The 57,671-nt window shown below is 38.2% G+C and carries 45 protein-coding genes and 1 riboswitch (1 of these 46 running past the window's edge); of the genes, 34 read left to right on the top strand and 11 right to left on the bottom strand.

The window, feature by feature from the left end:
• The 3 genes in view from TE34_RS04445 to TE34_RS04435 are tightly spaced (at most 19 nt apart) and all read left to right on the top strand, a layout consistent with a single transcriptional unit that may run on beyond the window.
• On the top strand, positions 1-392 hold the final stretch of the coding sequence (locus tag TE34_RS04445; protein ID WP_047983620.1) for a TRAP transporter substrate-binding protein. The gene continues 652 nt to the left of window position 1, outside the view; the window shows 392 of its 1,044 coding nt (coding positions 653-1,044); the start codon falls outside the window, past its left edge; the stop codon is at positions 390-392.
• A gap of 19 nt (positions 393-411) precedes the next feature.
• Complete coding sequence (locus tag TE34_RS04440; RefSeq protein ID WP_047983619.1) at positions 412-915, top strand: TRAP transporter small permease; 504 nt, start codon at positions 412-414, stop codon at positions 913-915.
• Entirely contained in the window at positions 912-2,219 is a 1,308-nt protein-coding gene (locus TE34_RS04435) for a TRAP transporter large permease (RefSeq protein ID WP_047983618.1), read from the top strand. The genes TE34_RS04440 and TE34_RS04435 overlap by 4 nt, the downstream gene beginning before the upstream one ends.
• Positions 2,220-2,271: 52 nt before the next feature.
• Here the strand turns inward: TE34_RS04435 and TE34_RS04430 are convergent, their stop codons facing one another.
• The gene (locus tag TE34_RS04430; protein ID WP_047983617.1) at positions 2,272-3,438 is read right to left on the bottom strand and encodes a hypothetical protein; all 1,167 of its coding nucleotides are present in this window, start codon (positions 3,436-3,438) and stop codon (positions 2,272-2,274) included.
• A gap of 157 nt (positions 3,439-3,595) precedes the next feature.
• On the bottom strand, positions 3,596-4,753 hold the full coding sequence (locus tag TE34_RS04425; RefSeq protein ID WP_047983616.1) for an HD-GYP domain-containing protein: 1,158 nt from the start codon (positions 4,751-4,753) through the stop codon (positions 3,596-3,598).
• Positions 4,754-5,020: 267 nt separating this feature from the next.
• On the opposite strand from TE34_RS04425, the gene TE34_RS04420 reads away from it, so the two are divergent.
• A complete protein-coding gene (locus TE34_RS04420) occupies positions 5,021-5,716 on the top strand; it encodes a hypothetical protein (RefSeq protein WP_047983615.1) in 696 nt (231 codons plus the stop codon).
• Positions 5,717-5,846: 130 nt separating this feature from the next.
• The gene (locus TE34_RS04415; protein ID WP_047983614.1) at positions 5,847-6,614 is read left to right on the top strand and encodes an HAD family hydrolase; all 768 of its coding nucleotides are present in this window, start codon (positions 5,847-5,849) and stop codon (positions 6,612-6,614) included.
• 15 nt (positions 6,615-6,629) lie between these two features.
• On the opposite strand, the gene TE34_RS04410 is transcribed toward TE34_RS04415, so the two are convergent.
• On the bottom strand, positions 6,630-7,094 hold the full coding sequence (locus tag TE34_RS04410) for a divergent PAP2 family protein (protein WP_047983613.1): 465 nt from the start codon (positions 7,092-7,094) through the stop codon (positions 6,630-6,632).
• 102 nt (positions 7,095-7,196) lie between these two features.
• Between TE34_RS04410 and TE34_RS04405 the strand changes: the two genes are divergently transcribed.
• The 10 genes from TE34_RS04405 (at position 7,197) to TE34_RS04360 (ending at position 27,435) form a co-directional block, all read left to right on the top strand.
• Positions 7,197-8,024: an MBL fold metallo-hydrolase gene (locus TE34_RS04405; RefSeq protein ID WP_047983612.1), complete on the top strand. Its 828-nt coding sequence runs from the start codon at positions 7,197-7,199 to the stop codon at positions 8,022-8,024.
• Positions 8,025-8,096: 72 nt separating this feature from the next.
• Positions 8,097-8,573, top strand: a complete 477-nt coding sequence (locus TE34_RS21160; protein WP_047983611.1) for a hypothetical protein — start codon at positions 8,097-8,099, stop codon at positions 8,571-8,573.
• A gap of 108 nt (positions 8,574-8,681) precedes the next feature.
• Positions 8,682-9,668, top strand: a complete 987-nt coding sequence (locus TE34_RS04395) for a LacI family DNA-binding transcriptional regulator (RefSeq protein ID WP_047983610.1) — start codon at positions 8,682-8,684, stop codon at positions 9,666-9,668.
• Between the two features lie 209 nt (positions 9,669-9,877).
• Complete coding sequence (locus TE34_RS04390) at positions 9,878-11,278, top strand: sucrose-specific PTS transporter subunit IIBC (protein WP_047983609.1); 1,401 nt, start codon at positions 9,878-9,880, stop codon at positions 11,276-11,278.
• Between the two features lie 13 nt (positions 11,279-11,291).
• Positions 11,292-12,755 (top strand): glycoside hydrolase family 32 protein, encoded by a 1,464-nt coding sequence (locus tag TE34_RS04385; protein ID WP_201777673.1) that lies wholly within the window; start codon positions 11,292-11,294, stop codon positions 12,753-12,755.
• Positions 12,756-12,779: 24 nt separating this feature from the next.
• The gene (locus tag TE34_RS04380) at positions 12,780-13,733 is read left to right on the top strand and encodes a carbohydrate kinase family protein (protein ID WP_047983608.1); all 954 of its coding nucleotides are present in this window, start codon (positions 12,780-12,782) and stop codon (positions 13,731-13,733) included.
• Positions 13,734-13,853: 120 nt separating this feature from the next.
• A complete protein-coding gene (locus TE34_RS20560) occupies positions 13,854-14,012 on the top strand; it encodes an aspartyl-phosphate phosphatase Spo0E family protein (RefSeq protein WP_084710625.1) in 159 nt (52 codons plus the stop codon).
• A gap of 394 nt (positions 14,013-14,406) precedes the next feature.
• Positions 14,407-15,747: a short-chain fatty acid transporter gene (locus TE34_RS04375; protein ID WP_047983607.1), complete on the top strand. Its 1,341-nt coding sequence runs from the start codon at positions 14,407-14,409 to the stop codon at positions 15,745-15,747.
• A gap of 487 nt (positions 15,748-16,234) precedes the next feature.
• A riboswitch (cyclic di-GMP riboswitch) is annotated at positions 16,235-16,321 on the top strand.
• Between the two features lie 119 nt (positions 16,322-16,440).
• Positions 16,441-21,828, top strand: coding sequence for a diguanylate cyclase (locus TE34_RS04365; RefSeq protein ID WP_047983605.1), 5,388 nt, complete (start codon positions 16,441-16,443; stop codon positions 21,826-21,828).
• A gap of 243 nt (positions 21,829-22,071) precedes the next feature.
• Positions 22,072-27,435 carry a diguanylate cyclase gene (locus TE34_RS04360; RefSeq protein ID WP_047983604.1) on the top strand — a complete coding sequence of 1,788 codons (5,364 nt, stop codon included), beginning with the start codon at positions 22,072-22,074 and terminating at the stop codon, positions 27,433-27,435.
• 387 nt (positions 27,436-27,822) lie between these two features.
• On the opposite strand, the gene TE34_RS04355 is transcribed toward TE34_RS04360, so the two are convergent.
• Positions 27,823-29,067 carry a TraB/GumN family protein gene (locus TE34_RS04355; protein WP_047983603.1) on the bottom strand — a complete coding sequence of 415 codons (1,245 nt, stop codon included), beginning with the start codon at positions 29,065-29,067 and terminating at the stop codon, positions 27,823-27,825.
• A gap of 196 nt (positions 29,068-29,263) precedes the next feature.
• Between TE34_RS04355 and TE34_RS04350 the strand changes: the two genes are divergently transcribed.
• Positions 29,264-30,184 (top strand): DMT family transporter, encoded by a 921-nt coding sequence (locus tag TE34_RS04350; RefSeq protein ID WP_047983602.1) that lies wholly within the window; start codon positions 29,264-29,266, stop codon positions 30,182-30,184.
• 140 nt (positions 30,185-30,324) lie between these two features.
• On the opposite strand, the gene TE34_RS21685 is transcribed toward TE34_RS04350, so the two are convergent.
• Both TE34_RS21685 and TE34_RS21680 read right to left on the bottom strand, forming a co-directional pair.
• Positions 30,325-30,840, bottom strand: coding sequence for a UbiA family prenyltransferase (locus TE34_RS21685; protein ID WP_330218302.1), 516 nt, complete (start codon positions 30,838-30,840; stop codon positions 30,325-30,327).
• Positions 30,771-31,109, bottom strand: coding sequence for a UbiA family prenyltransferase (locus TE34_RS21680; RefSeq protein ID WP_330218301.1), 339 nt, complete (start codon positions 31,107-31,109; stop codon positions 30,771-30,773). Before TE34_RS21680 ends, TE34_RS21685 begins: the two co-directional genes overlap by 70 nt.
• 399 nt (positions 31,110-31,508) lie before the next feature.
• Between TE34_RS21680 and TE34_RS04340 the strand changes: the two genes are divergently transcribed.
• Together TE34_RS04340 and cbpA are read left to right on the top strand one after the other, a co-directional pair.
• Positions 31,509-32,015, top strand: a complete 507-nt coding sequence (locus TE34_RS04340; protein ID WP_047983601.1) for a hypothetical protein — start codon at positions 31,509-31,511, stop codon at positions 32,013-32,015.
• Between the two features lie 413 nt (positions 32,016-32,428).
• Positions 32,429-33,055 (top strand): cyclic di-AMP binding protein CbpA, encoded by a 627-nt coding sequence (cbpA, locus tag TE34_RS04335; RefSeq protein ID WP_047983600.1) that lies wholly within the window; start codon positions 32,429-32,431, stop codon positions 33,053-33,055.
• Positions 33,056-33,114: 59 nt separating this feature from the next.
• Here cbpA and TE34_RS04330 read toward each other — a convergent pair whose 3' ends face one another.
• Complete coding sequence (locus TE34_RS04330) at positions 33,115-33,510, bottom strand: ribonuclease HI family protein (protein ID WP_047983599.1); 396 nt, start codon at positions 33,508-33,510, stop codon at positions 33,115-33,117.
• A 228-nt stretch (positions 33,511-33,738) separates the two neighbouring features.
• On the opposite strand from TE34_RS04330, the gene TE34_RS04325 reads away from it, so the two are divergent.
• From TE34_RS04325 to menC, 7 genes are all read left to right on the top strand, one after another.
• Positions 33,739-35,355, top strand: a complete 1,617-nt coding sequence (locus tag TE34_RS04325) for an amidohydrolase (protein ID WP_047983598.1) — start codon at positions 33,739-33,741, stop codon at positions 35,353-35,355.
• A 23-nt stretch (positions 35,356-35,378) separates the two neighbouring features.
• On the top strand, positions 35,379-36,851 hold the full coding sequence (locus TE34_RS04320; protein WP_047983597.1) for an alanine/glycine:cation symporter family protein: 1,473 nt from the start codon (positions 35,379-35,381) through the stop codon (positions 36,849-36,851).
• A 167-nt stretch (positions 36,852-37,018) separates the two neighbouring features.
• On the top strand, positions 37,019-39,529 hold the full coding sequence (locus tag TE34_RS04315) for an ABC transporter permease (protein ID WP_047983596.1): 2,511 nt from the start codon (positions 37,019-37,021) through the stop codon (positions 39,527-39,529).
• A 20-nt stretch (positions 39,530-39,549) separates the two neighbouring features.
• On the top strand, positions 39,550-40,236 hold the full coding sequence (locus tag TE34_RS04310; RefSeq protein WP_047983595.1) for an ABC transporter ATP-binding protein: 687 nt from the start codon (positions 39,550-39,552) through the stop codon (positions 40,234-40,236).
• Positions 40,237-40,483: 247 nt separating this feature from the next.
• Positions 40,484-41,617: a M20 peptidase aminoacylase family protein gene (locus TE34_RS04305; protein ID WP_047983594.1), complete on the top strand. Its 1,134-nt coding sequence runs from the start codon at positions 40,484-40,486 to the stop codon at positions 41,615-41,617.
• 9 nt (positions 41,618-41,626) lie between these two features.
• The gene (locus TE34_RS04300; protein ID WP_053074971.1) at positions 41,627-42,400 is read left to right on the top strand and encodes a GNAT family N-acetyltransferase; all 774 of its coding nucleotides are present in this window, start codon (positions 41,627-41,629) and stop codon (positions 42,398-42,400) included.
• Positions 42,401-42,420: 20 nt separating this feature from the next.
• Positions 42,421-43,530: an o-succinylbenzoate synthase gene (gene menC, locus TE34_RS04295; protein WP_047983634.1), complete on the top strand. Its 1,110-nt coding sequence runs from the start codon at positions 42,421-42,423 to the stop codon at positions 43,528-43,530.
• Positions 43,531-43,615: 85 nt separating this feature from the next.
• On the opposite strand, the gene TE34_RS20555 is transcribed toward menC, so the two are convergent.
• Positions 43,616-44,704 (bottom strand): N-acetylmuramoyl-L-alanine amidase, encoded by a 1,089-nt coding sequence (locus TE34_RS20555; protein ID WP_053074970.1) that lies wholly within the window; start codon positions 44,702-44,704, stop codon positions 43,616-43,618.
• Between the two features lie 278 nt (positions 44,705-44,982).
• On the opposite strand from TE34_RS20555, the gene TE34_RS04285 reads away from it, so the two are divergent.
• Genes TE34_RS04285 through TE34_RS04275 form a run of 3 tightly spaced genes read left to right on the top strand, consistent with a single transcriptional unit; the run spans position 44,983 to position 47,248 of the window.
• Positions 44,983-45,753 (top strand): basic amino acid ABC transporter substrate-binding protein, encoded by a 771-nt coding sequence (locus TE34_RS04285; protein WP_047983592.1) that lies wholly within the window; start codon positions 44,983-44,985, stop codon positions 45,751-45,753.
• A gap of 40 nt (positions 45,754-45,793) precedes the next feature.
• Complete coding sequence (locus tag TE34_RS04280; RefSeq protein ID WP_047983632.1) at positions 45,794-46,513, top strand: amino acid ABC transporter permease; 720 nt, start codon at positions 45,794-45,796, stop codon at positions 46,511-46,513.
• 12 nt (positions 46,514-46,525) lie between these two features.
• Positions 46,526-47,248, top strand: coding sequence for an amino acid ABC transporter ATP-binding protein (locus tag TE34_RS04275; protein WP_047983591.1), 723 nt, complete (start codon positions 46,526-46,528; stop codon positions 47,246-47,248).
• Between the two features lie 181 nt (positions 47,249-47,429).
• On the opposite strand, the gene TE34_RS04270 is transcribed toward TE34_RS04275, so the two are convergent.
• From TE34_RS04270 to TE34_RS04260, 3 genes are all read right to left on the bottom strand, one after another.
• On the bottom strand, positions 47,430-48,407 hold the full coding sequence (locus TE34_RS04270) for a proline dehydrogenase family protein (protein WP_047983590.1): 978 nt from the start codon (positions 48,405-48,407) through the stop codon (positions 47,430-47,432).
• Between the two features lie 101 nt (positions 48,408-48,508).
• Positions 48,509-49,303, bottom strand: a complete 795-nt coding sequence (locus TE34_RS04265; RefSeq protein WP_047983589.1) for a cytochrome c oxidase assembly protein — start codon at positions 49,301-49,303, stop codon at positions 48,509-48,511.
• On the bottom strand, positions 49,300-49,758 hold the full coding sequence (locus TE34_RS04260) for a DUF2243 domain-containing protein (protein ID WP_047983588.1): 459 nt from the start codon (positions 49,756-49,758) through the stop codon (positions 49,300-49,302). Before TE34_RS04260 ends, TE34_RS04265 begins: the two co-directional genes overlap by 4 nt.
• A gap of 176 nt (positions 49,759-49,934) precedes the next feature.
• Here TE34_RS04260 and TE34_RS04255 point away from each other — a divergent pair, with 176 nt between their 5' ends.
• The 6 genes from TE34_RS04255 to lhgO all read left to right on the top strand — a co-directional run bounded on the left by TE34_RS04255 (position 49,935) and on the right by lhgO (position 57,517).
• On the top strand, positions 49,935-51,002 hold the full coding sequence (locus TE34_RS04255; RefSeq protein WP_047983587.1) for an AbrB family transcriptional regulator: 1,068 nt from the start codon (positions 49,935-49,937) through the stop codon (positions 51,000-51,002).
• Positions 51,003-51,315: 313 nt separating this feature from the next.
• The gene (locus TE34_RS04250) at positions 51,316-52,290 is read left to right on the top strand and encodes a TAXI family TRAP transporter solute-binding subunit (RefSeq protein WP_047983586.1); all 975 of its coding nucleotides are present in this window, start codon (positions 51,316-51,318) and stop codon (positions 52,288-52,290) included.
• Positions 52,291-52,309: 19 nt separating this feature from the next.
• Complete coding sequence (locus tag TE34_RS20180) at positions 52,310-52,801, top strand: DUF1850 domain-containing protein (protein ID WP_053074969.1); 492 nt, start codon at positions 52,310-52,312, stop codon at positions 52,799-52,801.
• Positions 52,802-52,816: 15 nt separating this feature from the next.
• Positions 52,817-54,778 (top strand): TRAP transporter permease, encoded by a 1,962-nt coding sequence (locus TE34_RS04240; protein WP_047983585.1) that lies wholly within the window; start codon positions 52,817-52,819, stop codon positions 54,776-54,778.
• A gap of 75 nt (positions 54,779-54,853) precedes the next feature.
• Complete coding sequence (locus TE34_RS04235) at positions 54,854-56,299, top strand: SLC13 family permease (RefSeq protein WP_236687099.1); 1,446 nt, start codon at positions 54,854-54,856, stop codon at positions 56,297-56,299.
• A gap of 21 nt (positions 56,300-56,320) precedes the next feature.
• On the top strand, positions 56,321-57,517 hold the full coding sequence (gene lhgO / locus TE34_RS04230) for an L-2-hydroxyglutarate oxidase (protein WP_047983584.1): 1,197 nt from the start codon (positions 56,321-56,323) through the stop codon (positions 57,515-57,517).
• Positions 57,518-57,671 lie beyond the last annotated feature (154 nt).

Raw genomic sequence — 57,671 nt, 5'->3', positions numbered from 1 at the left:
CCATCGCACCTTGGGAAGCGGTAAAGACTTGGGGGCTTGATGAGGTAATCAATTATGCAACGGTTGGAAACTTTTATTCTACGACGATGTTTGTCGTGATGAATGAAGAGGCTTTTAATAAATTAAGTGATGAAGATCAGGAAACGATAATGGAACTTGCTGGGGAACGAATGGCAACGAAAACGGGAGAGATTTTTGACCAATTCGGAGGAGAAGCTGTAGAGCAAGCAAAGGAAAAAGGTGTCGAAATCTATGAGTTATCCGAAGCAGAGCTTGCCGAATGGAGCGAGTTTATTAATCCAACAATAGAAAACTGGATTAATAATGTAAATGAGAAGGGACTGCCTGGGCAAAAGGTATATGACCGAGCGGTTGAGTTGAGTGGCAAGTAGACGTAGGGGTGATTTCGCCATGCCAAAAATACTAGAAAAGCCAAAGAAGGTAATTAATAAAATCGCAGGTATTCAGCAATTGATGGCTAATGGTGTTCTTTTATTGATGATGGCGATTATAACATTTGATGTAATAGGACGGAATTTTTTTAATAGCCCATTAAAGGGTTCCTACGAGTTAACAGAGCTAAGTTCGGCTATGCTTGTATTTTTGGCATTGGCCATCACTCATCGTGTAGGTGACCACATCACAATTGATTTTCTAGTAGAACGATTTTCTGAGAAGGCTAGGAATCTAGTACAAGGTGTCGTTGAACTAGTAATTGCTTTGGTTACCTTGTTGATGGCTCTACAAATCTACGATAATGGGCTTCGAATGATGGAGAGAAACGCCACAACGGCTGAATTAGCACTGCCAGTTCATCCATTTTTGTTCCTCATCGCCTTAACAGTGATTATCTTTATGCTGACGGCTATCTTTAAAGCTATCACATACTTTCGATTGGCGGTGAATAATCGATGAGTCCTGAAATCATTGGAATAATCGGGATAGTGGCTTTGCTTGTTTTGTTCGTGCTTCGTGTCCCCGTTGCCATATCACTTTTGGTGGTTGGTACGGTTGGGCTAGCGTTTATACGGGGATGGGATGCTGCGATTGTACAATTAGGAACTACACCATTTTCATCCGCTAGTTCGTACTCGTTAAGCGTAATTCCATTATTTATTTTAATGGGAATGTTTTTATCCTATAGTGGGTTCGGGCGTGATTTGTACACTGCTGTAGATGCATGGATTGGTCATATTAAAGGCGGTCTGGCGATGACGACGATTGGAACGAGCGCCTTGTTTTCTGCGATCTCAGGATCGGTGAATGCTACCACAGCAACGATGGCTAGGATTTCACTTCCTGAAATGAAAAAATACAAGTATGATGATGCACTTTCTACCTCCTGTGTTGCGGCAGGAGGGACACTTGGAATACTTATTCCACCTAGTGTTATTCTTGTCTTGTATGGCATATTGACCATGGAGCCCATTGGAAAACTATTGATCGCGGGGCTAGTGCCAGGCCTACTGCAAATGGCTTTATTCATGATTGTTATTTATGTCATGGTTTGGAGAAAGCCTAGTCTGGCACCAGTAACAGAGAAGAAGAAATTTAAAGTGAAAATAAAGTCGCTTACCTATGTCTGGCCTTTTATTCTGTTGTTTGCACTAAGTATTGGTGGAATTTACTTCGGTTATTTTACCCCAACTGAAGCTGGGGGTGTCGGTGCGTTTGGTGCTTTCCTGTTGACAATAATAACGAGGAGATTAAGGTGGGAGGATTTTAAGAAGTCCTTAAATGAGACAACCCGGTTAACTGCTGCGATTTTCTTTATTATTATTGGAGCTGACATCTTTAGTAAGTTTTTGGCCTTAAGTACCATCCCGGTTAAAATCACGCAATATGTATCGAATCTTGATACATCTAAATATGTTATATTGGCGTTAATATTAGTCGTTTACTTAATACTGGGGTTGTTTTTAGAAGGTATTGCGATCTTTGTATTAACCTTACCAGTTGTTTATCCGTTAATTACAATGCTCGGATTTGATGGTGTTTGGTTCGGAGTAGTGATGATTCTGGTGATGAATATTGGACTTCTGACTCCTCCAATGGGATTAAGTGTGTATATCATCAGTGGAGTGGCAAAAGACATACCAGCATCTCGTATTTTTAAAGGGGTTATGCCGATGCTTGGAATGATGATTTTATGTTTAGGGTTGATTATAGTTTTTGATGAGATTGTGACGTTTTTGCCAGATCTAATGAGGTCTAAATAAAGGGACAGTCCCTCACTGCTTTATCACTGCAAAGCGTTGAAGGGCTGTCCCCCTAGCTATTTTTTAGTTTGGCATAAAGTAGGAGACCGATCATAAGAATGGCTTGCCCTAAGAATATAACGGAATCCCAGAAGTATGGTCCGTTTGGTAACCACAGGTTTTCGATGACATGGTAGAGTGCATGAATTGTCTGTGGGATAATGTAGAAGCCAAGTAATAGAAACATGAGTAGAATTCCTAAAAGATAAAACCAACTGTATAAACGAATCGCTGGTAGTTCATCATCAAACGCTTCGGTTGTATCATCTTTCTTAAGAAAAGGAATCCATTTGCTTAAGTATTGCTTCCCATTCTCCATCAGGTTATATGAGCCAGTCCAATTTTCAACGATATAATACATGTCTGTTTTCATAAAGAAACTCAGTTGGTAAATGGATTTTATAAAGATATCTAATACTACCATGCTTAGTAGCCCAGCTATAATCGAATTACTTTCTGTAAAAAATAACATCGTTAAAAATGAAATAAAGATGACTACTTGTTCAAATGACATTCCTGCAAAATAGAGAGGGTTACGTTCTCTTGGAGCTAGTTTCCAGGCAGGGGATAAATCTGTTTCAAAAACCACTAAGAATAATCGGTTTCCGATGTCCAACTTTGCTGGTAGATTATGTGACCGGATAGCTAGAATATGGCCATACTCATGAATGATGATTAAGACTAGAGAAAGTGCCATATACGTTAACATGTTTAGCGTCATAGATTCGAATAGGAAGATGTCGCTATAATGTGGCATAAGCTCAGGGTTGAAAACTACTAACGATATATTAATAACCAATAAAAGCATATAGAGTTTATTGGTAACTTTATTGAAAAAGATCTTTGCAATCGCAGAGGGAATCCATTCGAACCCCTTGGAAGAGTGAGTATTCTTACTTACGACTACGGCTTCACCATTAATATCTTTTACTAAACCGAACTCCACTAGTTGCTCCGTAAACGAATAAATATCCACTTCATCCTCAGGATAGTCAGCTTTTAGCTGGTTCTCAATTTCACCTAAAGTTTCATTATTCTTCATGTATGAAATGGCATCAATACAAATCTTTGGCATCTCATAGAAGTCACCGGATGCACTATCCTCTACGATAAAGTGCTTCTTATCCGGTCGAATGTTTAGGTCGTATAGAGTTAGCTTCGTATCATGTGTAAGTTTCATTGTTACACCGCCATTTTTTCAAAATAATAGGATGCTAGATTAGTAGCATCCTCAGCGAATTATAATTAGTGTGGATATACAAAGATACACCACCAGCATGTAACTTTAATTTTATTAAGCTTACGAATTTTCATATGTGTGCACCCCCCTTCTTGTATTAGTGGCTATTATGTTTTTCATGAATTTCCCTCAAATTAGGGTATACATTCATAAATAGTTTTACTAGTTGTGGGTCAAATTGGGTTCCACTGCCATCGATAATTCTTCTATAAGCTTCCTCAAAAGGTAAAGCAGAACGATAGGATCTAGAAGACGTCATTGCATCAAACGCATCGACAATAGCTGTAATTCTTGCTAATAGAGGTGTTTCCTCTTCCTTCAGACCATTGGGATAACCTTTTCCATCCCAACGCTCATGATGACTTAATACAACATCGATGTTAGCCGATATTCCTTCTACCTCGTGAACTGCTTTCGCACCAACAACGGTATGCATTTTGATGGTTTCGTATTCTTCTTTTGTTAACTTTCCAGGCTTGGTTAATATCGCATCAGGAATATGAATCTTCCCAATATCGTGTAGTAAGCATGCATAATAAAAATATTTTAGCTCATCTTTGTTGTATTTTCCAGTTTCTGTCGCTAATACCATAGCATACTCTGCTACACGTTCGCTATGTCCACGAGTGTATGGATCTTTTAACTCAAGTGTGGCAATAATTCCTTTGACAATTCCTTCAATTTGTTTATCATAGGAGCTTGTGACAGTTTCAACATAACTAAGGAATCTAAGCAAGATAATAAATGTAATCATAGAAAGTACAATAACAACTAGCAGTGTAACCATCACAACAGAATATTTTAGAAATAAACCTGCTACTAAGTATTTAAATGTTGTCCCAAAGAAGACTAGATAGAAATATCTCTTATTAACAAATATTGGTGAGAATATTATAATAACAATTTCAACTAAATTCCCACTGGTGTATGCAAAATCTGAATTTGAGTAGAACCAAATATCACTAAATATATTTATAGAAGTATAGCTTATGAAATAAAGGTATTTTAGGATACCAGGCTTGTTTTTCTTCATAAAATAGTAAGAAACGGGGATTAGACCAATCATAACGGCGTATAAAATATAGTCGAACACATTGGTAGTTGATATGGATACTTCATTTCCCCAAGGAAGTGTAGGTAATAAGTAATAATAAAAAACATCATAAATTAGAAAAACACTATAAAATAGTCCTAAAAACCATTTCGTTGCTTGTTTTTCTTCAGATAGTAAAGACGTTTGAAGTGTATTTTTCATGTTGAATCCTCTCTATCATAAAACTGTAATTATAGCTTATATATATGAAATCATAAAGTAATACGACAAAATTAAGTATAAAACATCAAAAGTTAACTGTAAATAAACAGTAAATTCTTATAAGTTCGCTCTATACAATATAGGAAATGGGTAATTGGTCTGAGTGTTCCTCTTAACATAGATAGCGTTTTGTAATATAGTAAAACTAGTAAATTTAATAGATACATAGATCGGCTATTGTAGGCGATAGATTGAGGGGGAGTAGCTTTGGAAATACGAAAAGAAGCTATTGGTATGCTTGCGTCGGTGTTATTACTAGCTCCTTTGTTAGGTGGAGGGTTTTGGGTTTTTAAGAGTTTAACCGATAAACCCGTTGAAACTGTTGCTGGCAATATACCAGATATATCAGTTGATGAAATGTTTCGAGACGATGAAATACATAATGAGAATGAAAATATTCCGATTAGAGAGTTAGAGGATGTACAAGGGTATGAGGAAAATATCTCGAATGATGAGGCTGTAGTAGCTCCTGAAGATGAATCAACCGTAACGGAAATAGAAGAGGAAACTATTGAAACTGATACGAGTGAAGAGACAGTGACGGATTCCGAGATAGTCGAGGATACGAGTAGGCCATCAAATCAAGACGTTGTGGAAGAAGAAGTAGAAGAAGAACCAGTTTCCAATGAATCAGAGAAGGAGACGGTAGACACCGAACCACAAAATGAGGAACAGGGCTCGGTTGAACAAACCAATCCTCCAGAACAAGAAGTGGACGAAGTGGAAGAACCAATTGTAGAAGAAGAAACACCTTCGGAAACGGAAGGGAATAAAGAAACTTCTGAAGAACCTACTGATGTGATAGAGGAAACAAATCCATCCACAGCACCAGTCGAAGAAGACAACACAGATAATAGTGAAAATGAGCTACCGGAAGAGCCAGATGATGGTTCAGTAGGATAGTTGTTGGGGACAGTCCCTCGCTGCTTTAAAATGCTAAAGCGGTGAGGGGCTGTCTCATAGTATAGATAGCTTCTTATGGACATATAGTTTAAAAAGATAAGAAAGGCTTAACGACAGGGGCATTGAAATAATGAAAAGAAAATGGATCACGTTTGACCTAGACGGTACCTTAATGCAGAACCCATTTGGGGAGTGGGTCTTTCCTGAGATTGAACGTGTTTTTGCAGAAAGTGTCAATAATCAAAGAATATTTCCAGCTTTAGTAGAAGAACATCGTAACCGCATGGCCTCGGGGAATATTGTCGAGGCGTACGATTGGGATGACATCGTGCGAGAGGCTTTTACTCGTTATGGGGTGTCGGTTCAAGTTGATGTTGCTAAACTTGTTCGCCAGCATTCGGTCCCACCAAAGGTTTATCTGTTGGAAGCAGATGTCATAGATGCTATGCTTGTCTTAAGAAACAGTGGCTATGCCATTGCAACCGTGACGAACGGATTTGAAAAATACCAAAAGCCAGTGATGGATGTATTGGGGTTAACGGATTTATTTGATACTATAATTACTCCCGAAAAAGTAGGGTATGGTAAACCGCGTGTGGAGATGGTTGATAGCCTATCGGATACTGATAATGAAATCATTGCTCATGTCGGTGACCGACTTGACCATGATGTATGGTTAGCCAACGAATTAGGAGTACTTTCTATTTTGTTTTATCAAGATATGCCAGAATCAGTAAAAGCTAAGAGCCCTCTAGAACGTGTGGGGGAATGTGAAAAATGGTTCCATGAGAAATGGCGCAGAGAAACCGGTAACGAGGAATTTCCTGAGAAAGCTACTCCAACAATGGTCATTCACTCCATTAAAGAAATTTATCGGGAGCCCCTCAAGTTAACATAATGAGGGACAGTCCCCCTAATCATCTTTTTCTAGTAGGTGGCTCATAGCGCCTATAAATAGACCTAGAGCGGCTCCACCGATCACTTCAATAGGCATATGCCCGAGCATTTCTTTCAGTTCTTTTTCACGTTTTCGATACTCTACATCTGGATGGTGCTTTGCAAATTTTTCTAGTTCTTCATACATATCATTTACAGCTATCGCGGTTTGACCAGCGGACCAACGAATTCCCATCGCATCGTACATCACAATTAAACTGAAGATACTACTCATTCCAAAATTCATGGATGAAAAGCCACTTTTGAAACCTACATAACTAGACAGGGAAGTAACCGCAGCAGAGTGGGAGCTTGGCATGTCACCCGAACCGAACATCTTTTTCCAATCCCAAATACCAGTTTCCTTATAGTGAAGTGGAACCTTTAAAAATTGAGCAGCACCAATTCCGATTAGCGCAGTAGTCATTGCACGATTTAACATAATTTCACCTCGAATTCATTCTTTGCAAAAACGGTAAAAATATGTACGAGAGGAGGACGGGGGACCTAGTTAACATAATGAGGGACAGTCCCCCCCTAAGTTATGATGAAGAAGTTTGTTTGTGAGACTTGTGGTGTGCAGTATCCATCGCGTTTTGTGGAACCGGAGGAATGTTTGATTTGTAATGAGGAAAGGCAGTATGTACATCCAGATGGCCAATCGTGGACAACTTTAGAAGAGATGATTGCCAGGAATATATATCAAAATGAAATCAAGCAGGATGAAGACCAGTTATTTAGCATTAAAACACTTCCACACTTTGGAATTGGGCAAACAGCGTATATCATCCAGCATGCTGACCAAAACATTCTATGGGACTGTATCACCTACTTAGATAGAAAAACCATAAGCCATATCAATTCTCTCGGTGGAATTGATGCTATTGCGCTTTCTCACCCACATTATTATTCCACCCAAGTAGAGTGGGCAGAGGTATTTGATGCGCTTATATACATACATGAAGATGACCAAGAATGGGTAACTCGGCAAAGTGAACGAATTATCTTTTGGTCAGGAGAGCATTTCGAGCTAAGTTCCGGTGTTACTTTACATCGACTAGGTGGTCATTTCAAAGGTGGTGCGGTTCTTGAATGGCAACAAGGTAATGATGGAAAAGGGGTACTTCTTTCTGGTGATATTATACAAGTTGTGCCGGATCAGAACTGGGTTAGTTTCATGTATAGCTACCCCAACCTAATACCGTTACCAGCAGAAAAGGTACGAGAAATGGCTGAACGTACGAAGCTAATGAAGTTCGATCGAATTTATAATGCATTTCATCGTATTGTAAAAACGGATGGAATTGCTGCTGTAGATAGATCTGCCAACCGCTATATTAACGCTATAAACGGAAAATTGTTTGAAATATAAATGTAAAACAATTTTGAGTTGGAATGTTGTATGATAAGGAAGATATGACTTATCAACAGTAGGGTGATGGTAATGGAACGCAAAAATAGACAACTAGAAGGTTTCAGTGAAGAAACAAATGAAGCAATTTATCAACTTGGAGAACTACGTGATTTGGAATTAGAGAATTATATTAGTACCCTGATTAAACGTACCAATGCCGTTAAGTTGGCTAAACAAATTCTTCAAGAGCTAGAAACGATGAACGACCAAAATGCGAAGATTTCAGATAAAGATAAGAAAAGAAATGCTGAAACAATTAATCACCTCTATACAAACCTCCAGCAGAGAAGCCTAACGCCAATGGAAAAGCGGTTTATTTATGACGAGATTGCAGATCTTATTAGAGATATGGACTCCATCCGACGATATTGGATGCAAAAATCACTCACGGGTGTGAAATACTTAGGTGCGGCAGGAGCAGTTGTGGCTGCTGCTCTGTTATTTAAGAAAAGAGGGAATAATAAAAAGGGAAATTTACCATCGGAACAAGATGTGTCAAATAAATAACGAATAGCAATGCTTCCTAGCTGGAGGCATTGCTATTTTTTTAAGGATAAATTAATCTGTAAATAGTAAGTGATCAAATAGACATAGAAATTTAAAAGGTGTGTTGACATGGCAACTATCAAAGAAATAGCCGAAATGGCCAGTGTATCCAGGACCACAGTATCACGTGTTTTAAATAATTCTGGATATGTTAGTGCGGAAGCACGAAAACGTGTAGAAAAGGTAATTGAGGAGACAGGTTATGAACCAAGTATATATGCTAAGTCTCTAAGAACGAAAAGGACTAGTGTTATCGGCGTAATTCTTCCAACCATTAAAACTGAGACACCTAGTAGAATTGTAACTGGGTTAGGTAGTGAGCTTGCTAAACATGGCTATCAGATATTATTGGCAAATACTAATTTAGATAAAGAAAAAGAATATGAGTACCTGGATCTACTAAAGACCCGTCAAGTAGATGGAATTGTATTACTAGCTACTAATACGGATCCAAAACTGATACAAAAAATAAAGGAAATCAATGTACCTGTTGTAATTGTCGGTCAAGAGGCAAAAGGTATCATGCATGTAACATACGATGACTATCATGCTGCTAGAGAACTAACTGCTTTCTTAATTCAAAAAGGTCATACACAAATTGCGTTTATTGGTGTTCATGAAGAGGATAGAGCAGTAGGTTTCTTACGAAAAAGAGGGTTCCTAGATGAAATGACAGCTAATGGATTGAATGTTGAACTTGAATGGATACAAGAAGGAATATTTGATATTGATTCTGGTAAAGAATCAATGGGTAAAATTCTAAAGCAATCCGTGAACACGCCAACTGCAACAATTGCTGTAACAGATCGATTAGCTATCGGTGCAATGAGTTATTTAAAGGATAAGGATATCGTCATCCCTGATCGAATGGCTTTAGTTGGTTTTGGTGCTTCCGAAATATCGCAATATCTAGAACCAGCACTTACAACCGTTGATTTTCAAAATGAAAAGGCAGGGGAACAGGCAGCAAATCAATTATTAGCTAAACTAAATGCGCAAACTTACCAGGAAAAAATTATTTTAGATTATAGACTTCTCATACGTCAAAGTGTATAATTGGTTATGAAATCGGTTCCATATTTCATGAGTTATATGGAATCGATTCCATAAACGCATATTTTTACTTAACAGATAAACGATAATATTGGGATTGGATATCCATATTACACGAAAGAAAGTGAATGATGTTATTATTCTAGTTCTATCACTTCCCCTTTCTTTCTATATTATGGAATCGATTCCACACATAATGAGGAGGAATTTGCATGTCCGAAAACAAAAAAATAGCACAAGAATTAATTGATGCTGTTGGTGGTACGGAAAATATTCAATCCGTCACACATTGTGCTACAAGGTTACGTTTCATCATTCAAGATGAAGAAAAGGTTGATAAAGAGCGAGTAGAAGAAATTGACAAGGTGAAAGGGGCCTTCTTTAATTCAGGTCAGTATCAAGTTATTTTTGGTACGGGTACTGTAAACAAAGTATATGAAGAGGTAGAAAAGTTTGAAGTTAATCAAGTAACGAAAGAAGAACAAAAGAAGGAAGCGATGAACAAAAAAAATTCGTTTCAACGTGCTATTCGTACTTTTGGTGATGTGTTTGTTCCAATCATACCGGTTCTAGTAGCAACTGGACTTTTCATGGGATTACGTGGACTTGTCATGCAGGAACAAGTTCTTGCCTGGTTTGGGTTAACGCCAAGTGACATTTCCAGCAACTTTTTACTATATACTCAAATCCTAACTGATACAGCCTTTATATTCTTACCAGCGCTTATCGCATGGTCTACCTTCAGAGTGTTTGGTGGTACGCCAATTATTGGATTAGTTCTTGGATTAATGCTTGTAAGTCCAGCCCTCCCGAATGCATGGGGTGTTGCTACTGGTGCAGAGCCATTATATTTCTTTGATTTTATTCCGGTAGTAGGGTATCAAGGTGCAGTACTACCAGCATTTATAGCTGGGATTATTGGAGCTAAACTGGAGCGCGCTATTCGTAAACGCGTGCCAGAAGCTTTAGATTTAATCGTCACACCGTTCCTTACGTTATTGATTATGAGTGTTGCTGCTTTATTCATCATTGGCCCGATTTTCCATACGGTGGAAGGCTATATTCTCGATGCAGCATTGTATGTATTAGAATTACCATTTGGTTTAGCAGGTATATTACTTGGTGGATTAAACCAAATTATTGTCATTACAGGTGTACATCATATCTTTAACTTGTTAGAAATTCAGCTACTTGAAAACTTAGGAAACAATCCATATAACGCAATTGTCACATCAGCTGTTGCTGCTCAAGGTGGAGCTACACTGGCCGTTGCATTAAAAACGAAGAGAACAAAGCTTAAAGCATTAGCAATGCCTTCTTCTTTCTCAGCATTTCTAGGAATTACTGAACCAGCAATTTTCGGGGTTAACCTTCGTTATGGTAAGCCATTCCTAATGGGTCTAATTGGTGGTGCTGCAGGTGGTTTTGTTGCTTCTATTCTTAATCTTGCTGGTACTGGTATGGCGATTACAGTTATACCTGGAACACTTTTATATTTGAATGAACAATTACCGCTTTATATTTTGGCAAACTTAGTGGCAATCGCAGTTGCGTTTGTTCTTACTTGGATGTTCGGATACTCTGATAAAAAAGCGGAACAAATTGAAAAATAAGGTTGGTAGCCGTATGAAAAAGACATCATTAGACATGCAAAATAAGGTGCATCAACAAATAACGGAATATAAACAAGTGGTTGCAAGCGATTCCTATCGCTTGCATTACCATATCATGCCACCTGTTGGCTTATTGAATGATCCAAATGGATTGGTGTATTTTCGAGGGAAATACCATGTTTTTTATCAGTGGAATCCATTTGAAACCTCCCATGGTGCGAAGTTCTGGGGGCATTATACTTCTGATGATTTAGTTCACTGGGAAGAAGCGGAGATCGCCTTAGCACCAGACAGTTGGTATGATAAAAACGGCTGTTACTCAGGAAGTGCAGTCATCCACAATGAAAAAATGTATGTATTCTATACAGGTAATGTAAAAGATGAGGATGGAAATCGTTCCTCCTATCAATGTTTGGCCATTTCTGAAGATGGGTTCACGTTTGAGAAAAAAGGTCCTGTGATTCATGTTCCAGATGGCTTTACGGCACATTATCGTGATCCTAAAGTATTTCACCACCAAAACAAGTGGTATATGGTACTAGGTGCACAAACCGAGCAAGAAAAAGGTGTGACTGTCTTATATTCTTCATCTGATTTAGAAAGATGGCAGTTTCATGGACCATTTGCAGGAAGTGGGCTCAATGGACTTGGTGACTTCGGATATATGTGGGAATGTCCAGATTTAATAGAAATCAATGGCAAGAATGTGTTGTTAGTATGTCCACAAGGTCTATTGGCAAGAGGCTTTGCATTCCAGAATATTTTTCAATCTGGCTATTTTGGAGGTCAAGTAGATTTTGATTCGCTTTCCTTTAAACATGGGGACTTTGTGGAACTTGATCGTGGCTTCGATTTTTATGCACCACAAACGATGAGAGACGAGAAAGGGCGAACGATACTTTTTGGCTGGATGGGAAATGCTGAGGAGGCAGATGTTATCCAACCAACCGTAAAGCATCATTGGATTCACGCTCTAACCATTCCACGTGAGTTGGAGTGGAAGAATGAAAATTTATACCAGCATCCAGTGGAAGAGTTGCAGCAATTACGTCTGAATGAGGTCTATTATCCCGATGTAAAGTTTAATGATGATGCTGGAATTTCTCTATCGGATATAAAAGGAAATGTGTTTGAACTATTAGTAGAAGTCACCTATATACAAGCAACTGATTTTTCTATAGAGATTGGTGCTTCATTACGAATTTCTTACAACGCAAAGGAAAAAGTGTTCACATTTGAACGGGAAAAGTTAAATCAGTCAAAAGCTTTTGAAAGCAGACATTGTCATTTGGAACAACTTAATTCCATACATGTCTACAAAGATGCTTCTTCTATTGAAATTTTTATTAATGATGGGGCAGTCGTATTTTCTTCAAGAGTATTTGATGCATCCAATAGTGAAGAGATTACATTTAAAGTGAATGGACATATACAAGCGAATGTAACAAAATGGGATTTAAAGAGAGTTACATGTTAGCAGTGGCTAAAGGTGGTGGATGAAGTGACAGATGTAAGCACTTTAGGTGAGATATTAATTGATTTTACGCCTCAAGGAGACAGTGAAGGCAATCCTAGCTTTATTGCAAATCCAGGAGGTGCACCTGGAAATGTGATGGTGGCTCTATCCCGTCTTGGCAAAAAAACTGCCTTTATAGGAAGTGTTGGAAGGGATCAATTTGGAGAAATGCTAAAAAGTACACTAACATCAAATGGTGTAAACACCGAAGGAATCGTCTATTCGGATATTCCGACTACACTAGCATTTGTACATATAGGTGAGGGAGGAGAGCGTTCGTTTAGCTTTTACCGTAATCCTGGTGCCGATATGATGCTATCGAAAGAGGACGTGAAGTCGGATATCATTGCGAACTCAAAAATCTTTCATGTCGGCTCTATCTCAATGACAGACGAGCCTGTACGGGAGGCAACCCTTGAAGCACTTACATTGGCAAAAAATCATGGAGTGACTATTTCTTTTGACCCGAATTTAAGGCCAGCGCTATGGAAAAGCTTAAATGAAGCAAAGGATAATATTTTAGCAATACTTGCCTATGCAGATATTGTAAAACTATCAGAAGAAGAGTTGGAATTCTTAACTGGTGAAACAGATATTCAAACTGCTGCCGAAAAAATTACTGCCCAATATACTATTCCAATATTATTGGTTACGCAAGGGGCAAAGGGGAGTTATTGTTATACGAATGGAGTGCTGGAATATGTTCCAGGATATACAGTGTACGCTATTGATACAACAGGATGTGGGGATGCATTCTTTGCTGGAGCCCTATTTAAGCTACTGGAACTTGACCTGATTGGTAAAGAATTGACTAAAAAAGAGAAACGGCAAATCCTTCAATTTGGTAATGCGATGGGTGCTATAGTTGCAACAGAAAAAGGGGCTATTCCAGCAATGCCAACAATAGATATGGTAGAGAAATATATTTCCAAAAAATAACTTTAAGCTCCCAGATCAGTAAGGTCTGGGAGCTTTGGTTTAACAGTTCTTTTTACCTAGATTACAATATTAGAAAAAAAGGTATATAGTGATTAAAAGCTTAAATAGAAGGAGGTTTTCATGAGAAATAAAAATAAAATGAAAGCTGCTGCAAGAGATGTAATCGATATGAAGCGCTCTGAGTTATTAGAGGAAGCAAAGAAAAATGGAATCAATAATAAGGAAGTGCTTAGAAAAAGTGAAGAGTTGGATAAACTTATCATAAAATACATGAAATGATAGTTAACTGTTTATGAAACACTATATAAAATAGACGCCTCACCCCATTTGGGTAGTCCCAATAAACCTTTCTGCATACAAAAGAAGATACTTATTTAGTGCTCATCAAACTGAGATTCTTACAAATAGTACCCCTCGTAAAACTTAAAGAACTAATTTTACATGAAGTTTACCTTGTTAAATAATGTAATAAAAACCTCAAGAAACGACGACAACAAAGCTTACAGACACCGATATCTCCTCCAAGAAAAAATAACCTTTACGATGCTCTTTCTAGTAGATACTTGGATTTTTATACAAAAAAGAATAAACTAAAGATTGTTCATTCTTTTAGAATAAAAGTAACATTCTAGAATAAAATGTATTAAATCCAAACTATTAAAGGAGGGAAAAAATGCTAGGTTCTATTACTAACTTTTTTGATCGTATGGTTCGTAGGTATTTACCGGATGCATTTCTTTTCGCTATTATTTTAACATTTGTCGTATTTATTTCAGGTATGATTTTCACTGGAAACTCACCAGTACGTATGGTGGAGTACTGGGGAAATGGATTCTGGGGATTATTACAATTTGCGATGCAAATGTCCCTTATCGTTGTAACGGGTTATATCTTGGCAAATAGCCCAATTGTTAAAAGATTATTAGGTAAAATTAGTACGCTAGCAAATTCACCAGGACAAGCAGTGTTACTAGTAACCTTTGTAGCATCAATCGCGTGTTTAATTAACTATGGTTTTGGACTTGTTGTAGGGGCGTTACTTGCGATTCACGTTGCCAAACGTGTGCCTTCTGCCGATTATCGCTTACTAATGGCTAGTGCTTATAGTGGATTCTTACTATGGCATGGTGGTCTATCTGGCTCTATTCCATTGCTAATTGCAACCGATGACCATTTCTTACATGACGAAATAGGGGCTATTCCTGTTATAGACACACTTTTCGCAGGACCGAACTTATTTATTGTAGGAAGTTTGTTAATCTCACTTCCATTTTTAAATAGACTGCTAATGAAATCTCATAATAATATTGGACAAATTGACCCGGAATTATTAAACATACAGGCAAATGCAATGGTAGAGAAGGTAGAAGAGCCAACACCTAAGGAAGAAATAACTCCTGCGGAACGGTTAGAAAATAGCAAGATTATCTCATACTTAATAGGGCTACTTGGTCTTGCATTTGTTATCTATCACTTCGTAACCAATGGGTTTGACCTAAATCTAAACATCGTCAACTTCATCTTCTTATTTTTAGGAATTCTTTTCCATGGCACACCACGTCGCTTCTTGAACAGTGTAACAGGCGCCGTGAAAAATGCCGGTGGAATTATTATTCAATTCCCGTTCTATGCAGGGATTATGGGTATGATGACAGAATCTGGACTATCGGAACAGTTGTCTATGTTCTTCGTAAATGTTTCTAATGAAGTTACACTTCCTTTGTTTAGCTTTATTAGTGCAGGTATCCTAAACTTCTTTATCCCTTCTGGTGGAGGTCAATGGGCGGTACAGGGGCCAATCATGATGGAAGCAGCTTTAGACCTAGGAGCAGACACAGCAAAAACAGCAATGGCTGTAGCCTGGGGAGATGCCTGGACGAACATGATCCAACCATTCTGGGCATTACCACTACTTGCCATTGCAGGCCTAAAAGTACGTGACATCATGGGATTCTGCGTCATGGTACTATTCTGGAGCTTTATACCAATATCAATTGGACTATTGTTTTTCTAAAAACTAGATTCTAAAATACAACAAAACAAAGAGGTTAGGAAATAAGTAATACAAAGGTTTTTAATACGGACATACACTACATTAGCCCCGGACATATACGAAGACTCCTGTGGGAGGATAGGCTTCGGTGAGACCCCAAGATGCACCTGCGTCTGCTAGTAACGCTACGAAGAAGGCTTCCTCGATGCAAGGCAGCAAGGAAGCCATTTCAAGTAGCTGCCTGGCTCACCAGCCGCCCACGGAAAGCGAAGTATATTTCCGGGGCGTGTTATATGCACTAACAAAAGTGTTCGGCTTTACCTTTGATAGAAATATTTTGTCACTACTTCTTTTTTTCTATTAAATTAATGTTTCACCACAATAAAAATAGGGTATAATCAATCGGATAGACTAAAATTTAAAAATATCTAACTTTTCTATTATTAAATATTGAATTATTACAAGATTGGTGTAAAATAGGTAATAAGTAATAGTAACTACATACCGTGTGTTGAAAAGGCAAACTATTCGAAAGGGTAGGACGCAAAGCTATGGATCTAATGTTTAAAGAAACGATGATCGCCTGGCTACCAAAGCATTTTTTGGCTATTCAATTGCATGGATAGTCTTTTTTTTGTTTGAAAATTACCGAACAGGTCAGTTTTTCATAGAAAACCATAATAATAGTATGATTTTTCAGTTGGAGTGAAGGAAATGGAAATCATCAACAATAGATATAGGCTAAAAGAACTAGTGAAGCAAGAAAAGCATGTGATGGTTTATTCTGCTTTTGATATGCGTAAAGAGAATAAATTAATTCTCTTACACTTACTAAATACTGAATATTTACCAAAGTCACTAATCGACTTCTTTATTAGTAGATTTCTTGATATTAAGAGTCTAACAAGTAAAGCAATCGTTCGTAATTATAGTTTCAATACCGTTTCATATATTGATAGTAAGCTACAAGCGGAGCCCCAGTACTTTTTTACTTCCGATTATGTGACTGGGACCGAAAACATATTTGACGTAACGAAAGAAATGACCTTCCGTCAAATGATGGATAGCTTCGTAGAGCTTTGTACGGCTGTTCACTACCTCCATTTGAAGGGGTTTATTTATGGTGCATTAAATCGCCATTCTGTACAAGTGATAAGAAAGGGCGAGGGGCTTCAAGTCCTACTTAAGGACGTTGCATCAGTCCAGATGGAAAGAATTACTCATGCGGAGCGTATCGAGGACTCTGCTTATAAATCTCCCCAGGTTTTAGCGGGAATTCCTGAGAATGAGGAATCAGACATATATTCCTTGGGAGTTATTCTATTAGCCATGCTATCTGATAATCCTTCACTGAAAAATCCAACTCGTGAGCTAGCTTTATTTGCAAAAACATCTACCGACGCTGAAGCGCGAAAAATTATACCAGTGCTCGAAAATATACTTAACACAGAGAAGGATTCCTACAGTAATTTATATGAACTAATAGTCGACATAAATAAAGTTTTGCAAACGAATTATTCTAATGTGAAAAAGGAAGAGTTTGAAGGTCTTAACCTTCATACGAAGCTTGTTGGTAGAGAAGAACAGATTAATAATATCCTTAAATCCTATGAAAAGATGATTTCCTTTCAACCTAGTAAGCGAATATTTTTTGTGCAGGGTACGAATGGTATTGGTAAAACTCGTTTTCTACAGGAGATTAAATTCTTATTTGATTTGAGTAAGGCAAGTGTTTATTCCAGCTATAGCCTTAATAATATATCTGCTGATAGTAAGCAAATGTGGATTGATCTTTTACGTAAGCTAATTATTGAAACGGATAAGAGTATATTAGAAAAATATAGTCAGGAGTTAATGAAATACTTCCCTGAATTATTGGATAAGAACTATGCTGCTTCATTAAGTTACACGAATGAACATAATACGAAGTACCGCTTGTTGAATCGGATCGCTGGTTTTATTAATGAAAGTATCCAAAATCACCCCGCAGTTATGATTATCGATAATATCCATCTAGCAGATGATTTTACGATTGATACGTTTAATTATGTATGTACAGAAGTATTAGAAAATACGAATTTATCCATTATATTCTCTTGTGAAGACAATGAGATGGCTACTAATACAGTTGCATCCGAGTTTATCCATAACATGAAGAAACGACAAGACTCCGAAATTATTCGGCTAGAACAACTAGATGAGAAACATACCGGTGAAATGATTCAAAGTATCCTATCAATCTCGTTTATTCCTAAAAATATTTCTAGAAGAATTTACCGCCAGTCTTATGGGAACCCGCTATTTGTGACCGAAATTATGAAGGACTTATATAGTCGCCAGATTCTCTATGTAAGTGAACAGACCGGTAGGTGGCAAATTGATATACCGGAAGGAGACAAGAACTATAGTCTATTAGATCTTCCAAATAGTGTAGAACATGCTCTTGTGAACCAGTTAAAGGATTTGAATCCACTTAGCTTGGATATCTTAAAAAGTATCTCTATCTTTTCGAAGCCTGTTTCCATGGTTACGATTGAAGAGTTTTTGCCAACTTCTCCAAGCCTAGAAATGCATGTAGAGGACTTAGTAAAAAGAGGCGTTTTACAGCGTTTAATCGATGATAGTGCGTATCTATATGATTTTCGTAGTAAAGTGTTGAAGAATATTGTGTATGAAAAAATTTCTCAGGAAGAAAAAACTGCAAAGCACGAGCTTGCCGCTGCTAGATTAGAAGAAGTTACGGATTTCCACGAAGTGAAAAATCTCGATGAATTAATTTTTCATTTTGCCAATGCGAAAAATCTTGAAAAAGCTAGAATTTACTACTTGGAAAATGCAAAAAAAATGGAAGTAGCTAAGAACACCAAGGCACAAATTGATAATTTGAAGAAAGCCCTTGAATTAACCACTAACTCTGGTGAACGCATGGAACTTTACTTGGAATTAGGGGCCCTATCATCAGATACAGGAGATATTACTGTAGCATTAGAATATTTAGAAGAGGCAGAACGTCTAGCTGAGAAAGAAAATAACGCGAAGCATAGACTGGATGCCTATATAAAACTAGCAAATGCCCATATACATGCGTACCATGATGATCAGGTAATAGAGTATATTGATAAAGCAGAACGAGAACTGAGTCTTAATCCAGATGAAGCATCTAGGCTAGAAATAAAACGTTTTCGTGCGCTACTACTGACAGACGGAAATCAAATCCAAGAAGCTGCTGAACTTTTCCATGAGTTAATAGCAGAATGCGGTGATCAATTTAATAAAATTAAAGGGAATGCGTATCGTACGCTTGGATTTATTTATGTACATCTAGGTAAACCTGATGAGGCGTTAGAGGTCTATCATAAATCTGTCAGTCTATTAGAAGAAATTAATTATACAAGAGGTGTATTACTTTCTCTAAACAATATTGGTGCTGTTTATGCAGAGCATTATCAGGATTATGATAAGGCGATGGAATATCATTTACGAGTGAAGAATTTGAGTGAGGAATACGGAATTCATACAAGTGAAGTGTTTGCTCTCATCAATATTGCCGAATCACATCTAAATAAGCATGATTTTGAAACGGCATTTGACCATTTTAGTCATGCTTTAACCAAGGCTGAACGATATAACATGCCGCAAGAAAAATATGTACTTTTAAATCTATTAACACAGGTGGGCTTAGAACGAAATAACTTCAACGATGCTTTGGGTTATTTCCGCAAATTGAAAAAGGACCTGAAAGATAACCCTAATAAAGGCTTTGATATTGCGGAGTATTATATGACTTCTTCCAAGATATATCTAGCCCTGGGTAATTATGAAGAAGCGGATCGTTATAATCAGAAAATTATCGAGTTCCATCATGAGCATGAGAATATTTTGAAGTATACTGCTACAGTTAATGTGTTAATTAACCAATTGCGTCTAGTAGAAGATAGTATTGATGCGTTCTTAATCGACCAAATTATCCGATTGACGGATAAAATAACCAGCACGTCTATTATTATCGAGAGCCTTTGCGAAGCGATTCAACAAGTAGCTCAAAAAGATGAAATAGAACTTGCACAACATTTACTTACTGAGCTAGAAATGTATGTTTCGGAAGACATGCCTAACATACTCAGAGCTAAATATTTACATGCAAAAGGTGCTGTTTCGTTTAGGAAAGCCCCTAACCAAACGATAAGTTACTTAGAAGAGAGCTTAAGCCTGGCTAAAGCTGTTAAAAATAAGGAGCTTATCTTCCGTATTCAAGCTGATTTGGGTAACTGCTACTTTGCATTAGAAAACTATTATGATGCTGCGAACTATTATCTAGAAAGTAGTGAGGGGATTAAAGAATTAATCCATCAAATTCCTGGCGAATACCGATTAACCTTTATGAAGGGAAGAAAGTTTTCTAAAGTATTCTCTCATCTTGCTAAAATTCGTAAATGGATGCAATCAGGAGAGAATGAACGCTTTGATCTAGCAAAATTATTGGAAGAAGTGCAAACAATAAATGAATTAGATGAGATACGTAATAATCAAGTAGATGCATTTATTAGTAATCCAATATTTATGCAATATATAAGCGATCAGTATATGGAAAAACTATCTGGTGGCATTCTACACCAGGAAGATTTATTTATCCACTTAGATAGTGATGTTACAAAGAACTTTGAGATGATCGGTAAATTCCTAGCTGGTCGATTATTAGCTACGAGGGGATTCATTCTTGCCGAAGAAAAGGGACAAGAACTAACGGTTCTTTCTTCCATTGATGGAAATAGGAAGTTACCGGGGAATTTATCCATTTTTAATCGTGTTCGCTCGACGATGAAGCCTGTCTTGTTATCCGAATGGTCTAAACAGGATAAGGTTGATCCACACTTTTTACCAGATGATTTAAAGGCAGTTTTGTGCATTCCGATTATTAAAGATGTAGAATCCCATTCTTTAGTAGGAGAAACGAAACAAGTCCTTGGGTATATCTACTTAGAGACAGACAAAATTGTTAATAACTTTAACCAACACGGGTTGGAGAAGTGTATGCAATTAGTGAAGTTTCTTGTGCTACTTTTAGAAAAACGACAGTTAACGATTGCCGCCTCTATTGATAAATTAACTGGTGCGTTAACACGAAAATCATTAGAGGATGCGTTGCAAAACACCCTTGATTTTTCTAGAAAAAACGGAAATGAATTCAGCATCATTATGTTTGATTTAGATAAGTTTAAAGGAGTTAACGATCGCTATGGACACCAAATTGGTGACCAAATTCTAAGGGAAGTTTCTCAAGTTATACTAGCTAATTTGGATCCTTCTAGTTTATTCGGCCGATATGGCGGGGAAGAATTCGTTATTATTTTACCTTCCGTAAAGGTGGATGAGGCTGCACGATTTGCTGAAGAACTTCGGTTGACGGTGCAAGGTCAAAAGCTACTGGGGGAAAAACATGAGGTAACGTTAAGCATGGGGCTAGCAACTTATCCTGAACATGGACAAACCGTTAGGGAACTCATATTAAAAGCGGATCAAGCTTTATATGTGGCAAAAGAAAATGGTCGAAACAACTCCCAAGTGTGGCAGAAGGAATTTGAAAATAAAGTAAAACAAGCGAATAAGTTAACTGGAATTATTTCTGGTGATGAAATTCGCGATGCTAGAAATGTGTTAGCACTGGTAGAACTTATTCAATTAACGAATCAGGTAATAACGGTAGAAGATAAAATCTATCATTTCCTTGGACGAATCATTGAAATCATCGAAGCGGAATATGGTTATATTCTATTAACCGATGGAGATTTCATTAGCCATACCTTTGGAAGAAAGTCGCAAGAAGAGGCATGGGTGAATAATTCCACGTATAATCCTGACATCATTTCGAGCGTTGTGAGAGAGGGTAGAAGTTTCTCTACCATTGATTGGGAGGAAACCGATAAGATTAATACCGTGAATGGTTTACCAGATTGGGATTCTATAATTGCTGTTCCCATTAGTACTGGTGGAAGGTTGAAAGGTGTCATTTATCTATCTGCACCTGCTAGATTGAAAGAATTTGGAGCCGATGAGATAAATGTGTTGAATGTATATAGTGAATTAGTGGCAAATATTGTATAATGAAACCAACTACTATTTTAATCGTAATGATAGTGAATTAGATAAATAATATCCATTCGAAAAGGTAAACTTTTTGAAGAATATAGGCCACAGGATTAGCAGTTCAATTATGAGCGCCTGGATGCCAAAATGATGGTTACACAAGACATGATAATTTTGGCTATTCGTTTTTTCGAATAGCCATTTTTTAATACATAGGGATATTATCCCATCTTTCAACTAAACGAAAATGAGGTGAGGTCCGTGGAAATTATTAATAATCGGTATCGACTTGTAGAGCTTTTGGATCAAAATAAGATGGTCTCCAAGTACGCTGCTATAGATTTACTGAACGATAACAGATTCATCCAATTAAATCTATTAAACTCCGAATACACACCCAAATCGTTAGTTGATTTTTATGCAAAACGTTTTATAACGATTAAGAATATTAATCATCCCCGAATTTTACGTAACTTTGAATTTAATTCCGTTTCTTTTGTAGATAATAGAATACAAGGGGACAAACTCTACTATTATACGGCGCAATATGATAAACAGGCAAAACCATTCCTTGCTTACTTAGATGACCTTTCTATCGGCCAGGTAGTGGAAACGTTTATGGAGATTTGTGCTGCAATTCATTACCTTCATTTAAGAGGGTTTATTTACGGTTCCCTAAATCCACATTCCATACTAGTAATAGAATCGGAGAATGGTAATGTCTTCAAGTTGAAGGATCTTGCTACAGTTGAATTAGAAAAGTATGCTCGCAAGGAACTAGAGGAAACCTATTTTATTTCTCCTAAAGCATTAGCGAGTGATGAACTAACGTATCAGTCTGATATGTATTCATTAGGTGCTATTCTTTTAACCATGCTAACGAAAAAGAGCGAATGGAAAAATGCTAACGAAGATATTTGGAAACTTCAAGCCGATGTAGACACAGGTAACATAAGTGATCACGATACTATTCGAAAGGTTTTACCGATTGTACAAAAACTACTTACAACTAATGAAGCGGTTGCTTATAACAATGTATTAGAAATGGTAAATGAACTTGGAGTAAGCCTAGACAGAGAATTTTCCATCATTGATAGTTCTGTTATAGAAGAACTGCAATTCCATACAGAAGTTATAGGTAGGGATTTGGAAATAGAATTGATCTTAAAAAATGTCGAAAACTTAATGGGGTACAGACCTGGAAAACGAATCTTTTTTGTCCAAGGGGATAATGGAATTGGAAAGACGAGAGTGTTGCAGGAGATTAATTACTTATTATCCATACAAAGGGCAAATGTGTATGCAAGCTTTCAATTAGATAGTACGGGAAGTAGTAAAAATCTATGGATTGATATCCTACAAAAGCTCATTGCCCAAACTGATGTACATATCCTCAGAAAATATCATGCAGAATTATTGAAATACTTTCCTGAGTTGGAAAAGAAAGAAGCAACAGTTTCCCTAGAATATTTGTTAGATGGTAACAACAAATATCGCTTATTAAATCGAATTGCAAGTTTTATCCATGAGAGCCTACAAGGGAAGACGGCTGTATTTCTTATCGATGACCTTCACTTGGCAGATCGGTTTACATTAGATTTATTTACTTATTTAAGTACGAATACAGTGCATCAAACGAACCTCATGTTTATACTTTCCGGAGAAGTACGCGAGGATAGTGAAAATCGTGCATTCTTAGATACAGTAGATATGATTTATAAACGATCGGACGCTAATATCATCCGGTTAAATCCATTAACGCAAGAACAATCGGCACAATTGATCAAGGATATATTATTTATATCCTATCCTCCTATGAAACTAGCAGAAAGAATTTATTCAAGGTCTTATGGGAATCCTTTATTCATCCATGAAGTAATGAAAGATTTATATAGTCGTCAGCTTCTTGTTGTCTCCCCAGAGAATGGGATGTGGAGTGTTCGCTTATCTGCTGATGATTATTCTCTACTGGAGATACCAGACAGTATCGAACAAGCACTATTAAACCAATTACAGGATATAGCTCGTGACCAGATGGAATTGTTGGAAATAGGTGCTACTTATAATAAAGCCGTATCACCTAATATGATAAGTGAATTTTTGAATTGGGATATTGCCAAAGCAGTTCGCCATATTGGGGAGTTAGTGCGAAAAGGTATATTACAACAATTGGTATCAGATACCGGTTATTTGTATGATTTCCATAATAAAGTTCTTAAGAGAATTGTTTATGAAGGAATCACTCCGGAAGAGAGAATGGAAAAGCATGCGCGTATTGCAAACATGCTTGAGTGGAAACATCATATAAAGCTTGAGGAACTCATTTTTCACTTTGAAGGTGCAAGTAATACGGAAAAGTGTATTTACTATTACATGAAAATTGCTGATGAACTACATGAGAGGCATGAGATAAAGGCAGAAATACCTTATCTTCAAAAAGCAGTTTTGTTACTAACCGATGATGACGAGAAGACAAAACTCCTACTCCGTATTGGCGATTTAAGCTCAGAAGTCAATGATATGGAAACATCGTTAACTGTCTTAGAAGAAGCCCTAGCCCTAGCACGAAGGACGAATCATAAAGAAAATATTGTTGCCGCCTATCTTGCTATCGCTAACCTTTATGCCAATCTTTATAAAGTAGAGCAATTAAAGGGGTATCTAGAACAGGTTTCGACGCTTCTTACTGATTATGATGATAAGGGATCACGACTAGAATACAGAAGACTTCAGGCGTTGGAACTTAATCTAGAAAATAAACCAGATGAAGCTGCGGCAATTATCCGAGAGGTTATAGATGAGGCTGGTACAGATTTCCCACGAATTACAGGGAGTGCGTACTTGTTACTTGGATTCTCTAGTATACAACATAATCAGGCAACCGATGCAATAAGCTACTATGAAAAAGCAATGGAGCTATTCGAGAAGGCTGGATACACGAAAGGATATTTAGGTGCTGTCAATAACATTGGAGTCATTTACCAAGCCTATTTATCAGAACTCGATAAGGCTAAAGAGTACTTTGTGAAAGTCCAGGAACTAAGTGAAGAGTATGGTATATACGAAACAGAAATCCGAGCAGTTTCTAGTATTGGTAATATCCATGCGAGTGCATTTCATTACCAAGAGGCCTATGAGCAATTTAAATATGCCCTTCAAAAAGCTAAGCTTGGTGCATCTGATCAATCTACGAACCACCTTTATAATCTACTCTGTTTTGTTTGTACAGAAATGAACGATTATAAAACTGCATTTCAATATTATGAAGTGATTAAAGATGAGCTAGATGTTGAAATAGCAGCTAGTATGAGGGTGTTCGACTATCATAACACGAGTATGAATCTATTTCAGGCCATTGGTGATTATGCCTTAGCGGATAAGTCGAGTCGTGAGGTAGTTGCTTTTAACCAAGGGCGAGAAAATATATATTCGTATAGTGCATTAATTTATCAAACTATTAATAAGTTACGATCCTGTAATGATGAGGATATCGAAGGCACAATTGCAGCTATACTTGAGCTTGTAGCTAAGATACCTCGAAAGGAATTTAATGTAAAAGTATTGTTCATGAGTACGATGGTATTGATCGAGCGGGCTAAATTAGAAATGTGTGAACGATTAATTCAATCTTTGGAAGAATATCTGTCAGAACAAATGCCAGATATTCTAAAGGCAAGTTATTACTATGTATTAGGGGCGAAGGGTAATACGAAAGAAGGTAAGGAAAACTTAGCCCGCAGTTTGAATTATGCCAAACGTGCGCAAAGCCGTGAATTAATTGCTAGAGTTATGCTGCTTTTAGGTGATTATGCGTTCCAAGAGGACAACTTGTACAGTGCTGCTGGTTATTATCTAGAGGGAACGGAAATGGTGAAGTTGTTAGTAAAGGAGTTGCCTGTAACTCTTCGTCTAACCTATGTGAGCAGTCAAAAGTTTGTACGTGGCTTTATTCGTCTAGAGCGAATTTATGAACGGCTAATTGGTGAACAAGTTGAATTCCTAAGTAAAGATGTTTTCGAAGCCTTTACGGTAACAAAGGAAGAGTTGGACAGAATGTTGGAACAGGATTATGTTAGTTCGTTTGTTGGACAGCAAGATTTCATGGAGTATACAAGCGAACAACATATGAAGAACCTTTCTGAAGATATCCGGAGTACGAGTGATATTTTATTCCATGTAAGTGCGAATACGATGAAAAATATCGATATGGTTCTTCGATATTTTGCAGGGATTACCTTGGCGACGAAGGGTGCCGTCATTATGGAAAATCAGCAGGAGGAGTTAAAGGTACTTTGTGCAACAGATGGCCGTCTTGAATTACCACCTAATCATTTTATGATAAATCGAGTAAGAAGTACAAAGCAACCTTTTATACTAAATGATAAAGAACAACCAATTGATTGGAACCTATTATCAAAGGAACTGCATGGAGCATTGTATATTCCAATTATCCAGAAACATGGTTCTAGCAACAAGCATCATGTCTTACTAGGTTATGTGTATTTAGAGACGGATCAGTTAGTGAATAACTTTAATAACTATGGAATTTCCAAATGTCTTGATATGATGGGCTTTTTAGCTGCTATGGTAGAAAAACATCAATTGAAACTATCAGCTACGATCGATAAGTTAACAGGAGCATTAACTCGTAAATATTTGGATGATGCACTTCATGAAACGGTGGAATTCTCAAGAGAAGCAGGGGAGTCATTTAGTCTAATCATGTTTGACCTTGACCGTTTTAAGCAAGTGAATGACCGATATGGCCATCAAATTGGAGATAGTGTACTTCAAAAGGTTTCATCTACCGTTATGAATTGCCTGGAGGATTCCCATGTATTAGGTCGCTACGGCGGGGAGGAATTTGTCATTATCTTACCATCTATTGGGACGGAAGAGGCTGTTCAGTTTGCTGAAATGATTCGGAATACTGTTACTTCACAAAGATTACTTGGAGATAACTTTGAGATTACGATAAGTATGGGGATTGCAACCTACCCACAGCACGGTCAACATGTCAAAGAGCTGATTGAAAAAGCGGACCAAGCGTTATATATGGCTAAGGAAAATGGGAGAAATAATTGTCAGATTTGGAATAAAGATTTTCTCACTAAGTTTAAGCCACAAAATAAGCTATCCGGTATTCTAACAGGAGACGATATTAAGGATTCACGGAACGTATTGGCAATGGTGGAGCTAATCCAGTTAAATAATAGGAATCTATCCGTGGAAGAGAAAATCTACCAATTTATAGGTAGAATTATAGAGATTGCAGAAGCGCAAATAGGCTATATTATTATGAATACTAGTAATGGCCAGAAACATTACGGTCGAAAGGCGCAGGAAGAAGAATGGGTGAAGGAGTCTCTAGTAGACCAAGAAATTCTAAATTCTGTACTGTTGGAAGAGCGTGGTGTCTATATGATTAATTGGGAAGCAACAGACAAGATTAATCAGATGAACGGTTTACCAGATTGGGATTCTATATTAGCTGTTCCGATTATGGCTGATGGGAATGTTCGTGGGGCTATTTATTTATCGACGCCGTCTAGGATGAAGGAATTTGGTGCGGATGACCTGAATATGTTGAATGTGTATAGTAGTTTGGTTGCTGGGATGATTTGATATAAGGGCAATACGGAAGGTGAGATACCCTTCTGTATTGCCCATTTTCACTAGTATAATCAATTGATGGCTTACTGGCCAAGCCCGCGGCCTGAATACACTTCGCTTTTACTTCCAGCACAGGGGCGACATCTGCTCGAAAGAACCATCGCAGTGTCTACCTTGCCTGCAGGTGACCGGTGAGCCAGGCTACTACTTGAATGATCTTCCTTGCTGCCTTGCACCGAGGAAGCCTGCTACGTAGCGATACTTGAAGACGCAGCTGCATCTTACGGGGTCTCACCCTGTTCACTTCTCCCGCGGGAGTCTCCGTGTATTCAGGCCGCTCAGAGTTTCTACAGATGTTAAATTACTAACACTCAACTTCATTTGAATTATATTCTTATTTTACAATACTTTCTCTATCGTATATCCTTCTTCTTCCAAAATGGACCTTATATGTGGTTCTAGTAATAGGTGGAGGCTGCCGACGATGACGAAGTATGTATCGCCACTGTCTTCTTCTAGGAAATTAGCAATTTGTTCGGCCATTTGATAATTCCGGTTATCATTAAGAGCTACCATATATGCCTGTTCTTCTGGTGTTGGTTCTTCGCCTTCTACCATGAGGTAATCTAGTAATGCCTCACCGTCACCTTCTAAATAAAGACGGAACATCTCTTGCATTTGGCTCTCGAATTCACTAAGTTCTATGATAGACTCTTCTAGCATTTGGATTTGGTAGTCTGGAGAAACGTTGGCAAAGATAGATAACTGATCTTCAGCAGTTTCCAGTGCAATGATTTCCTTTTGGTCGTGTTCCGCACGATTTAGGAAGTAGAGGTCTACGCCATCGATATACCCTAGTTCCTCGTTCATTAAGTTTTGAATTAGGCTAGAGTGAAACCACGGCTTATACGTCGCAAACATATCCATAGAATAGCCAAGGTCTTCATAAATACTAGAAAGTTCATCAAAGGTTTCAGTTGGTATATGGTCTTGGATGGTCGATCCGTCTTCATATAAGGCATATTCCATGTACATCGCTTGCATTTCTAGAACATTAATATTATTCAGGTCTATTTCAGGAACAATAATATCTGCTTCAGCATAGGCTGCTTCAATTTTGCGGTTTAGAGGAAAGAATTCATCCGTCGCAATATGGATGGTACCTTGTAAATAGACAGTTGTATCCCCATTTTCAACCTTCCATAGATATCCACCAGGACCATCTTCTGTTCCTCGTATGTCTACTTTTACCTTCGTGATAACGGTAATATTGCTAGCTTCTAGATTTTCCAAATCAGCCTGCTCATAAGGATTCCCGCCGATGTTAACCTGTTCTAAGCTATCCATTTTTTCAAGTGGTGATAGGTCTTCAATTTTATTGTTTTGTAGATTAAGTGTCGTGACAGAATCTAAATACTCCAATCCATCTATTGACTTAATTCGTTTTCCAGATAGATTAAGCTCTGTTATGGATAATAAATCTTCCTTTAGAATGTCTCCTTCTGGTCGGTTAATTTCTTCACGGATAATTTGTTCTAATTGATAATCAGAAAAATAAACGGCTTCTGCTTGTTCATTCGATTGACAAGCAGCTAAGAAAAGAATGATTAGAATGAGCATACTTGCTTGTATCCACTGTTTCAAAAAATCTCCCCCAATGCTGTGCAGTTATTAACAGTATTTTCCACCACTATATCAATGGATAATATTTTGGGCAACTATCTTCTCGAAATGGTTGTAAAAAGGAATAATATGGAAAGATTGGATTCTTGCCTGAAATCCAACTTTAGAATATGATATTAATTTGGACATGAATTGTAATACTAGGAGATGAATTTTCTTGAAAGGAATTTTTGTAAATAAATGGTCAGTAGTTGGAATTGCTATATTTTGTTCCCTATTATGGGGAAGTGCATTTCCAGTTTTAAAAGTAAGTTACGAAGAGCTGCAAATGGCTCAGGATGATGTAATCGCAAAGATTGTTTTTGCTGGAGGACGCTTTTTCCTAGCAGGATTACTCGTTCTATTCTTTTTATTAGTTAGTAATTGGAGACGAATCAAGATTACTAAGCGGCAGTTTCTTGTCTTAACTTTATTGGGTGTTGTTCAAACGTCCTTACAATATTTTTTCTTTTATAATGGACTGGCAAATGTCTCTGGTATGCAAGGGGCAATCCTCTCCTCAGCAGGTACCTTCTTTACCGTTTTATTGGCGCACTTCTATTATCGAAGTGATCGAATGAATCGAAAGAAAATTATTGGGCTAGTCGCTGGATTTACGGGGATTGTCGTTGCAAATTGGGGGCAAGAGCTTAAGCTAAGCTTCCAGTGGGATGGGGAAGGCTATATGATTCTTTCCGGGCTAACGTTGGCTATTGCCACTATTATGGCCAAGGAGCTTGCCTCTGGGATTCATCCTTTTGCTATTTCAGGCTGGCAGTTAACGCTTGGTGGATTGATTATGTTAGGCATAGGGTTGCCTTTCTTGAAAGATGGGGCGATGACATTTACTCCATTTGGTTGGGGGTTATTTATCTATTCGGCACTACTTTCAGCCATTGCATTTGCACTTTGGTATTCCTTATTGAAGTTTAATAAAGCAAGTGAAATGAGTATGTACAAGTTTATCGTACCTGTTTCTGGAGCGGTCATGTCCGCGATGTTTATACCAGGTGAAGCTTTGAATCGATTTATTTTAGCTGCGATTGTGTTGGTTGCTATTGGAATTATTATAGTTAATTATCATGGGAAGAAAGCTTGATGTTAATTGTGCGTTTGACTGTAAACGCTCATGGGGAGTAGATGCAACAAGATAGTCCCAAACACGCGTGGAATTTTCCATAACGAAAAATACGCCCGAACGCATACCTCTTTAAGAGCTGTGTGTTCGGGCGTACCTATTTATCCAAAATAAACTGGCAGTGTAACGAGAATGACTAACAAGAAAATAATTAATACGTAGTTCACGGAATAAAGAAAATTTAAGCGAGCCCATTTTAAATCATCTTTAACAGTGAAACCACGGATACTAATGACTAACCAACCAACATTTAAGATGGTTGCAATCACGATAAAAACAGTTCCAAGTTCACCGATTAGAAAGGGTAACGGAAGGAGACAAATGGTATAAAATAAGAAATGCTTTTTTGTCACTTTAATCCCTCTTACAACTGGAAGCATTGCTACCCCTGTAGCTTTATATTCATCATATTTTCGTATGGCAATTGCATACGTATGAGGCATTTGGAAAATAAACAGAATAAGAAATAATCCGATAGGAATAGCATGATTGGCAGGTGTAATGGCAGCCCAGCCAATTAGCGGTGAAACAGCTCCAGATATACTCCCTATAATCGTATTGAACGTATACCTACGCTTCGACCATATCGTGTAGATGGTGACACATACGTAAACCACCCAACGAGAGCATAGATTACTGCTTCCCATGTTGTCCAGGCTAGCAGTAACAATCCTAGCAACGTACATAGTACGCCTAAAATTAATACGGTTTTTAAGGGAAAGTGTCCTGTTACCGTAGGACGTTTATTCGTCCGATTCATGACCGTATCAATATCCACATCATACCAATTATTTAAGATTAATGCCCCAGCCATCACTAATGTACTTCCGAGCATAGTTAGTACAAATATTCCAAGATTGTCCATAAAGGAAGCATTCGTAAACACAAGAGCCAACCAAAACCCTGAAAGTACTGGAAGGACATTTGCTAAGAGTACCCCTGATTTAACGAGAGACTTTATATCTTGAGTTATCACTGCTAGTGGTCTAGCTTTATTGAAAACGAAGAAACCAAACTCACTGACAAAGTCGTTGATGAGGAAAATAAATCTTCTCTCTAAATTGAAAATATAACTTACAGACTATATAAAATACAAAATTTTCCATTTAGCTAGACGTTGATACCCGATTTATTGAAAAAAATTTAGTAACGAAAAGTTAGTATTGATTGTGCTGTGTAGGACTATTAGACTAATTATATTGATTCAGGAAAATTAGCCTAATTGACAGTTTTTCGATTTGATTTACAATGACTAAGTAAAGAAAAATAAAGGGGAAATTAATTAATGAAAAAATTAGTATTACTATTAACCGGGGTTGTATTAATGATGGTACTTGTAGCATGTAGTTCTCCAGAGGCAGATGAGGTATTAGAATACCACAATGCAATGGCTGATACCATTAATCCAAAGCTAGATCAAATTCCAACGATGTATAACGAGATTACTAGTGCTGCAACAGATGAAGAAGCAATTGAGATTTTTGATAAAAAATTAATTCCATTAATCGGTGAAATTAAAGAATTCTATGATTCTCAATCGGTAGAATACAATGTTACGAAAGAATATCATAATTTAAATGTGGAATTAGTTAATGCAATGAATGATGTTGTCTTAAAGGAAAAGGAATATTTTGAAGCATTTCTTGATCCTAATGCTACTGAGGAAGATATTCTAGCATTAGAAGCAGAGATGGATGAACTAAACGCCATAGCTGAGGAAAAAGACGCTGCAGTTACAGAGCGTTGGGAAGCTTTAGTGGAAGAGTACGCGTTTGAAGAAATAGAAGAATAGATTTTGTTTGGAAGACTGTTAGATTAGGAGTTTATGATTGTCCTAGCTAGCAGTCTTTTGTTGGTAAAGCTTTATAAGTAAAATTTGTTACCAAACGTAATCCGCAGCCAGTATACACTTCGCTTTCCGCGGACGGCTGGTGAGCCTCCTCGTGCTTTCGCACTGCGGGGTCTCACCTATGCCTTTCCTCCCGCAGGAGTCTACGTGTAATACTGGCTGCTCAGAGGACTTGCCGAAAATCAACTTTTCTTAAAGCTACAAACACACTCCTGGAAAACAGCATTGGTCAGATATCAATGCCTGTAATAAGGAACAACAACTTGAAATTTTTCTGAATATATAGGAAAATAAGGATAAGGCCTATAGTGTATTTTCTCTAATAGTGCCCTAACAATAGTCGTGGGGGGATAGGAATGCTAGTAAAAAATGATTATGTAAACAAGAAAGATGTCGTATTTGTGAAAGAGATTGATAGCTTAGAAGCTGTCATGCAGACCTTGGATGATTCTGGTTACCGTTGTATTCCGGTTCTGGATGAAACTGGTGAAAAGTATGTTGGTAATATCTATAAGGTGGACCTATTAGAGTATGAATTGGATCATTCTTTACAAGGGACATTATCCGAGTTAGTATCCGATCGTGAAGGATACATCAAAGAAGACGCCCCATTCTTTAAAGTGTTTTCTTCCATTAAGCAGCTTCCTTATCTAGCAGTTGTAGACGACTCCATGGACTTTTTAGGGATATTAACGAATGGCAATGTGATTCAAGTATTGGAAAATGCTTGGGGAGTACATAATGGTAGTTACTCCTTAACAATTGGTACGATTGAATATGCAGGTGCATTGCAGAAGATGTTAAAGGTAGTAAACAAATATTGTAATGTGCAAAGCGTCATCTCATTAAATAACAATTCTCATTACGTTAGAAGAGTTTGTATTGTGCTACCACAGGAGGTAGATGAGGCCCTAGCGAAAAAAGTTTGTACCGATTTGGAAAAGAATAACTTTACGGTTACAGATATTGAGAAGTTAAATTAAAAATAGCTAAACGAAGCTACTGAGTCATTTGCTCAGTAGCTTTTTCTGTCTATAATTTATTACTGCCGTTGCTCATGAATCGCTCTTCGTGCAAGTTTATCTGCATGGCCATTCTCTTTTTCAGGAATCCACTTGATAAAAAAGTATGGAAACCTTTCGACCTTTTCTCGAATGATTTCAAGCAGGGGAAGAAAGGTTTTATTTTTCGTATGATTATTATCGACTACGCTCACTACTGTTTGTGAATCCGAACGAAAGGATAGAATTTCATTTGGGAATTCCTGCTCGCAAATTTCGAGTCCCTTAATGACTGCATAGAATTCAGCCTCATGGTTAGTCATTTCTCCTAGAGGAAGGGAGTACTCATAGTGCTTCCCACCAGCTTTAATATAGACTCCAGCCCCACTAAGGCCAGGATTACCACTGGCCGCTCCATCCGTGTAAACTTCGATCAAGTTATTGTCTCTCCTTCAGTAAGCCATATTACTTAAAATATTATCATATCTACTTCTGTAAAGTGTAGCTTTACTACTGATAGCTGTAGGAGAAAATACACGAATTATAGGGATACAAGCCATATTTTGTCCAACAAAATAGATTGACTAAATAACATTTTATAATATTATTAAAAGTAAGAATATTATAAAATTAATACATTTGACGAAAGAAGGAGTCCTAAGCCCATGAGAAAGATATTTACCAATGGAAAATTTTTTACTTTTGATCCATATAAACCACGAGTAGAAGCAGTCGTTGTAGAAAATGGAAGAATTATTGATATGGGTGACCAAAATCAAATTATGGCATATTGGGGAAGACTTAACACAGAGGTTATTAATCTAGAAGGGCAAACTGTAACACCTGGGTTAACGGATAGTCATGTTCACATGTCAGCTATTGCTATTAATCTCTTAAATCTAGATGTAACTGGGGTTACTTCAAAAGAGGAAATGCTTCAAAAAATAGGAGAGAGGGCAAGTAACTTATTACCAGAAGAATGGTTAGTTGGTAGGGGGTGGGATGAGAATCTTTTCGCGGATGGTAGTATTCCAACAATTGCTGAACTTGACCATGTTGCTCCGCATAACCCACTTTTTATTCCAAGAGTTTGTGGGCATGCGGCGTTAGTTAATAGTAAAGCATTAGAAATTTGTCAGTATCATCCCGGTATGAGCATGCCTCAAGGGGGCACAATCGTCATCGATGAAAGAACGAAACAGCCGACAGGACTAATATTGGAATCTGCCTCTGAACTGTTTAAACGTCATATCCCAAACCACACGTTGGAAGACTTGAAATTTGCGTTACGACAGGCTATCCAATTTGCGATTGCAAAGGGCTTAACCAGTGTTCATACGAATGATACAAGCTTTTTAGGTGGATTACATCATACGTACCAGATCTATGATGAATTATTAAATAAGGAAAAACTTGGACTACGGTGTAACTTATTAATCGATCACGATTATATAGGGGATCTAAGGGAAGCGGGGATGTATACCGGCTTTGGTAATCAAACCTTACAAATCGGCGCAATCAAACTTTTTGCTGATGGTGCTTTCGGTAGACGGACGGCATTACTAAATGATCCCTATTATGACGCCCCCTTACAATATGGGGAGGCCATGCATACCAATGAAGAATTGTATGAAATCGTTCGAATGGCTAGGGAACTTTCTATGCCAGTTGCTGTCCATACGATTGGGGACAAAGCATTAGAGAATGTTCTGGATATATTGGATCAATTCCCAGCAGTCGATTATCGCGACCGTCTGATTCATGTACAGGTTCTACGTCAAGAGTTGATTCCAAGGCTTGCTAAGAGAAGTCGTATTGCTGATATTCAGCCACGGTTTGTCGTTGGAGATTTTCCATGGGTGGAAGAGCGACTAGGTCCAGAGAGAATGCAACTAGCTTATGCTTGGAAAACATTAATGGAATCGGGTGTCATTTGTGCAGGGGGTTCGGATTCTCCTGTGGAACCAGTGGATCCATTATTAGGTATTCATGCAGCCGTAACAAGAAAAGCTCCAGGTGATACACATGCTGGGTGGAATATTAAGGAGAAGCTATCGATGTATGAAGCATTTAAGCTTTTTACAGAAATGGGTGCTTACCCAACCAATGAAGAAACAACCAAAGGCACGATTAGTCGGGGGAAATTAGCGGATATGACAGTTTATTCGAATCATCCATTTGAGATGGACGATTCAGATGAACTATTAGATACAGTCATAGAAATGACCATTATAGGAGGGGAGATTAAGTACCAAAAAGCAGGGCAACAACAAAAAATATAGAAATTAGAGGAGGATTAGGTTGAATGGGAGAATTTTTAGAGAAAGTTGTTGGCTTTTTATGGGGACTACCGCTAATTATTACGATTTTATTTGTTGGGGTTTATTTTACTATTGCCACGAAGTTTTTCCAATTTGTTCATCTACCACATATTTTGAAATCGACACTCGGGAGAATATTTAAAAAGCAAGCTGAAGATGAGAAGGCGAAAGGAATTCTATCTTCCTTCGAAGCGGTTAGTACGGCAGTTGGTGGATCAGTTGGAGTTGGTAATATCGGAGGGGTTGCGACAGCGATTGCTGTTGGGGGTCCTGGGGCAGTGTTTTGGATGTGGCTTTGTGCATTGCTCGGAATGATCATAAAGACGGTTGAAGTAACACTTTCTGTTCATTATCGGAATACGGATGAAAATGGCGATCCTTATGGTGGACCGACGTACTATATGGAAAAAGGTCTAGGTGAAGAGAAGAAGTTTAAGTTATGGATGGTACCAGCGATAATTTTTGGCTTTGGGATATTTGGAACTTTCTTCTTCACACTACAAAATTACACCGTATCGGAAGCGGTTAGTTCGACATTTGGTGTTGGGATGATTCCAGCATCGATTGGGTTAACGGTAGTAATCTATTATATTATCTATGGTGGAATAAAGCATATCGGAAAAGTTGCAACAAAGATTGTACCGTTTATGGTGTTGTTCTTCATTCTATCAGGACTCTTTATCATTATTACAAACTTCGGTGAAGTTGGCAGTGCATTTGGAATGATATTTTCTGGTGCATTTGGTGGTACGGCTGCCGTTGGTGGGTTTACCGGAGCAGTTGTTGCTCAAGTAATCCAAATGGGGATGGCGAGATCCGTTTATAGTAACGAAGCTGGTTGGGGTACTTCACCAATGGTACACTCCACAGCAAAAGTAGACCACCCAGTAAAGCAAGGTGTTTGGGGAGCATTTGAAGTTTTTGTTGATACCATTATTGTGTGTTCAATCACAGCATTAACGATTATTATTACTGGTGTCTGGTCATCGGGATTATCCGGTGCAGAGTTAACACTTTCTGCTTTTGAAGTTGGCATCGGTGAAATCGGACGTTATATTATTGCAATTTCTGTTGTGCTATTTGGTGTTACAACAACCACTGGTTGGTATATTTATTATGAGGTACTACTACGCCACTTATTTAAGAACAGTGATTCGAAAATAAAGACTGCTTGTCTGAAATTCTTTAGCTGGTTCTATCCAATACCAGGTCTTGCAATGGTAGTCTATGCGGTAAGTGTAGGTATGCCTGGAGCGGCAGTTTGGTATTTTGCTGATATTACATCAGCCATTCCAACCTTCATAAACGTTGTCGTCATACTCCTACTTAGTAAACGCTTTTTGGAGCTCTTACGGGATTACAAGGCAAGGTATTTAGGAATTGGTCAGATCGATCCGAATATCGTACTGTTCTATGAAGACAAAAAAGAACCACCGAAGGATTCAAAAGCAATGTAAGGAGGGAGGGATTGTTCCCGTAGAGGGACAGTCCCTCTTTTATATGAAGGTACCACTTTTTTGTAATTATTCTGTAAATATTCAAGCGTAACCTTGTCCAAGGAGGGATTATGGGGTAACATTAGGTAATTAGTCGGTTACCATTATATTCCTATGGAGGATGGGGCATGAAAATAGTACTAAAGCATGTCATGAAAAATATATTCGAAAAAAAGCTACGCTCGGTAATTGTTATACTTACGATTCTTCTTTCCACATTAATATTATTTATCGGTCTTAGTTTAAATACTATTATTAACCAAACCTATACCAAGATGTTACAAGGGTCTTATGGTACTTCTAATATAGTTGTAACTAAGAGTACCGACGATGGGAATCCATTCTATGAATCTAAGAACCTTGATGTAGATGGAATTGAACTGGAACAGCGTTTAGACATGATTCAGGCGAAAGGTAAAACGACTATTCAAGATGATGATGTGAACGTATCATTATACGGTATGGATGCTGATGCGGCGGAAGAGATGGAACTCCTAGAGAGTGTACCTGGTGATAATGTGTTAACCGGTAATGAGGTTATCATTAGTCAGAGAACTGCTTCGGAGCATAAGTTAGAGATTGGAAACTCGATTAAGGTTGTTCAAGCAACGAATACATATCATTTTACAGTAGTTGCGATTAGTAAACCAAACGGAATCTATTATTCCGAGATGGGGGATATTCTTCTCATTGCTACACGTGAAAAAATCAATGAACTCTATGGTCTAGAGGATATGGTATCGAGTACATTATTGAAAGTAACAGATGAGGGCATGGAAGAAGCTATTACTAGTCTGCAAGAAACAAATGAAGGATTAGTGGTGCAAAAAAGTAGTTCCGCAGATACGATGATGCGTGATGAACAGACCTTCCAAACGGTGATGCTACTAGCCATTATTATTATTGTATTGATTAGTGCCTATGTTATTTCTTCTTTATCAAAATTAATCTTAACGGAACGGATGCCGGTACTAGCTACATTTCGTAGTGTTGGTGCACATAAAGGGATGATGAATCGGGTTTTACTACTAGAGTTTCTAGTTTATGGGATAATTGGTGCTGGCTTAGGAATTGCACTTGCTATGATTCTATTACCTTTTGCTGCTGATATTTTTAATGAATATAAACAATACGGTGTAGAAACAGTTGTGGAGTATAACGTAATCTACTTAGCAATTTCGATAGCTTTTGGTGTGTTATTCCCTGCATTCATTAGTATTCTGCGTATTATTCGAACCAATGCTAAGCCATTAAAAGAAGTGCTTTTTAATACTTCCTTTACACCGGAAAAGCATTCCAAATGGACCGTTATTTCGGGGATAATATTACTTGGAATCGCTTTTATTTTATATGTTGTTAACCAATATAATGATTTGTTACTTGCCGTACTATCTCTACTTCTACTGTTTGTTTCTATTGTAATCCTGATGCCAACATTATTAAATGGATTGTCACAGTTATTAAGGTTGTTATCAAGGAAGCGAATTTCTGGTGAGTTCCAGCTAGGTATTAAAAATATAGCCAATAATAAAATAGTTGCTAATAACGTCAGCATGGTCATGGTTGTATTTTTATTACTATTAATGGTCGGAATCTCGAGTACAGGAATCGATCAATACGTAACGAAAACATTGAGTAAGGACTTTGATGTAGCGGTATCTCTGACGGAGAAGAATTTAGGGCTTGCAAACGACATATCCGGAATGGATGGTGTTTCAAAGAGTTACCTCCAAACGATTAGTATCGGAAAATCAACGATGAATGGAGTCGCGCGTTCTTTTGGAGTTTATGGTGTGGAGGATTTTGATAAGGTAGATGAATTTTATGATGGTATTCGTTATATAGATTTAGATGAAAATAGATTGCAAAACCTAGATAACCCGATTATTGTCGATATCTATTATGCAGAACAACATGGTATTGAAATCGGAGATACCGTTAACATACAGCCTGTTGATATAAACTATGAACCTTTTAACGATTTAGAGCCAATTGAATTTATCGTCTCTGGAACAATGGACAGTTCGGGCTTCGGTTCTAGTCGTGATAGTGCTCTTATACCGATGGGGATTTATGAGGAGCAATTTGCAGGCCTCTTTTACGAGCTAGCACTTAAGCTTGAAGAAGAATTTAATCCCGACGAGGTAAAGAGTCGAATTGCAGACACATACAGTAACTACTCGCTAGAGGTTATCACCTTTGATGAAATGCTTGGTGCACAGAAAGGTACAATTGACACGCTAATAGACGGGATTACGATTATTATAGGATTAGGAATGATTGTTGGTATTTTAGGAATCTCCAATAATTTAATGGTGTCCTTTAATCAACGCAAAAAAGAGTATGCGGTTCTGTATTCGGTATGTATGAGTAAAATGCAAATTGTGAAAATGGTATTTGTGGAAACCTTAATCACATTCATAGCTGTAATCATCATCGGCCTACTTGGTGGATTAGCGCTTAATTTGTTATTAACAAAGCTTCTTCATGCAGTTGGCATGGTAACCGAATTTAGGTTTACTTTTGAACTGTACGGTATTCTATGTGGTGTTGTAGCCATTCTATTAATCGTATCAACACTGTCATTAGTTCGTAAGGTGTTTCAGCTTAATATTATGAAAGAATTGCGGTATGAATAGGTAAAGGGAGGCGACGACATATGGGGAATATCATTCAGACAGAAAAGTTATGTAAAAACTTCAAGGTTGGATCAAATGAAGTTGCGGTTTTAAAGGATATAGAAATCCACATTGAGTCTGGGGACTTTGTCTCAATTATGGGACCGTCCGGATCTGGGAAAAGTACATTGCTTTATTTGCTTGGTGGAATTGATGAGCCTAGTTCTGGCCAAGTATACATTCAAGGAAAAGACATTAATAGAATGAAAGATAAGGAGAAAAGTATTTTACGAAGACGAACGCTAGGATTTGTGTTTCAATTTTATAATCTCGTTCAGAATCTGACAGTGGAAGAAAATATTATGTTACCAGTTACGATGGATAAGAAAAAAACTGCTGATTTTCAGGAGCAACTGGATGAGATTTTGGAGATTGTAGGACTTTCCGAACGAAGAAAGTATACACCAAGGGAACTATCTGGTGGTCAGCAGCAACGTGTCGCAATTGCACGGGCGTTAATTTTAAGTCCGGCGTTAATACTAGCCGATGAGCCGATTGGAAATTTAGATAGTAAAACAGGAACAGAAATTATGGAGTTGTTTCACCGTATTAATCAGGAAAAAGGCATTACGATAGTTCAAGTAACTCATTCTGAGGAAGCGGCTGCGTATGGTAATCGGTTAATCCGAATGAAGGATGGTGAGGTTGTGGAACCGATTTTGGTATAGAGAGTTGTGTGATTTACAGGATACTTTTGTGTCCTGTTTTTCTTTTTTTAGTTTGATTTCCCGTAGCGATGATGGATGGAAAGAAGTTAATGCATCACATTATTACGGGAGTTAATTCCATTGACTCCTACACTATTTTAGCCTAAGCTTTTTAACAAGAGATTTTGGATTGATTATTGTTATTTAAGGGAATAGAAAAATAATTATTGTAGCATAGGATAGTGTAGAGAGGAGTAAGGAGAACAGCATGGATAGAACAAAGGAAAATTTAAGGGCATTATTAAAGGTTATTTTTGAACATTTACATGCTAACCCAGAGGTGAGTTGGAAGGAATACCAAACTACCGAGTATATTAAGGGGTTACTTGAAGATAATCCAGCTTGTACAATCCGAACGTTTGATGATACGACAGGGCTAGTTGTAGAAGTAGGAAGTGGAAAACCCGTCGTTGCGGTCAGGGCTGATATGGATGCGCTATGGCAGGAAGTGAATGGGGAATTTAAAGCGAATCATTCCTGTGGACATGATGCCCATATGACTATTGTACTTGGTGTGCTATTTCATCTTCTAGAAGATGGAGTTCCAGATCATGGTACATTCCGATTTATTTTCCAACCGGCTGAGGAAAAAGGGGACGGTGCGTTAACCCTTGTAGAACACGGGGTCGTCGATGATGTGGATTTCCTTTATGGTCTACATCTGCGTCCAATTCAGGAACTGGAATATGGACAGTTTTCGCCAGCTATCCGCCACGGTGCTTCTTGGTCTGTTCATGGCGTTATTACAGGAGAAGATGCTCATGGTGCGCGTCCACATTTAAACGCGAATGCGATTCAAATAGGTAGTGAATTTTTTCAGCATTTAAATAATCTTTATATTGATCCGATGATCCCTTATTCAGTGAAGATGACTAGTTTCCATGCAGGTGGAGAAAGCACCAATATTATTCCTGGAAATGCAACGTTCTCAGTAGATCTACGTGCTCAAACGAATGAGGCAATGGAAGAATTGATGGAGAAAGTTCAGCGGATTGGAAGCATGCTATCCGATTATCATGATGTCAAAATTGATCTCACCGTTGCATCGAGTGTTGCTGCTGCAGTGATTAATGAGGAAGCAAGTACACTGATGGAGCAAGCGATTGTGGAAACAGTTGGTAAAGAGCATTTGGTACCAATGATTACGACAACTGGTGGGGATGATTTCCATTTTTACACGATTAAGCGACCTTCGCTTAAAGCAACCATGCTTGCGGTAGGCTGTAATTTGGAGCCTGGGTTACATCACCCGGATATGACCTTCAATTATGATGCGATTGAACCGAGTGTGGAGATTCTGTTGAATGCATTACGGTTGACCGTTCAACAGTATTCAAGTTAGGGGGATATGATGGAAATTGTAATTAGAGAAATGAAAACAATTGCGGAACTAGAACAGATGCAGGCGGTGGAGGAAGCTGTGTGGCAGGATGCGGCTACTCCAATCCACCAAACGTTGACCGTCTTTCATAATGGTGGTGTCCTGATAGGAGCTTTCCTCGGTGAGAAGATGATTGGGTTTCAATATAGTTTTGCTGGATTTGATGGTAAAGAAGCTTATCTAGTTTCGCACTCTTTGGGGATTTTACCGGAGTATCGTAAGTCTGGATTAGGTGAGAAAATAAAGTTGAAACAGGCAGAGGTGGCAGCGGAAAAAGGGTACAGTAAAATGATTTGGACATTCGATCCGTTAGAAAGTGTCAACGCGTATTTGAACTTACATAAATTAGGCGGATCAGCTGTTTCTTATAAGGAAAATCATTATGGCACGATGGAAGATGGGTTAAATAAGGGACTAGCCACTGATCGTTTTTTGGTTGAATGGGATTTCCAAGAACCGATTGCATCACTAGCCAACTCCTTTGATACGTCTCGGTTACTATTAGAAATGGATTTGGAGAGGAATCCAAAACGGACAACTGTTTCTTTTGATGGAGACGGAGATGTGTGGTTTGTAGCGATTCCTGAAAATATGCAGAAAATCAAAGTAGAGAGTTTAGACCTTGCGAGTGAATGGCGGATGTGTACAAGAGAAGTTTTTCAATTGCTATTTTCCAATGGATATCAAGCAAAAGATGTTATCCGTGGTGAAAATGTCAGTTATTATGGTTTTGTAAAACGTTAAGGGAGATGGATCTGGTGGCAATACCTTTGAAAAAAATTATATTACATCGATTAATGATGCGGATGATTGATCCGTTTGCGACAAGCTTTGGAACGATGCAGGACAAGGAGTTCTTTATTATCGAGGCGTTGGATACAGATGGCAATCGTGGATTTGGAGAAAGTGTTTCGTTTCCAATTCCGTGGTATACGGAGGAGACAGTGAAATCCAATAAAGATATTATCGAAGACTTTTTGATTCCGATTCTAAGAGATAATGAGATTGAACATCCGAACGAAGTATTTCCTCTGTTCGGAAGGTTGCGCGGCAATAATATGGCCAAGGCTGCCATTGAAGGCGCGATATGGGACCTTTATGCAAAGCGTGAAGGGATTCCATTGGCAACGGCTTTAGGTGGAGAAAAAACGGAAATTGATGTTGGAATAAGTATCGGGATACAACCGACAATGGATGCATTGCTTACAAAAATTGATGGCTTTTTATCGCAAGGTTATAAGCGGATTAAGTTAAAGATAAAGCCTGGTCATGATGTGGAAATGCTTCGAGAGGTTCGTAAGGCTTTTCCAACGACACCAATTATGGCGGATGCCAATTCCGCCTATACATTAGATGATATCGCTATGTTGAAGCAGCTGGATGACTTGAATTTATTAATGATTGAACAACCACTACAGCATAATGATATTATTGATCATGCGAAGCTTCAGAAGGAAATACAGACACCAATCTGTTTGGATGAGAGTATCCATTCCTTATACGATGCACAGAAGGCTATTGAGCTAGGAAGCTGTAAGATTATTAATATCAAAGTAGGACGTGTAGGTGGCTTGTCTGAATCGATTAAGATACATGATTATTGTAAGGAACACGGGATTCCTGTATGGTGTGGCGGTATGCTGGAGGCTGGTGTAGGGCGAGCACATAATGTCGCGATTACGACTTTATCTAATTTTGTCTTACCAGGAGATACAGCAGGTTCATCTCGTTACTGGGAAAAAGATATTATTAAGCCAGAAGTTGTCGTAGAAGACGGTGTAATAAAAGTACCAACTTCACCTGGAATTGGCTATGAAATTGACGAAGAAGCACTAGAAGAATTCCGCATACAGAAGATAGAATATGACTTATAAAAAGGGTTAGGGACAGTCCCTCTGTGAAATTATTCACAGAGGGACTGTCCCTATTAGGTTTTATAAAAAAAGGGAGGGTATACGATTAATCTGTTTCTTTATCAAAATACGCTAATAGGCCGTTTGTAATTGCTTCGGCTACTTCGATTTGGTATTCTTCTGTTTTCACTTTCTCCAAGTCGTCAGGATTTGTCATAAACCCTAACTCTAGTAATACAGCAGGCTTCTGTGTGTTTCTAAGTACATAATACGACTCTTTTCGATAGCCCCGATCGGTCATATCCAGTTCTTCTACTAATGCATGATGAATCTCTTCAGCCAATTCTTTGCTCGTGTGTTCATGATAAAAGTACGTGTTGATTCCATTTGCTGCTGAATCACTAAAATAATCATAGTGGAGGCTAATGAAAACATCTGCATTTTTGGTGTTACTTTGATGTACCCGATTTTCTAAAGAAATAAACGTATCATTTTCTCTTGTTAAATTAACAGTTGCACCTTCTTGCTCCAATCGTTTAGCAATCTTTTCTGCAGTAGCTAGAGTGATGTCTTTTTCCAAGACACCATCACTGATAGCCCCTGAATCTTTACCACCGTGCCCTGCATCAATCAAAATTTCATAGCCATATAATTGATTTTTCGTGACAACAATGGTGTCCTCTGATACTTGTACTTGATTAGGCTTATAGAACCCCTCCGGTAAATAGTCTTCATCCTCAACTGCATGCTCAGGTGAATGTTTTTCGAATACAAAGTGCTTCTGTTGCTCAGATTCTTCAGCTTCAGACTCTTTTTCATCTGACTTTTCACCATCTGACTGTTCAGATGGAACCTCTTCTTGATTTTTTTCTTCCATATCTTCCATTTCTTTTTGATTCTCTTCTAGTAATAATAATTCCTCTGAAAATACCCAAACCGGTTGTCCATTGTAGAAGGTTTTAACCCATCCATTATTTTCTTCGAATGTTCGTAATCTATCACCTGTAACTAATTCCCCTACAATATCTGCTTCCTCATCTGGAGCAGTTCGCATAATTATTGAATCAGTTTGAACTTCAAACAATTTATCATGGTCATTTTCTAGAGATTCTGCCTGTGCTACATTAATAGAAAGTAGTGAGAATAGCACAATCAATATCCCAGATAACAAAAATGACGTTAATCCCTTTCTCATATTTCTCCATCCCTCTCTCTTGTAATTTATGAATCTAGTAAAAGGATGGACAGAAAATAATAGATTTAAACATTAACTCTAAAAGTTTTTAGTTTAATAGAGAAAGAATAGCGGAATTAATTGAAAACTTACCATGAATCGACAACTTTTATACGTTTTTTTTACGTTAGGTATATTGAATGTCATAGGTTGTTCGCTTATAATTATAATAATCATCTAAATTATTAGATAATTAGATGATGGTGATGATAACAAATACGAGAGGGGAATACGTTTATATGAAGTATGTAAGAAAGTATTGGGTTATTAGTTTATTCGTTCTAGGTTTAAGCACGCTGTTGGCGGCTTGTGGGTCATCGAGTTCGGGCGTAGCTGATGGAAAGTTAGTGGTTGGAACAGATGCAGCCTATGCACCAATGGAATACATGGATGATAAAGGAAACATTGTTGGTATTGATATTGATATTGTGAAAGCCATAGCTGAAGCTGCAGGATTTGAAGTAGAATTTAAGAACATTGGTTGGGATCCATTATTTCCAGCCGTAGAGAATGGTGAGGTTGATTTTGCAGTGTCTTCCATTACCATAACTGAGGACCGCAGAAAAACGTTCGACTTTAGTGATCCGTACTTTGTAGCAAACCAACTTATTCTTGTACCAGCTGATTCCGATATCGAGTCATTTGAAGATTTAAAAGGGAAAAAAGTTGCTGTGCAAATCAACACCACTGGTCATGAAGTTGTTAAGGGCCTTTTAGGAAATACAAGTAAAGATATTGTAGCACCCGAGTCAATGCCACTGGCGATTACTGAAATGTTGAATGGTAATGCCGATGCCGCTGTTGGTGATAGTCCGGTTGTTTTAGAATATGTAAAAAACAATCCAAACGTTGAGTTGGAAACAATTGAAGATGATAGTTTTGAAAAAGAAAATTACGGGCTAATGGTAAAGAAAGGAAATAAGGAAGTTATCGACCTGTTAAATAAGGGAATTAAAGAAATAAAAGAAAATGGAAAACTACAAGAAATCATTGATTCCTATCTAAAATAGTGACTAATAGTGAAGCAGCGATTTACTGGGGGTGGTCGTAATAGATTTTTTAGACAATATCCGATTTGATATGATATGGAATTACAAAGAGCTCTTTATTCGCGGTATATGGGTAACATTAAGTTTAACTGCTGTAGGGTACATAGGTGGTGTCATTTTTGGGCTCTTTCTTGGGATAGGAAAACTTTCAAAGAAAAGATGGGTATATTATCCTAGTAAATTCTATGTGGATTTTTTCCGTGGAACACCACTTTTAGTACAAATTCTACTGATCCATACAGCCCTTATACCATCGATATTTGGCCAGTCTCTAGGCTTCTTTGTATCGGGTGCAACCGCACTGATGTTAAACTGTGCTGCCTATAATGCAGAAATTATTCGTGCAGGCATTCAGTCGATTGAAAAAGGGCAAATGGAAGCAGCTAGGTCTCTTGGTATGCCGAGGAAAGAGGCGATGCGATATATTGTCTTGCCACAAGCAATTCGTCGCATGGTTCCTCCACTTGGTAATGAATTAATCGCACTACTGAAAGATTCTTCCTTGGTTACGGTCATAGCTGCGACGGATATCTTATATGCAGGTAAAGTAGTCGCTGGAGCATATCAGCGTTTTTGGGAACCATACATTACGGCTGCCATTTTATACTTAATATTAACGTGGATATTTACAAAACTGATTACCTATGTAGAAAAACGGTACAGTAATAGTTATATTCCTTCACAAAGGCGCCGAATATTCTCATTCGGTCGGGCTTCATAGGAAGGTGATGACATGATAAAAATTAAAGGCTTGCATAAATCATTTGGAGAGTTAAAAGTACTAAAGGGTATCGATTGTGAGATAAGTGAAAAGGAAGTAGTCTGTGTTATTGGGCCAAGTGGGTCCGGAAAAAGTACCTTCCTGCGATGTATTAATTTGCTAGAAGATATTACAGATGGTGAAGTATATATTAATGATGTGAAAGTAAATGATCCTACTACGGATATTAACGAAATCCGTAAAGAAGTAGGGATGGTATTTCAGCAGTTTAATTTATTTCCACACATGAACGTGCTAGAAAATATAACCATCGCACCGGTAAAAATACGAAATATGCACCAGGTAGAAGCGGAGGATTTAGCATATCAATTGTTGGAAAAGGTCGGCCTTCGCGATAAAGCTCATGCTTATCCAGAGCAGCTATCTGGTGGACAAATGCAACGGGTCGCGATTGCTAGAGCTTTGGCAATGAAACCAAAAGTAATGCTATTTGATGAGCCAACTTCTGCACTGGATCCAGAAATGGTAAAAGAAGTGCTAGATGTGATGAAACAGCTTGCTTTAGAGGGGATGACGATGGTAGTCGTTACACATGAAATGGGCTTTGCTAGAGAGATGGGGGATCGCGTGCTATTTATGGATGAGGGCGTGTTAGTGGAGGAAGGCACCCCATCCGAAGTCTTTGGTCAGCCGAAGAGTCCTCGTACACAGGATTTCTTGAGTAAGGTGTTATAGCTTAGGGGGAAAAGTCCTTTATCCGCGTGATGGAGGGCTTTTACTTTTGCTGTTTTATAAGGAGGAGTGGTGGCTATTGAAAAAAACAGAATGTGTCCAATAAATACAACATCTTTTCAAGTAGGTCCAAAGCTATTAAAAAATCCACCAACATATATGCTGGTGGATTTCTCTAATTCTACTATTTTTTTCTCTTCTTACTTAATCTACCTAATACAAATGCACCTGCAGCCACACCTAGTACCGTATTGGTTTTCTTATTAAATACTTGTTTCACCATTAAATTAATGTTCTGCGGACGTTCTGCTAAACGGCGCATGAAGTAACCATACCAGTCATCTCCAAATGGAACATACGTACAGAAGTTGTATCCTTCTTTTGCTAACTCTAATTGAAGATCTTTACGGAAACCATAAAGCATCTGGAATTCAAACTTGTCCAATGGAATGTTATTCTCTTTAACAAATTGCTTCACATGATTGATTACATGATGGTCGTGTGTTGCAATAGAAGTAAATTTACCACTTAATAGATGGTATTCAATTAGTTTAAGAAAGTTTTGATCAATATCCTTTTTATTCTGGAATGCAACTGTTTCTGGTTCTTTATATGCACCTTTCACAATGCGAAGGCGATAGTCTTTGTATCTCTCAATATTTTTAACAGATTCATAGAAATAAGCTTGGATAACCGTACCTAAATTATCAAATTCCATAGAAAGCTCATCCAATAAATCAAATGATGGTTTTAAATGATCATAGTCTTCCATATCAAAATTAATGAAAATTCCATATTCATTTGCTTTGTAAGCGATTTCTTTTAAGTTCTGCTTACAAAAGTCATAGTCGATATCAAGTCCAAGTTGGGTAGGCTTTAATGAAATATGAGCATCTACCTCATTCGTACGAATTGCTTCAATTACTTCTAGAATCTGGTTCTTTGCTTTAATAGCTTCTTCTTTTTCGGTTACAAACTCACCTAAATTATCAATGGTTGCTGAGATACCAGTGTTGTTTAGTTCTTTAACACTTTGAATCATATCTTGAACATTAGTACCAGCAACGACAGATTGAGCCCCTAACTTTAAACCATATTTTTTAGCAGAACTGTTTAACAATTGATTTTGTGACATACCAATGAAGAAATCCTTTAAATTCATTATGCATACCTCATTTGCTTTTTTCTTTTATTATATCGGATAATAGGCTATTCTGTCACTCATTGAATTTTGTATGCAATATATTACTAGTGTGATAGGCGCTAGTAAGCCTCTGTTGGTTCCATTCTCGGTCGTGTAGATCTGTACCACTGATGGCATAGCATGATAATGATAATTAAATCTATGGCATCCCCCCCATAATACATAATCATTCCACCAATTTCTGCTTCTTGCCTTGTTACACCTACTGGTGGGAAAGCATAGATGTGTTTTGCTAGAATAGCGTGTGCAGACAAGGCGAATAAAAGAACGAGAGACCGATAGGGGTAACCGAGTCTATGTGGAGTTGGATCGATGTACACCATGGATGCCGTAAATAAATAGCCTGCAATGAAAATATGTGCATGTATAAATAAGTATAATAGAATGTGTTCATGCATTAATACAAATAGATCTGTTGTGTAAAGTATCCACAGTCCGCCCATGTTTAGGATGGAAGCGGTAATCGGTTGGTGAAAGAGCTGTATTGGTCTTAATCGTAAGAAGCCCGTTAGTTTTCTCGCAGCCTTTGTAGGAAGGGCGCGAAGTAAGATGGTCATTGGAGCTCCTAAAACTATTAGTAAAGGAGCAAGCATTCCAAGAAGCAAGTGCACAAGCATATGTATTTGAAAATCCGTATGTGCAAGTCGAGCTAATGGTCCCATTACAGCTAGGAATGAACTCAAGATACCTAACGAAAATAAAACTATCCGGTATAGAGGCCATTGTTTAAACTTTTTGTTAGCAATGATGACTGCTAGAAAATAACCAATGAAGGCAATAAAAAACGGTAATGCCATTACAAGTTCTATGGCAAAGGAATGCATTATTTCGTGTGTATGATGCTCTGGGCTCATGCTTCAATCATCCTTCTAGCTCTTAGAATCAGCGATATTCCTAATAGCATGAATGTAACTGCAACTAAATTCCAAATGACATCGTAGACAATTATATTCTCCACATACCGAATCTGGTGGATTCGCATAATTTTATGCTGGACGATGCCATCGTATAAATTAAATGTGCCAGAACCTAAAAGTACACTACCCTGCCATAATGGATATAGAAAGGCATCTCTTCTTCTTAAATCTGCTACTAAAAACAAGCCTCCCACTGTTGCAAACCAGCTAAACACATGAAACAATCCGTCTGATAGAAGCCCAATACTAGTAGTGGAACGATCGTAAAATTTATGCCAGTGGAGGATTTGGTGAAAAATCGCTTCATCTAAAAAAGCCACAAGTCCTAGACCGAAGAGAATTCCTGAAAGGATATTTCGGTTAAAGAATTTTGCTTGTTGTTGTTTAACCATTGTTCTTCTTCCTCTCGTTTAATTTGTTATCATTATGAACTTGAAATACGGTAGGTATTCATAGAAAGAGGTTATAACCTATAGGATGAGTAAGCATGCTAGGCAACTTGTTCAGAATTTGATTCCGTGATAAGTTAAGAAATAGAGTTTTACAACTAAAGGGGCTTATACATACTATGTCTTTTAAAGTTAGTTTCACATTAGTAGAAGCAGCAATTATCTCCATTTTAGGTGGCTATGTATTTTCTTTATTACATATACCACTTCCTTGGGTTCTTGGTCCTCTCACATTTGTCATGCTCTGGCAAGGATTCACGGGAAGAAGATTAATCATCCCAAATTATATTCGTGATGCTGGGTTTATCATTCTAGGAATCTACTTTGGACTGTACTTTACGACAGAAACCATTCAAACCGTTATCCCATATTTACTACCATACATTTTGGTTACTTGCATACTTATCATTGCTTGTATCATGTTAGGTACGGTCGTAACGAGATGGATTCAAGTGGACAAGATAACGAGTGTTTTCTCTTGTATACCTGGTGGATTATCGGAAATGGCGATTGCTGGGGAATCATTAAAAGCGAATGCGTCGTTAATCGTTATCTTCCAAACGATTCGATTGGTTACAGTGTTATTTACGATACCGCCATTTATGGTTTACTTTATTGGTAATTCTGGGGATAGTGTTGTCCAACGTTCGGTCGAGGTGACATTTAACGGGAGTGATTGGAGTTATTTATGGTTTATACTTCCTGTTTTAGCAGCCATATTTTTCCGAAATAAAATTCCAGCTGGGATTATTATTGGTGCACTAGGGATAACGGCAGTCATGAATATCAGCCCTCTTGAATTAGCCTCTGTACCATCGGTTGTAATGAATGCTGGACAAGTGGCAGTGGGGGCGAGTCTTGGGAAGAACATACTATTTCAGGATTTAAAAGTTGGAGGGAAATACACGTTTGTATATTTTGGTCTCTCACTGATGATTGTAACGATTTCGTTTGGATTAGGAATGTTACTTGCTGCCTTTACATCTTTAGATTTAGCAACGGCATTACTCGGAACTGCACCAGGGGGATTTTTCGAAATGGTACTTACGGCATACAATGTAGGAGGAGACCCAGCAATAGTAAGTGCTCTCCAGTTGGTAAGGATATTATTAATTGTTTTACTCGTACCGATCTCGTTAAAGTGGTGGTTTAGTAGAAAAACAAGACTAAAACGTGCATTAACCTAACTCAAACGCATCTAACTAAAGGTGGCAATGTTCATCTTTTAGAGATGCGTTTTATTTTTTGAAACAAGTTTACTAAATATTATTTACAATTATAAATAAATGTATTATTATGAACAGTATGAAATAAATAAACACTATTATGAAAGTTTTCTATTAGTTAACGGTAAATCATCTTGGAGAGACAACAGTGAAACGAGTCTTACGAGGGTGGTTTTTTTAGTTGTCTAATGTAAGCGTTTTCTGTCATCTTATTTGATTAATATCCTACTACATATAGGAATTAATATAACCATAAAAAATGGAGGGGAAAAACATGAAAAAGACAATATTTTTTAGCTTGTTACTATCACTAGTACTTATCATAAGTGCTTGTGGAGATAGTGCTGGTGGATCTGGGGAAGATGCTTTAGATGGTGAGTTTGTAACTGTTCTTACTGGTGGATCATCTGGGGTTTATTTCCCATTAGGTGGTGCGATGGCTAAGTTTTATCAAGAGATGGGTGCTAATGCCAATAGCCAATCTACTGCTGCTTCTGCGGCTAACATTACGACACTAAACCAGGGAGAAGCTGAGCTAGGATTCTCCATGGGGGATGCTGCGGCTGATGGTTATGAAGGAATTGATAGCTTTGAGGAGCAAGGTGCTCAAGAAAATATTCGTTCTATCGCTTCCCTATATCCTAACTACTTGCAAATTGTTGCTACCGCTGAATCTGGAATTAAAACAGTGGAAGACTTAGCTGGTAAAAACGTTGCTGTAGGTGCACCAGCTTCTGGTACAGAAATCAGTGCAAAGCGTGTGCTTGAAGCTTATGGTATGAGTTATGACGATATTAATGAAGACTATCTATCGTTTGCTGAAGGTGTAGAAGGAATTAAGAATGGCACAATCGATGCAGTTGTTATTTCTTCAGGTTTACCAAATGCGGGAGTAATGGAACTACAAACATCCAATGACATCGTGGTAGTTGAAATTGCAGAGGAAAAAGTATTAGAAATGCAAGAGAACTATCCTGCTTTCTTCCCTGCAGTCGTTTCAGCTGATGTGTATGATCTAGCTGCGGACACGCCTACAATTGGGGTAAACAATGTTCTGTTAACACATAAAGATGTTTCTGATGATGTAGCATATGCTCTAACAAAGGGATTCTTTGAAAACCTTGACGCGCTAAAAGATACACACAATGCTGCTAAAGATATTGATATTAAGAATGCATTAAAGAACTTACCAGCTCCATTACACCCAGGAGCGAAGAAGTATTTTGATGAGCAAGGGATTTCTGAATAAATAGTAAGAAGGAATCTGCATGAGTAAAAAAGTTATCTATACGACAGTTATACTACTGATTGCTGCTGGAATCTATTTGATTCCAGTGCAATCAGGTATTTTACTTACGAATTTAGAAGGAAAGCCATATCACTTTTTCCCATGGGAAGAGAGAACGGTAACAGTAGGTTGGCGCCATTCTGTGGAATTAACTCCATGGCAAGAAACCTATCAAATTAATAGGGATAACACATTATCGTTTGCAGAGACACTTTACCAATCCTATGGAGCGGGGACTCCTGACACAGAAGGTTCAGTAGAATTTCTATCAGATGGTTTTGTCCGTGTTACGGGTATTCAACGAAATATACCTTTTTATTCTCTCTATTATGTTCCCATCTCAAACTATTCCATTACGGATGGGACAACAATCTATCCTCTAAAAAACTATGTTCCAGATTATAATCATGTTCGTATTCAATATGATTCGATCACTATTTTTGATTGGCTTCGAATAAAACTTAACACTTAAGGAGGGATGGGCCAAATGAGTGAGGCGGTTAAACCGATAGAAGAATTATCAACGGAGGAACAAAAGAAACTAATAGAAAAATATGACGCGGAATCAAGATTCAGGAATTTTAACATTCCATGGATGGTTCGTCTTGTTACGCTTATTGCAGTTGGTTTAGCACTATTTCATCTTATTACGTCCTTTACTGGTCCGCTAGTAACATTGAAACACCGTGCATTACATACCGGTGTCATTTTAATTCTCGTTTTTTTACTGTATCCTTCTCGTAAAAAGGCACCACAGCAACGTGCATCGGTAGTAGATTTTATGCTAGCAATCCTGTCAATTGCAACAATTGCCTATATCTTTATTGATTATATGGGGATTGTAAATCGAGCTGGGTTACCAAGCACTAGTGATTTTATTTTTAGTCTATTGATTGTCATCCTGGTTCTTGAGGGTGGACGTCGTGTTGTTGGTATCGGTCTAACCGTTCTAAGTGCGCTTTTTCTACTCTATGCCTATTTCGGTCCGTACCTTCCTAGGATAATTGCCCATCGAGGGTATTCACTTGAAGATATTACGACTTACATGTACCTAACGACGGAAGGAATATTTGGTACTGCTATTGGAGTTTCAGCAACCTATATTTTCCTATTTGTCCTGTTTGGAGCATTTTTAAATCGTACAGGTCTAGGTCAACTATTTAATGATACTGCGATGGCAATCTCTGGTCATACAGCAGGCGGACCTGCAAAGGTATCCGTTATTTCTAGTGGTTTCCTCGGTTCCATAAATGGTTCAGCGATAGCTAACGTGGTGACTACTGGTTCCTTTACAATACCTTTGATGAAACGTACTGGATATTCGAAAGATTTCTCTGGTGCGGTAGAAGCTGCAGCTTCCGTTGGTGGGCAAGTGCTTCCGCCAGTCATGGGAGCAACAGCATTCATCATGGCAGAAACGTTAGGTATGAAATACAGTGAGATTGCTCTTGCCGCCATTTTGCCTGGTTTACTGTACTATATGGGCGTCATAACAGTAGTACATTTACGTGCGAAAAAACGTGGCTTGCGTGGACTTACTCGTGAAGAACTTCCTAATATTTGGGAAGTGATGAAGGAGAGAGGACATTTATTAATCCCACTAATTGTTCTGATTTATCTACTGTTTAGTGGGAAAACACCAATATTTGCCGCTGCTTGGTCAATTGTTATCACTGTCTTGGTAGCATTGCTACGAAAGAAGACAAGGTTATCTATTAAGGGTATTATCGGTGCATTAGAAGACGGGACGCGTAGTGCAGTTGGGGTGGCAATGGCCTGTGCAATGGTTGGAATTATCGTAGGGGTTGCTTCATTAACAGGCTTTGGTCTGAAGATGACGACAGCAATTCTCATTCTTGGTCAAGATACGTTGATCTTGACGCTATTCTTTACAATGGTTGCATCCATCATTCTTGGAATGGGGCTTCCTTCTATTCCAACATACATTATCACGTCATCCATGGCAGCACCCGCATTAGTACAGTTTGGGATTGAACCATTTGTTTCCCATATGTTTGTATTCTATTTTGGCATTTTAGCCAATTTAACACCGCCAGTAGCCTTGGCTGCTTTTGCAGGAGCGGGTATTTCGGGAGGAGATCCGAATCGAACTGGCTTTATATCCCTCAAGCTAGCTGCTGTGGGGGTTCTCGTACCGTACATTTTCGTTTATTCACCGGAATTATTAATGCAAGGTACCAATGGTTGGGAAATCGCATGGGTCGCTACAACTGCTGCAATTGGAATCATAGCATTAGGCGCAGGGCTAGAAGGATATTTCATGGTGAATATGAACTGGCTACTTCGAATTACTTCTGTCTTAGCTGCAGTGACATTAGTTATTCCAGGTACTTTGACCGATGTAATTGGATTAGGATTGCTAGCACTGGTAGTAGTTGTTCAGTTCCTTGCTAGTAAGCGAGAAAAGAAGTTATCACTAAAGAGTTAATAGATGATGAAAATATCGGGGTGCCACATTGGCATCCCTTGAATTTTGAAGAACATTCAAGGGGAAGGGACAACAATGAAACCATCTTATGTTAGTAGTTCAATTCCAATGGAGAGAAAAAACGTGAAAAGAATCGTCAGTTTGCTTATTGCAGCTGGCATTTTTATGTTACTGTTTTTTGGTTTGCCAGAAACCTTTTCCTATGAGGCGCGATTGATGACGGCTGTGGTTAGTTTTGGTGTTGTTCTATGGGCTCTTGAGCCAATTCCAATCGGGCTGACAGCGTTGCTCATTCTAGTGCTGATGCTCATTTTTAAATTGGCAGATACTTCCGTTGTGTACAGTGGCTTTGCATCTCCAGCTACACATCTAGTGGTCGGGGGCATGATGATTGCCCAAGCAGTTAATCAAACCGCACTCGTAAAACGGGTCAGTTATTTTATCGTGAAAAAGTGGGGAACTACAGCAAAAGGGCTGCTAGGGAGTATGATTCTTGTTCAACAAATTCAAGCGTTTTTTATACCTTCAACAGCGGTAAGAACAACGCTAGTCATTCCCATTTCCTCACTCATTGTAAAGTCCATCGGGGCAAAGCCAGGAAGTAATTTACGTAAAATGATTATGCTCGGTGTAGCTTTTGGTGGGAATATTAGTGGGACAGCAATTCTGACAGCTGCTGTGGGAAACATCTTAACGGTTGAACTACTAAATCGATTCGCGGGGATCAATATTACCTATTTTCAGTGGTTTTTATATACCTTTCCATTATGGTTAATTCTTATTCCGTCCATTTGGATATTGCTGTATACCTATTTTCCGCTGAAGGAAGAGCAAAAGAATTTCCCTCATATAAAGGGAGAGATGAATAATAAGATAAAAGAGTTAGGTCCAGTTAGTATCAAAGAGATACGGTGTTTAATTATCTTGCTTTTTATCGTAGGATTATGGATTACGGAACCATACCATGGCTTGCACCCTAGTGTACCAGCACTAATTGGCGCTGTCATTATGACTCTTCCAGGTATTGGTTTTGCCAAGTGGGAGAATGTTGTCAAAATCAATTATAATACGGTATTGCTTCTGAGTGTCACGTTGTCGATGGGGTATGGGTTAATTGATTCTGGTGCGGTAGACAATATTGGCGACTATCTCAGTGTGGGTTGGTTTATTGAAAGTATGCAGATTCCGCTAGTTGCTGCCATCTTAGTCATAGTGCTAGCCCAAATTTTTCACAAGCTCGTTTCCAATGTATCTGCCGCAGTTGTTACATTAATCCCGATTATGATCAGTGTAGCGGATAATGCAGGCGTGGATCCATTACCGTTAGCGTTCATAGCAGGGGTTACAAGTTTATTTGGTTTTCTACTTGTGGTAGAAACGATGCCGAATTTAGTGGTTCATAGCACAGGGTTAATCGAACAACGTGATTTCTTAGTGCCAGGAATACTAGCAACAGGCATCACGATTATTGCTACCATTTTTGTGGCTTTAACATGGTGGCAGTTGATTGGTTTAATCTAGTAAGTTGAGGAGGGGATTGAGATGAACGATTTTCTGATCATCGGTGGAGGAATTGTAGGTTTATCCGTAGGGATGACTCTGTTAGAACAGCATCCAGGTGCCAAGCTAACAATTCTCGAGAAGGAATCCGATGTAGCGCAACACCAAACTGGGCACAATAGTGGTGTAATTCATTCAGGAATTTACTATAAACCAGGTAGCTACAAGGCTCGCTTTGCAAAGGCTGGAAATGAAAGTATGCGGAAGTTTTGTGAGGAGAATGATATTCCACATGATATGTGTGGGAAAGTAATTGTTGCTACGAACGAACGTGAAATTCCTGAGCTGGAGAAGTTGTTTAAGCGTGCTTATCATAATGGGCTTGAAGCAGAATGGTTATCAAAGGCTGAGTTGAAAGAGAAAGAACCTCATGTGGCTGGTGTTGAAGCGATATATTTGCCATCTACTGGAATAGTAGATTATAAGATGGTTTCAATGGTAATGGCTTGGAAGATTCGTTCCCTAGGAGGAACCATCTTGACCGATACTGAGGTAGTTGCTGTAGAGGAAAGAGATGATGAGGTTATTGTTGAGACAAAAGAGCAAACCTTTAAGACCAAGTTTCTTGTGAATTGTGCTGGGTTACATAGTGACCGGATTGCTAGAATGGCAGGCTACCATGTCGATGTGAAGATATTTCCGTTTCGTGGGGAGTATTTTGAAATAATAGAGGAGAAAAGGAACTTGGTGAGGAATTTAATCTATCCAGTCCCAAACCCCAATTTTCCATTCCTTGGCGTGCATGCTACGAGAATGATAGATGGCAAGGTAGAAGTAGGGCCAAACGCTGTCCCAGGTTTTAAACGAGAAGCCTATTGGAAGACGTCATTTGATTGGAAGGATTTTGGAGAAATTGTATCGTACCCTGGTTTTTGGAAACTCGGATTTACTTATTTAAAAGAGGGGATGGAAGAAATCAGCCGATCTGTTAGTAAAAAGCGATTTGTAGATAACTTGAGGCAGCTTCTCCCTAGTGTGGATGAAGATGATTTAGTACCAGCGCCAGCCGGGGTCCGCGCACAAGCCCTAGGTAGTGATGGAAAACTGTTTGATGACTTTTTCATTATCGGGGGACGGAACAGTGTACATGTATGTAACGCCCCATCACCAGCAGCAACGGCTAGTTTGGAGATAGGGAAGGAGATTGCTGGTAGGGTTGGAGTTAGGTTGGGAGTTTAGTAGTTTGTAAGGGCCGGGTGCGGTCCTTTTTTTGTTTGGTTGTGGATTGGGTGTGGGTTTTTGTTGAGATGAAGAATAGAGTGGTTCTAATCCTTAAGTTGGGTGGAGATTTTTGTTGAGATGAAGAATAGAGTGGTTCTAATCCTTAAGTTGG

Origin of the sequence: Ornithinibacillus californiensis (assembly GCF_001038485.1) — a bacterium.
Lineage (GTDB): Bacteria > Bacillota > Bacilli > Bacillales > Amphibacillaceae > Ornithinibacillus > Ornithinibacillus californiensis.
This window is presented reverse-complemented; position numbering and strand designations above follow the sequence as displayed.

Bases quoted from the DNA above. Each gene is read 5' to 3' on its own strand.
- TE34_RS04240 (WP_047983585.1), top strand. From the start codon at position 52,817: ATGAGTGAGGCGGTTAAACCGATAGAAGAATTATCAACGGAGGAACAA.
- TE34_RS04255 (WP_047983587.1), top strand. From the start codon at position 49,935: ATGTCTTTTAAAGTTAGTTTCACATTAGTAGAAGCAGCAATTATCTCC.
- TE34_RS04410 (WP_047983613.1), bottom strand. From the start codon at position 7,094: ATGTTAAATCGTGCAATGACTACTGCGCTAATCGGAATTGGTGCTGCT.
- TE34_RS04395 (WP_047983610.1), top strand. From the start codon at position 8,682: ATGGCAACTATCAAAGAAATAGCCGAAATGGCCAGTGTATCCAGGACC.
- TE34_RS04415 (WP_047983614.1), top strand. From the start codon at position 5,847: ATGAAAAGAAAATGGATCACGTTTGACCTAGACGGTACCTTAATGCAG.
- TE34_RS04250 (WP_047983586.1), top strand. From the start codon at position 51,316: ATGAAAAAGACAATATTTTTTAGCTTGTTACTATCACTAGTACTTATC.
- TE34_RS04430 (WP_047983617.1), bottom strand. From the start codon at position 3,438: ATGAAACTTACACATGATACGAAGCTAACTCTATACGACCTAAACATT.
- TE34_RS04235 (WP_236687099.1), top strand. From the start codon at position 54,854: ATGAAACCATCTTATGTTAGTAGTTCAATTCCAATGGAGAGAAAAAAC.
- TE34_RS04375 (WP_047983607.1), top strand. From the start codon at position 14,407: ATGCTAGGTTCTATTACTAACTTTTTTGATCGTATGGTTCGTAGGTAT.
- lhgO (WP_047983584.1), top strand. From the start codon at position 56,321: ATGAACGATTTTCTGATCATCGGTGGAGGAATTGTAGGTTTATCCGTA.
- TE34_RS04425 (WP_047983616.1), bottom strand. From the start codon at position 4,753: ATGAAAAATACACTTCAAACGTCTTTACTATCTGAAGAAAAACAAGCA.
- TE34_RS04260 (WP_047983588.1), bottom strand. From the start codon at position 49,758: ATGGTTAAACAACAACAAGCAAAATTCTTTAACCGAAATATCCTTTCA.
- TE34_RS04390 (WP_047983609.1), top strand. From the start codon at position 9,878: ATGTCCGAAAACAAAAAAATAGCACAAGAATTAATTGATGCTGTTGGT.
- TE34_RS21160 (WP_047983611.1), top strand. From the start codon at position 8,097: ATGGAACGCAAAAATAGACAACTAGAAGGTTTCAGTGAAGAAACAAAT.
- TE34_RS04300 (WP_053074971.1), top strand. From the start codon at position 41,627: ATGGAAATTGTAATTAGAGAAATGAAAACAATTGCGGAACTAGAACAG.
- TE34_RS04365 (WP_047983605.1), top strand. From the start codon at position 16,441: ATGGAAATCATCAACAATAGATATAGGCTAAAAGAACTAGTGAAGCAA.
- TE34_RS20555 (WP_053074970.1), bottom strand. From the start codon at position 44,704: ATGAGAAAGGGATTAACGTCATTTTTGTTATCTGGGATATTGATTGTG.
- TE34_RS04405 (WP_047983612.1), top strand. From the start codon at position 7,197: ATGATGAAGAAGTTTGTTTGTGAGACTTGTGGTGTGCAGTATCCATCG.
- TE34_RS04320 (WP_047983597.1), top strand. From the start codon at position 35,379: ATGGGAGAATTTTTAGAGAAAGTTGTTGGCTTTTTATGGGGACTACCG.
- TE34_RS04340 (WP_047983601.1), top strand. From the start codon at position 31,509: ATGAAAAAATTAGTATTACTATTAACCGGGGTTGTATTAATGATGGTA.
- TE34_RS04275 (WP_047983591.1), top strand. From the start codon at position 46,526: ATGATAAAAATTAAAGGCTTGCATAAATCATTTGGAGAGTTAAAAGTA.
- cbpA (WP_047983600.1), top strand. From the start codon at position 32,429: ATGCTAGTAAAAAATGATTATGTAAACAAGAAAGATGTCGTATTTGTG.
- TE34_RS04305 (WP_047983594.1), top strand. From the start codon at position 40,484: ATGGATAGAACAAAGGAAAATTTAAGGGCATTATTAAAGGTTATTTTT.
- TE34_RS04315 (WP_047983596.1), top strand. From the start codon at position 37,019: ATGAAAATAGTACTAAAGCATGTCATGAAAAATATATTCGAAAAAAAG.
- TE34_RS20560 (WP_084710625.1), top strand. From the start codon at position 13,854: ATGAGAAATAAAAATAAAATGAAAGCTGCTGCAAGAGATGTAATCGAT.
- TE34_RS04265 (WP_047983589.1), bottom strand. From the start codon at position 49,303: ATGAGCCCAGAGCATCATACACACGAAATAATGCATTCCTTTGCCATA.
- TE34_RS04285 (WP_047983592.1), top strand. From the start codon at position 44,983: ATGAAGTATGTAAGAAAGTATTGGGTTATTAGTTTATTCGTTCTAGGT.
- TE34_RS04435 (WP_047983618.1), top strand. From the start codon at position 912: ATGAGTCCTGAAATCATTGGAATAATCGGGATAGTGGCTTTGCTTGTT.
- TE34_RS04385 (WP_201777673.1), top strand. From the start codon at position 11,292: ATGAAAAAGACATCATTAGACATGCAAAATAAGGTGCATCAACAAATA.
- TE34_RS04310 (WP_047983595.1), top strand. From the start codon at position 39,550: ATGGGGAATATCATTCAGACAGAAAAGTTATGTAAAAACTTCAAGGTT.
- TE34_RS04440 (WP_047983619.1), top strand. From the start codon at position 412: ATGCCAAAAATACTAGAAAAGCCAAAGAAGGTAATTAATAAAATCGCA.
- TE34_RS20180 (WP_053074969.1), top strand. From the start codon at position 52,310: ATGAGTAAAAAAGTTATCTATACGACAGTTATACTACTGATTGCTGCT.
- TE34_RS04270 (WP_047983590.1), bottom strand. From the start codon at position 48,407: ATGAATTTAAAGGATTTCTTCATTGGTATGTCACAAAATCAATTGTTA.
- TE34_RS04325 (WP_047983598.1), top strand. From the start codon at position 33,739: ATGAGAAAGATATTTACCAATGGAAAATTTTTTACTTTTGATCCATAT.